Consider the following 57671-nt stretch of genomic DNA (forward strand, 5'->3'; position numbering starts at 1 on the left):
GGGCCCACGACATGCCGCAGGCGCGTGCCGAGGCGGAGCTCCAGCTCGCACGCTCGCTGCTGCGGCACGATCCCGCCGAGGCGGCCACGGTCGCCACCCAGGCCGCGCGCCACTTCGCGGCGCTGGGCGCGGGCACCTGGGCCGATCGCGCGCGCGGGATCCGGGTGCGCGCGCTCCTCGCGGGCGGGACGATCGACCGTGCCGGCCGGACCGTGGGGCCCGCGGGCATCGACGACCACGAGGTGTCGTCCGTCGCCGCCGCGCTCACCCGTGCGGGGCTGCGCGCCGACGCCATGGCCGTGCGCCTCACCCGGGAGCTGTGGCGCGCCCGGCGGGGGTCCGAGCCGGGCCCCCTGCCGCGGGTGCCGCGTGGTGCACCGCTGGAGGTCCGCATCCTCGCGCACGAGGTGCGTGCCGAGAGGGCCGCGCGCGCCGGCGACGAGGCGCGCGCGCGGCGATCCGCCGCGGACGGACTCGACGAGCTGACCTCATGGAGCTCGTCCTTCGGGAGCCTCGACCTCCAGACGTCCCTCGCGATGCACGCGAGCTCGCTGGTGCTGTCGGGACTGTCCTCCGCGCTGCGCTCCGCGCGCCCGGAGCTGGCGTTCGAGTGGTCGGAGCGCGCTCGGCATCTGAGCTCCCAGGTGGTGCCGCTGCGCCCCCCGGCCGATCCGGAGCAGGCCGCCGAGCTGAGCGAGCTGCGGATGCTGCGCGCGGACGCGGCAGGAAGCGGGTGGACCGATCATCCGCGCGCGATCGAGCTCGGGGAGCGACTGCGGCGCCGGCAGTGGACGGGCACCGCGGTCGCCGACCTCGAGCGGCCCGTCGATCTGGCGACGGCCGCCTCCGCCCTCGACGGGGACACCGCCATGCTCGCGTACGTCTTCAGCGGTGACGGGCTCTCGTGCATCGCGGTGACGGCGACCGGCGCAGAGACGGTGGGCCTGCGATCATGGACGGAGGTGCGCTCGGATCTCGCCGCGCTGCGGTCGGATCTCGACATGGCGGCCGCCGTCCGGACCGGCCCGATGGTCGACGTCGTGCGCCGATCGCTCAGGGACCGGCTCGAGCGTCTGTCGGACGCGCTCGTCGAACGTCCGCTGCGCGACGTCGATGCGTGCCGTCTGGTCATCACGGCTCCCGGGGTGCTGTCGGGCCTGCCGTGGGGGATGCTCCCGGGCCTGCAGGGGCGGGCCGTCACCGTCGCGACCTCGATGTCGCGCTGGGTGCACGGTCGCGCGCGTGCGACGTCGCCCCGCCGCACCGCGGCGTTCGCGGTCGGACCCCGCGTCTCGCGCGGCCTCGAGGAGACCGCTGCCGGCGCCGCCGCCTGGGGCGGCGCACCGGTTCTCCATGGCGCGGACGCCACCGTCGCGGCCGTCGCCTCCGCCGCGGGAACGGCGGACGTGCTGCACATCGCCGCGCACGGGCACCACTCGGTCGACAACCCGCTGTTCTCCGGCGTGCAGCTGGCCGACGGAGCCCTGTTCGGCTACGACATCGACCTCATGCCGACCGTGCCCGCCGCCGTCGTCCTCTCCTCGTGCGAGGCAGGCCGGTCCGCGGTGCGCTGGGGCGAGGAGGCCATCGGGATGGCGCGCGCCTGGCTGCACGCGGGGTCGGCGTCGGTGGTGGCGGCACCCGTGGTCGTCGCCGATGACGACGCGTGCGAGGTGCTCGGATCGCTGCACGACGGCCTCGCGCGGGGCCTGCCCCCCGCGCTCGCGCTCGCCGCGGCGACCCGCACGACGGGCATCCGCTCGCCCTTCGTGTGCCACGGCAACGGATTCTGAGAAAAGTTCGTCCGGCGTGTATCAGGCGGGCGCGGTGGCCCTCCTGAGCAGTGGAAGGACCTTTCCGGGCGCAGAGCCCGGATCGTCGCCCGGATCGTCGCTGGGGAGCGAGCCGGGGGCGGGACGGGGTCGTCCGCGGAGTCGGGCGCGTACGGGTGGGGGCCCGTGCGCCTACGGGGCCGGTGCGGTGGGGACCCGCCGGCCCCCTCCTGCTCAGCGCGACGAGTTGGCCGTGCGTCCGCGTACGATGCCGATGAAGGCCTCGACCAGCGGCGAGGTGTCCGGCGCCGGCCACGCCAACGCGACCGGTGACGGCGGCACGCCGCGCAGCGGGCGGTGCGCGACGTCCTTGCGGTGGTGCAGCCGCGCGAGCGACATCGGGACGATGACCACGCCCACACCGGCCGCGACGGTCGCGATCGCCTCCGCGACATCCGCCGGTGCGCCCACGCGCGAGGCGATCGCGCCGGGCACGTCCGGTGCGGCCGGCGCTCCCCGCGGGGCGAGGACGACCTCTCCGGCGAGGTCGTCGAGCGTGAGCTCGTCGGCGGCCGTCAACGAGGAATCGGCCGCGCAGACGACCACGGCGACCTCCTCGTACAGCGGGATGACGTGCAGGCCCGCCGTGTCGACGGGCAGCCGGATGAGTGCCGCATCGACCGCGGCCGGCGCGTCGGTCGTTCCCAGGAGGGCGGCGCGCTGGTCCGCGAGGCCGATGCGCGACAGCTCCAGCGGGATCTCCGGCAGACGCTGGCTCCAGACATCGATCCATTTGCCCGGGGTCGCGCCTTCGACCGCGCCGAGACGGAACGGTCCCGGGGGCAGGGTCACCGGCGCGGCGGAGCCGGTGTCACGGGGCCCGCTCCGGCGGGGCGGCGCGGGGCGGCGCGTGCGACCGGATGCGGCGGCACGTGAGCCGCCCCCGTCCTTGCCGCGACGTCCGCGGCCGCTCGTCGCCGCCATGAGGACAGCGTAACCGCGGTCCCGGCCCGGCTCAGGCGGTCAGGCTCGGGCCGCCCGGGTCAGGCGGCCAGGTGCAGCCCCCGCCGGTCGGTGGCGACGCGCTCTCCGTCCGCGATCTGCGTGTCGTCGGCGATGAGGGACCCTCCGGCGACGCGGGCGTGGGCGCCGACGACGGCGCGCACGCCGATCTTGGCGCCCGACCCGATCGCGGCGCCGGATCCGATGTGCGCGTGGGGGGCGATCTGGGCATCGGGACCGATGACGGCGTCGGGCTCCACCCAGACGCCGCGCCCGATGTGCGCACCGGCGGCGATCTGGGCGCCGGGTTCGACGTACGCGCCCGCTTCGACGAGCGCGCTCGCGTGCACCTTGGCGCCGTTGGCGATGAGGCCGCGCCCGTTGACGTGCTTGCGGTAGCGCAGGGTCCGGCCCTGATCGTCCTCGATGTCGACGTAGTTCTTGCCCACTGAGATCCTCCTGCCTGGTCCAACGGTGCGCCGGCGCCGTTCATTCCCTCGCGGGGGGAGAGGATGGATGCCGTGACGTCCGCGCATCCCGGCCCCGAGAGCCTTCCCGGCCCGCCCCGCGGCTCCGGCGAACCCGGCGCCGACGTCACGACGTCGCCCTCGCTCGTGTTCGACGCCAAAGCGCACGAGCACTCCCTGGTCGAGGACGTCCTCGGCATCGGCACCGGGACCTTCCTGGCCTCGCTCGGCCTGCACCTGCTGCACGCGGCGCACGCGGTGACCGGCGGGACCGCGGGACTGTCGCTGCTGCTCGGCTATGCGACCGCGTGGCCGTTCTGGCTGCTCTTCGCCGTCATCAACGTGCCCTTCGCCCTGCTGGCGGTCTGGCGGCGCGGGTGGGACTTCACCCTCCGCACGATCGTCTCCATCGCCCTCGTGTCGGCGTGGGCGCCGCTGCACGACGGACTGTTCCCGATCGGGAGCATCGATCCCTGGTACGGGACGCTCACGGGGAACCTCCTCGCGGGGGTCGGGGTGCTGATCCTGTTCCGGCACCGGTCCAGCGTCGGCGGCATCAACATCATCGGTCTCGAGGTGCAGGACCGCACGGGCTTCCGCGCCGGGTGGACGATGATGATCTTCGACCTCGCGATCATCCTCTCCGCACTCCTCGTGATCCCCTGGCCGAACGTCCTCATGAGCGCCGTCGGCGCCGTCCTGCTGAACCTGGTGCTCGCCCTGAACCATCGGCCCGGCCGCTACCTCGGGCACTGACCGGGCGCTCAGGCCTGGCAGCGCGGGCACCAGAAGACGATGCGCTCGCTCGTCTCGGTCGCGCCGAGCTCGGTGCGCCGGATCGGGGTGCCGCAGCGCCGGCACGGCTGCCGCTCGCGGCGGTAGACCCAGTTCTGACGGCCCGGCCGGGTGTCGCCCGTGAACGTGCGACCGCTGCGGTCCCGGTTGGCGCGGATCATCCGGGCAGCCGTGTCGACGAGCCCCGCCGCGTCGATCTCGGTCGCCGGACGGGTCGGGGGGATGCCCCGGACGAACAGCAGCTCGTTGGCGTACTCGTTGCCGAGGCCGGCGAGGTTCCGCTGATCGAGGATCGCCACGTGCGCGGCGCGCGGGTCGGCGGCGATCCTCCGCGCGGCCTCGGCCGCGTCCCAGTCGGGGCCGAGGAGATCCGGCCCCAGATGCCCGACGAGCTCGTCCTCGTCGGCGGTCGGGACGAGGTCGACCATCGCGATCTCGAAGCCCACGGCGACGGCGCGTGCGGTGCCGACGATCGCCCGCGCCTGGAAGGCGGGCGCGCTCCAGCGCTCGCCGGGCCGGTACACGAGCCAGCGGCCCTCCATCTTCAGGTGGGAGTGCAGGGTGTACGCCCCGATCCGCATGAGCAGGTGCTTGCCCCGCGCCACGACGCCCCGCACGACCTCGCCGGTGAGGTCCGCCGTGGCGTACCGCGGCACCCGCAGGTCGAAGCGGGTCACCTCCTGCCCGGCGAGCGCCTCGTGCAGGCGCCGGGCGGCACGGAAGACGGTGTCGCCCTCAGGCATCCCGCACCCCCGGCCCGCGCACGATCCCGCTCACCGCTGCCGCCGCAGGGTGAGCCCGCGGCTCGACTCGACGAAGCCGGCGGTCAGGAGCGCGCGCCCGGCCGCCGTGCCGTAGACGAACGCGCCCGACACCTGTTCGACCGTGAGGGTGTCCAGCCGGCGCGAGCGCGCGGTGTCGACGAGGCTGCGCGCGGCGGCGGCGAGCACGTCCTCGTCGTCGCTGAACGCCAGCGCCGATCGGCCGCCCCGCTCGAGGTAGAGCACGAGGGCGCCGTCGACGATGGTCACGAGCCCGCCGGCCTTGCGCCCGGGGCGGTGGGCGACGCCGTCGAGCGAGGGCCAGCCGAGGGCCGCCCCGTAGGGGTTCGCGGGGTCCGTGGCGGCGAGGGTCAGCGCCTGCCGCGGTGCGGGGTCGGGGAGGGCGGCGAACTCCCGCAGCCGGTCGACCGTCGCCGAGACGGCGAACTGCGCGGCGCCCAGCTTCTCCACGAAGTAGCCGCGTCGCGTGTGCCCGGCCTCCTCGAACCCCGCCAGGACCCGGTAGGCCTGTGCGAAGCCGCCGGGCACGCCCTCGTTCTGCACGCTGCCGCGCGTCACCACTCCGTAGCGCTCCAGCAGCAGGCTCGCGGCGGCCGCCGCGCGTACGGCGGCATCCTCGCTCGGCTCCGGCAGCAGCGACCAGCGCCCCCCGATCAGGGGAGGCCGCTGCGGAGCGGCGGACGCGGTGCGCACGGCCGCCAACGGCGAACCGCGGAACATCCGTGCGCGCGGGGCCCGGCGCACCGTCCGATGGGCCTGCGACCCTCCGCCGAGCAGCCCGCGGACGGGGGCGAAGGTGTCGTTGGTCACCCGAGCCGTCCAGGTCAGGTTCCACAGCGCCTCGATGACGGCCTGCTCGCTCTCGGCGCCCACCATCGCGGCCAGCTGCGCGGCGAAGTAGGCCGCGCCGCCCGCGAGCCGGTCGATCAGGCGCTGCTCGAGGTCGGACGGCGGTGCCGGGTCGTCGGGAGGGGTGAGGGTCAGCGCCACGGTGTCGGCCGGATGCAGGGCGATCCAGCCGTCGCGCCCGGGGAGTGACCCGTGGCCCGACCAGACCACTTCGCCGGTCGCCGTGAGCTCGTCGAGCATCGTGGAGCCGTAGTCGCGCACCCGCTGGGGCAGGATGAGCGACTCCCAGGCGCTCGCGGGCAGCGGCACCCCGGCGAGCTGTTCGACGACGGCCAGCACGCCGTCGATCCCTTCGTGCGGGCGTCCTCCCGCCGAGCCGGCGACGTGCTGCCACGCGGGCAGGAAGCGGGCGAACGCCTCGGGCGGCACGGGTTCGACCGTGCCGCGGATCGCGGCGAGCGACCGCAGCCGCAGTCGGCGCAGCACCTCCGCGTCGCACCACTCGAGGTCGTCGGCGGCGCTCGCGCCGGTGTCGGGGGCCCTCGGCGGAGGGCTCTCGGGCAGGAAGAACCCGCTCGTCAGCCGGCCCTGGGACTCGAGCCGCTGCAGCGTCTGACGCGCGACCGCGGTGCCGATGCCGAGGCGGCCGGCGACATCGGCCGTCCGGAACGGGCCGTGCGTGCGCGCGTGGCGGGCGACGAGCTCGGCCAGCGGGTCCGTGAGCGGCTCGAGGAAGGAGTGCGGGATGCCGACCGGCAGCGCGATCCCGAGGGCGTCGCGCAGACGTCCGGCGTCCTCGATCGCGGCGACCCGCCGGGCGCCCGCGATCGTGACCGTGATGGCCCGACGCGCATCGACCAGCTCCTGGACGAACGCGGCCGCGGTGGCGACATCCGCCGCACCCGGTTCGTCCGCGGCCGGATCCGCCGCGCCCGTGTCCGCGTCCGGCACGGCCTCGAGCCGGGCGGCCACCTCGTCCGCGCTCAGCGGACCGAGCAGTCGCAACAGGTCGGCGACGCCCTCGACGCCGCGGACGCGACGCCCCGGGGCGAGCCGCTGCACCTCGGCCTCGAACTGGGCGATGACTCCGGGGTCGAGCAGCTCGCGCATCTCGACCTTGCCGAGCAGCTCGGACAGGAGCGCCGGATCGACCGAGAGCGCCGCGGCGCGACGTTCGGCGAGCGGGGAGTCCCCCTCGTACATGAACGCGCCGACATATCCGAACAGGAGGTCGCGCGCGAACGGAGAGGGCTGCGAGGTCGTCGTCTCGACCAGGCGGATGCGGCGATCGCCGATCGAGCGCGCGATCCGCAGCAGCGCCGGCAGGTCGTACACGTCCTGCAGCACCTCTCGGAGCGTCTCGAGGATGATCGGGAACGTGGGGTGGTTCTTGGCGACCTCCAGCAGCTGGGCCGACTTCTGCCGCTGCTGCCACAGCGGCGACCGCTTGTTCGGATTGAGGCGGGGGAGCAGGAGCGCTCGCGCCGCGCACTCGCGGAAGCGCGACGCGAACAGCGCCGAGCCTCCGACCTCGTCGGTGACGATCTGCTCGAGCTCGTCGGGCTCGAAGACGAACAGCTCCGCACCGGGCGGCTCGCTCTCGGCGTCCGGTACGCGCACGATGATGCCGTCGTCGCTCGCCACCGCCGATCCGTCGACTCCGAGACGCTCCCGCACACGCGCGTTGACCGCCAGCGCCCAGGGCGAATGGACGTGCATGCCGTAGGGGGAATGCAGAATGATCCGCCAGTCGCCGACCTCGTCGCGCGAGCGCTCCACCGTGAGCGTCCTGTCGGTGGGCAGCGTGCCGGTGGCCTCCTTCTGCTCGGCGAGGTACGAGAGCAGGTTGCCGATGGCGTTGTCGTCGAGTCCCGATTCGCGCAGCCGCGCCTCGGCCTTCTCGGTCGTCGCGCCCGCGATCTCGCGCGAGAACGCCCCCAGGGCCTCGCCGAGCTCGGCGGGGCGGCCGAGCCCGTCGCCGTGCCAGAACGGCAGCTTTCCGGGCTGGCCGAACGCGGGCAGCACGTTGACGCGGTCGTGCGTGATCTCCGCGATGCGCCACGAGGTCGTGCCGAGGGTGAACACGTCGCCCACGCGGGACTCGTAGACCATCTCCTCGTCGAGCTCGCCGACGCGGGCGTTGCGGGTCTCGCCCGCCACGAACACGCCGAACAGACCGCGGTCGGGGATCGTGCCGCCACTGGTGACCGCGACGCGCTGCGCACCGGGACGCCCGGTAAGCGTGCCGTGGTCGCGATCCCACACGACGCGGGGACGCAGCTCGGCGAACTCGTCGGAGGGGTACTTGCCCGCCAGCAGATCGAGGGTCGCCTCGTACGCGGAACGGGGGAGGGTGCGGAAAGGGGCGGACCGCCGGACCGTCTCGAACCAGGTCTCGACGTCCACGGGTCCGGTCGCGCAGGCCGCGATCGTCTGCTGCGCGAGGATGTCGAGCGGGTTGCTCGGCACCGCGATCGCCTCGATCCTGCCGGCGAGCATCCGTTCGGTCACCACGGCCGTGTGCAGGACGTCGCCCCGATGCTTCGGGAACAGGGCGGCGCGGCTGATCTCGCCGACCTGATGGCCGGCGCGTCCGACCCGCTGCAGACCGGAGGCCGCCGACGGGGGTGCTTCGACTTGGATCACGAGATCGACGGCGCCCATGTCGATGCCGAGCTCGAGCGAGCTCGTCGCGACGACGCAGCGCAGGACGCCGCTCTTGAGCTCGTCCTCCACCTGGGCGCGCTGCTCCTTGGACACCGATCCGTGGTGGGCCTTCGCGAGCACGGGCTCGACGCCTGCCGACGAGCCGGCCTGCGCCATCATCTCGGCGGGCACCGTCGCGGCGGGGGTCTCGATGCCGATCCGTTCGGCGTAGATCTCGTTGAGGCGCCCGGTGAGCCGCTCGGCGAGGCGACGCGAGTTGGCGAACACGATCGTGGATCGGTGCGCGAGCACCCGGTCGACGATCGCCTCCTCGACGTGCGGCCAGACCGACCCCGTGATCTCCGTGGGGGCGGGGGTGGAGAACCAGTCGCCCTCGCCATCCCCGGGGGACTCCCCGTCGGAGGGCGCCTCGGTCCGCGGTGGCGGGGGCGGGTTCAGCATGTCGTCCATCGGCACGACGACGGACAGGTCGAACGCCTTCGTCGCCCGCGGCGCGACGATCTCGACCGGTGCGGAACCGCCGAGGAACCGCGCGACCTCGTCGATCGGCCGGACGGTCGCCGACAGCCCGATCCGCTGTGCGGGCTCGTCCAGCAGCGCGTCGAGGCGTTCCAGGCTCACCGCGAGGTGCGCGCCGCGCTTCGTGGCCGCGACGGCGTGGACCTCGTCGACGATGACCGTGTGGACGCTCCGCAGCGTCTCGGACGCCTGGCTCGTGAGCATCAGGTAGAGCGATTCGGGCGTCGTGATGAGGATGTCGGGCGGGTCGCTCAGGAGACGTCGTCGGTCGGCCGAGGTCGTGTCGCCCGACCGCACGCCCACGGTGACCTCCGGGACGGAGATCCCGAGCCGCCGCGCCGACTGCCCGATGCCCACGAGGGGCGAGCGGAGGTTCCGCTCCACGTCCACGCCGAGCGCCTTCAGCGGGGAGACGTACAGGATGCGGGTGGCGGGAGCGTCGGTCTCGGCGCGGCGCCGTCGTGGGCGGGCGTCGGTGTCGACCTCGGCGACGGGCTTCTCGCGGAACACCCGGTCGATCGCCCAGAGGAAGGCGGACAGCGTCTTGCCCGATCCGGTCGGCGCGACGACGAGGGCGTGCTTGCCGTGCGAGATCGCCTCCCACGCGCCGGCCTGCGCCGTCGTCGGTTCTGCGAAGGCGCCGCGGAACCAGTCCTGCGTCGCAGGACCGAACCGTTCGAGCACGTCGCCCACCCCTCCATCTTGGCGCCCCCCTCCGACATCCCCGCGCCCCCTTGACGCCCCGCCCCTCTCCCCCCCCCGTCCAACGTCCCCCCCCGTCCCCTTCGCCGAGTGTCCACGACGCGCGGTGCGCCGGGGGCCCCGCGCCGCGCGTCGTGGACACTCGGCGGGCGAAGAGGCGGGGACGAGGGGGAGAGGGAGGGGGTCAGGGGGCGGGGAGCGCGCGGAGACCGCCGTCGCGCAGCTCGAGCACGAGGTCCGGCCCGATGCGGGCGAGGAACGCGTCGTCGTGGCTGACCACGAGCACACCGCCGCGATACGCGCCGACGGCGGTCACGAGAGCGTCGACGGTGTCCAGATCGAGGTTGTTGGTCGGCTCGTCGAGGACGAGCAGCTGCGGCGGCGGATCGGCCATCAGCACGCAGGCCAGCGCGAGGCGGAAGCGGTCCCCTCCCGACAGCGCCGAGAGCGGACGCAGGACGGTGTCGCCGCGCAGGAGGAACCGCGCGAGCCGGTTGCGCAGCTCGACGTCGCCCACGCCCGGCGCCGCGCGGCGCAGGTTCTCCAGTGGGGACGCCGCGTCGTCGAGCCCGTCGACGCGCTGCGACAGGTAGCCGATCCGGTCCGTGTGCGCCCTCGCCCGGGGGCGGTCCGGATCAGGATCGTCCCCGGGTGACGCCCCGGTGCGGGACGCCTCCGCGTCGGCGAGCATCCTCCGCAGCAGCGTCGTCTTCCCCGCGCCGTTGGGGCCGACCAGCGCGATGCGCTCCGGCCCCTGCAGCACCCAGGTGCGCTCGCCGTCGCCGAGTGCGGCGAGGCGCCGCCCCGACCCGACCCCGGGATCGGGCAGGTCGATGCGGACCGCCTCGTCGTCTCGGACGCGGCGTTCGGCGGCGTCGAGGGCCGCGCGGGCCTCCGCCTCTTTCGAGGCCGCCTCGATCCGAAGTCGACCCGCCGAGACCTGCGCGGTGCGTGCACGCGCGTTCGCGACGATCTTCGGGACGCGCTTCTCGACCGCCGCCCGTCGCCCCATCGCCGCGCGGGCGCGCAGCACGTCGTCCTGGTGCAGGCGATCGCGCCGTTCCCGCCGCACCGCCTGACGCGCGGCGGACTCGGCCTGCACGGCGGCGGCCTGCTCGGCCTCGTGGGCCTCCCGCCACAGGGAGTACGGACCGCCGAACGTCGAGAGCTCGCCGGCGTAGAGCTCCGCGGTCTCGTCCATGCGCTCGAGGAGGGCGAGGTCGTGGCTGACGACGACGAGAGTGCCGCGCCAGCGGTCCACGAGATCGTGCACGCGCCGCCGGGCGTCGCGGTCCAGGTTGTTGGTCGGCTCGTCCAGGAGCGCGATGGGCGCGGCGCGCAGCCGGACGCCGACGAGAGCGGCGAGGACCGCTTCGCCGCCGGAGAGCTCGCCGATGCGTCGGTCGAGCGCGCCCGGCGGCAGGCCGGCCTCCGCGAGCGCGCCCGCCGCGCGGGCCTCGACGTCCCAGTCGTCGCCGACGGCGTCGAACAGGTGCGGCGAGACGTCGCCGCCCTCGATCGCGCGCACGGCGTCGAGCGTGTCTCCGACGCCGAGCACATCGGCGACACGTCGCCGCACGTCGAGAGTGAGCCGCTGGGGCAGCAGGTCGACCTCGCCGGTCGTCGCGACGGAGCCCGACGTCGGGGTGAGCCTGCCCGCGATCAGCGCCAGCAGGGTCGACTTGCCCGAGCCGTTGCGGCCGATGAGGCCGGTGCGGCCGGAGCCGAAGGCCCCGGACAGCTCGCGCAGGGCGGGTGACCCGTCGGGCCAGGTCAGGCTCAGCCGGTCGAGGACGATCGCGGGGCGGGCGGGCGAGAGGGGGGAGAGGGATGCGGGCATGGTGTCCTCCGGGGACGGTCGTCGGGGCGCGACCATCGCGGACGCCTCGTGACGCCTCCTCGCGCGGCGGCGATCGGCGGAGGTGCACGGACGGAAGGGCGACGGCCGGCGCGGAAAGGGGCGCAGGCGCGTCGGAGACCCGTATCCGGAAGGCGGAGGGGACGACGGCTCAGCGCGGGATCACAGCGCGGCGTCGAAACCCTTCAACGGTCTTCCTCACACTCGGGACGGGGACTCCTCCACGCTAACGCGGATCCGCCGCTCGCGCGACCCCGTCAGGACAGCGGCGCGTCGAGGGCGCGGCCGAGGAAGGCGACCACGTCGGCGAGCTCCGCCTCAGAGACGCTGTGCGCGAGGCCGGGATAGACGCGGCCGCTCAGGTCGACGTGTCGCGGGAGCCACTCGGTCGTGGAGGCGATCCGATCGGCGGGGATGACCTCGTCGCGCGCCCCGCGCCCCCAGAACACCGGCGGACGCAGCTCCGCCAGCGCGGCATCCGTCGAAAGCTCACCGTCGGCGACGAATCCGGCGAGGCACACGACCGCGGTGAAGCGCTCGGGACGCAGGCGCAGGGCCTGCAGAGCGATCACGCCGCCCTGCGAGAAGCCGAGCAGGCTCACCGGTGTCGACACCGGGATCGAGCGGTCGAGCCAGTCGAGGAAGCCCTCGGCACCCGCGGTGGCGGCCGCGGCCGACCGCGCGTGGAGCCCTTCGATCGGGAACCACGACCATCCCGGCGCCGGGAACGGCGGCGTGAGGGGAGCCCGGACGGCGGCGACGAGGAACTCGTCCGGCAGGTGCGGCGCGAGACCGAACAGGTCGCGCTCGTCCGAGCCGTAGCCGTGCAGCAGCACGAGGAGCGGCCGATGGGCGGCGTCCGCCACAGGAGCCGACCACACCACCGCGTCGTCGTCGAGCCTCGGCCGGCCGGCGGAGAGGTCGGCGCCGCTGGTCGTGTCGTCGCCCGGGGTCGCGTCCATGTGCCCATCCTGGCAGGAGCCGCCGACGCGGGGGAGGCGTGCGCGACCGGCGGCCGATCGCGGACGGTGCGCGGCGGGCGGTGCGAGCGGGTATACAAGAGGCATGGCCGTCCGCACTCCCGACCCCGACCCGAACGACCGCGACGACGAGAGCCCGCGCGATCCGCTCGCGGGGATGCGCCGGTCGGGACACCCGCTCGGCGACGGATCGTTCGGCTCACCGGCCCCGGGCAACGCCGCCAATCCGGGGTGGCTCACCGAGATCGAGCTCGCCGAGGCGCGGCGGCGCCTGCCGATCCTCTACGTCGAGGCGGTGCCGGTGCGCACCGACGGGATGGGCCAGGTCACCCAGATCGGGGTCCTCCTGCGCGCGACGCCCCTGGGGGAGATCACCCGGTCGATCGTCTCCGGCCGCGTCCGCTACGGCGAGACGGTGCGCGACGCGCTGTTCCGACACCTCGAGAACGATCTGGGGCCCATGGCCTTCCCGCTGCTGCCGCCGCAGCCGGTGCCGTTCACGGTCGCCGAGTACTTCCCGCTGCCGGGCGTGACCGCCTTCCACGACGACCGCCAGCACGCCGTCTCGCTCGCGTTCGTCGTGCCCGTCACCGGCACGTGCGAGCCGCGGCAGGACGCGCTCGAGGTCACCTGGATGACCCCGGAGGAGGCGTCGTCCGACGCCCTCGCCGCCGAGATGGAGGGAGGCCGCTCGACGCTCGTGCGCCAGGCCCTCGCCTCCGTCGGCGCGCTGCGCTGAGGACCGCCGTGCCCGCCAGCCCCACCCTCGTCGACTTCGCCGGCGCCCTCCCGGTCGTCCTGCTTCTCTCCTATCTGATCGCCCAGGGCATCCGTCGGCTGTTCGGCCGTCGCATCTCGCTGTCGATCTCGACGCTGACGATCGTCGCCGTCCTCGGCATGAGCCTCGGGCTGCTGCTGGCGGGCCTGTTCCTCTTCGGACAGCGGCTGTGGATGGCGACGACGATCCTCCTCGTGGTCGGATGCAGCATCGGTCTCAGCTTCCTCGTGGCGGGCGTCGCGGCCGTCGTGCGGGGCACCCGGAGCGATCCCGACATCGCCGCCCTGATCGCGGCGGGCGAGTCCGAACGGGTCGAGTTCAAGGAGACCGCGCGCTGGAACGTCCGCGAGGACAAGAAGGACGCCCGGATGGAGGCGGTCATCGCCAAGACCGTCGCGGCGTTCCTCAACAGCGACGGCGGGACGCTCGTGATCGGCGTCGACGACGCCGGGCGGGCGACGGGACTGGACCGCGACTACGCGACGCTGCGCACGCCGGATGCCGACCGGTTCGAGCTCTGGCTGCGCGATCTGCTCTCCTCGACTCTCGGCACCAGCGCCGCGGCCCTCCCGGCGATCCGCTTCGCCGAGATCGACGGCGCGGCCGTCTGCGCCGTGGGCTGCCCGCGCTCCCCCGAGCCGGTGTTCCTCGCGCAGGGGAACGCGACCGACCTGTGGGTGCGGGTGGGGAACTCCACCCGTTCCTTCGGCGTCGACGAGGCCGTCCGGTACGTCGCGCGGCACTGGCGTCCCGGGGTGCGGCGCTTCCTCGAGGGCGGACGCTGACCCGACACATGTCGGCGCAGGCCCGTAGGCTCGGGGCATGACCGCTCCCGCCCCGCTGTCCTTCCCGTCCGACGCCGAGGGCTGGCTCGCCTTCGCCTCCGAGCGGCCGGCCGCCGCGATCGCGCAGGTCGGCGAGATCGACGCGCGCCTCGCCGCCGCGGACAGCGACGGGCTGGATGCCGCGGCGCGCCTGGACCTGTGGGACGACGCCGATCTGGCTCTCCGGCAGACCACGAGCGAGGCCTACCTGCTGAGCGAGGCCCACCCCGACGCCGCGGTCCGGGACCGCGCCGCGGACGAGGTGCAGCGTCTGGAGGCGCTGTCGGCCGGACGCCTGCAGCAGCGCGCGCTCTTCGACGCGTTCCGGACCATCGACGCGGGGGCCGAGGGAACGCTCGACGACCAGCAGCTCCGGCTCCTCGACGCGGTGCGGCGCGACTTCCGGCGCGGCGGCGTGGACCTGCCCGACGCCGAGCGGGAGCGCGCGCGGGCCCTCATCGACCGCGACACCGAGCTCGGGCTCCAGTTCTCCCGCAACATCCGGGACGGTCGGCGCGAGATCCGCGTCGCGCCCGAGGCGCTGGCGGGCCTTCCGCAGGACTTCCTCGACGCGCATCCCGTCGGCGACGACGGGCTCGTCGTCCTCACGACCGACTACCCCGACCTGATGCCGGTGCGGGAGTACGCGGTCGACCGGGCGACCCGCACCGCGATCATGGGGGAGTACAGCGATCTCGCCTGGCCCGAGAACGACGCGATCCTCGCCGAGCTGCTGTCGGTGCGTGCCGAGCTCGCCGAGCTCCTCGGCTACGGCACCTGGGCGGACTACGAGACCGAGACCCGGATGATCGGCTCGGGCGACGCGATCGCCGAGTTCCTGGAGCGCCTCGACGGCGCGTCGGCCGCCGCGGCGGACGCCGAGTATCCGATCCTCCTCGAGCGGCTGCGCGAGGACGTCCCGGACGCGGATGCCGTGACCTCGGCCGACTTCGCGTACCTCCTCGGCGCTCTGCGCCGGGAACGCCACGACGTGGATGCGCAGCTCGTGCGGTCCTATCTCGCCTTCGACCGGGTTCTCCCCGGCGTGCTCGCGACCACCGCGCGCCTGTTCGACGTGGAGTACCGCCCGGTCGACGCCCACGCCTGGCACCCCGACGTGCACTCGTACGACGTCGTGCGCGGGGGCGACGTCCTCGGCCGGATCCACCTCGATCTCCACCCGCGCGAGGGGAAGTACACCCACGCCGCGTGCTTCGGCATCGTGCCGGGCATCCAGGGTCGCGCCCTGCCGGAGGCGGCGCTGCTGTGCAACTTCTCCCGCGGGCTCATGACCCACGACGAGGTCGTCACCTTCTTCCACGAGTTCGGGCACCTCGTGCACGACATCCTCGGCGGCCGGCAGCGGTTCGCCCGCTTCTCGGGCGTCGCGACGGAGTGGGACTTCGTCGAGGCGCCCAGCCAGATGCTGGAGGAGTGGGCGTGGGATGCGGACGTCCTGGCCTCCTTCGCGGTGAACGAGGCGGGCGAGCCCATCCCCGCGGAGCTCGTCGCGAAGATGCGGGTCGCCGACGGCTTCGGCCGGACCCTCGAGGTGCGCCGCCAGCTCGGCCACGCGAACGTCTCCTACCACCTGCACGTCGACCGCCCCGCCGACCTGCAGGCGGCGACCGACCACTGGTACCGCGCGACCTCCGCCGTCCAGCCCCTGCCGGGGCGGCACTCGTACGCGGGCTTCGGTCACCTGACGGGCTACGGCGCCTGCTACTACACGTACCAGTGGAGCCTCGTGATCGCGCGCGACCTGCTCTCCGCGTTCGGGACGGATCTCCTCGACCCCGCGGTGACGGCCCGGTATCGGCGCGAGATCCTCGAACCGGGCGGCAGCCGCGACGCCGCCGACCTCGTGACCGCGTTCCTCGGCCGTCCCTACGGGTTCGAGGCGTATCGCACCTGGCTCGCCGGCTGAGCGGCGCGGGTCAGGTCAGGCGGGCGAGCTCCGCGACGAACGCGTCGACGTCGTCCTCGGTGGTGTCGAACGAGCACATCCACCGCACCTCGTTCTTCGCCGCCTCCTCCCCACCGGCACTCGACGGATCGCTGTCGCGCTCCGTCGAGCCTCCGCCGGCGGGGCCCCAATCGTAGAAGCGGAACGACTCGCGCAGCCGGTCGGCCACCCCGGCGGGCAGCGTCGCGAACACGCCGTTGGACTGCGTGGGCTGACTGAATCCGACCCCCGAGATCGTGCCGTCGGCGATACCCGCCTCGACGGCCGCGCGCAGGCGGGCCGCCATCGCATTGGCGTGCCGGGCGTTGCGCAGGTAGAGGTCGTGCTCCGGGTCGAGCAGCGCGATCAGCTGCGCCGAGATGAAGCGCATCTTCGACGCCAGCTGCATGTTGAGCTTGCGCAGGAAGAGCAGGCCGTCGGACGCCGCGGGGTCGAGCACGACGACGGCCTCCCCGCCGAGCGCGCCGTTCTTCGTCCCGCCGAAGCTGAGGACGTCGACGCCGGCGTCGGTCGTGAACGCGCGCAGCGGGAGGTCCAGTGCCGCGGCCGCGTTCGAGATGCGGGCACCGTCCAGGTGCAGACGCATCCCGTGCGCATGCGCGTGGTCGGCGAGCGCACGGATCTCGTCCGGCGTGTAGAGGGTGCCGAGCTCCGTCGACTGGGTGATCGAGACCACGAGGGGCTGCGCGCGGTGCTCGTCGCCCCAGCCCCAGGCCTCCCGCTCGACGAGCTCGGGGGTGAGCTTGCCGTCGGGGGTGGGGACGTTCAGGATCTTGATGCCGGCGACCCGCTCCGGTGCGCCGCCCTCGTCCACGTTGATGTGCGCCGTGGACGCCGCGATGACCGCGCCCCAGCGGGGCAGCATCGACTGGAGGCCGGTGACGTTCGCACCGGTGCCGTTGAAGACCGGGAAGGCCTGCGCCCCCGGTCCGAAGTGGTGGGCGAACACCTCCTGCAGACGCGCCGTGTAGGCATCCTCCCCGTACGCGATCTGATGTCCCTCGTTGGCGGCGGAGATCGCCGCGAGGACGTCGGGATGGACGCCGGAGTAGTTGTCGCTCGCGAAGCCTCGGACGCTCGTGTCATGCAGGGTGCTCACGACCGTCCAGCCTAGTTCGCCGCCCGCGCGGATGACCCGGTACCGGATGTCCGAGCGGGTCGGTAGCCTCGCCCTCATGAACGGCATGCGGACGTTCCTGGGCGTCCTGGTCAACACGGCCGTGGCGAACATCACCACGAGCTTCCTGTGGTTCGCCCTGACGTTCTGGGTCTACCTCGAGACGCGTTCCGTGTTGGCGACCGGCATCGTCGGCGGGGCCTACATGCTGCTGCTGGCCGCGTTCGGGATGGTGTTCGGCACGTTCGTCGACCGCCATCGCAAGCACCGGGTGATGGTGCTGTCGGCCGTGGTGACGCTCTGCGCGTTCGCCCTCGCCGGGGTGGTCTTCCTGCTCGTGCCGCAGGAGCGCATCCTCGACCTCGGCGGGCCCTGGTTCTGGGTGTTCTCGGGCGTCGTGCTGACCGGCGCGGTCGTGGAGAACCTGCGCAACATCGCGCTGTCCACGACGGTCACCCTCCTCGTGCCGCCCGAGCGTCACGCCAACGCGAACGGACTCGTCGGCACGGTCCAGGGTCTCGCGTTCCTCGTGACGAGCGTCTTCTCGGGGCTCGCGATCGGTCTCGTCGGAATGGGGTGGACGCTCGTCATCGCGCTCGTCCTGACGGTCGGCGCGCTTGTGCATCTGCTCGTGCTGAGGATCCCCGAGGAGCAGCCCGACCCCGCACCCGGCGGACGGGCCCTCGACATCCGCGGCGCGGCCGCCGCCATCCGTGCGGTGCCGGGCCTGATGGCCCTCATCGTGTTCTCGACGTTCAACAACCTCATCGGCGGCGTGTACCTCGCGCTCATGGACCCGTACGGGCTGACCCTCTTCGATGTGACGGCGTGGGGCCTCGTCCTGGGGGCGACCTCGACCGGCTTCATCGTCGGCGGTGCGATCGTCGCGCGACGCGGGCTCGGGCGCAACCCGATCCGCACGATGCTGCTGGCCGTGATCCTCATGGGCGTGCTGGGCGCCGCCTTCACCCTGCGCGACTGGTGGTGGCTGTACGCGGGCGGGATCTGGATCTACATGGCCCTCGTGCCCGTCGTCGAGTCCGCCGAGCAGACCGTCATCCAGCGGGTCGTGCCGTTCCGTTCCCAGGGGCGGGTGTTCGGGGCGGCGGCGACGTTCGAGGCCGGCGCCGCCCCGATCACGGCGTTCCTCATCGCACCCATCGCGCAGTTCTGGGTGATCCCGTACATGGACTCCGACGCCGGACGCGCCGCGTGGGGCTGGCTCCTCGGCGACGGGCAGGGCCGGGGGATCGCGCTCGTGTTCCTCGTGGCCGGTCTCGGCATGGTCCTCGTCGGGGTGTGGGCCTTCGGGACGCGCGCGTACCGGATCCTCTCCGCCGGGTACGCCGAGGCCCCCGTCCCCCCGGAGAGCGACGACCCACCCACCGGTCCCGCCTCCGCCGCTCAGGTGCGCGGCGGAGTGGCCGCGCAGGAGTGAGGGGTGCGGATCAGACGCTCCGCCCGGTGATGCCTTCCGTCGAGGCGATGACGCCGCGCAGCTTCTTCTCCAGCGCCTCGTAGAACATCGAGAGGGGGAACTCGTCGTCCAGCACCGCGTCCGTGTACCCCTTCGGCGGGCCGGCGAGCACCTCGTCGGGCAGGCCGCGCGCCCACGCCGATGCGGGGTGCGGAGTGACCACGCTCGACACGAGCCGGTACGCGGCGAGCCAGTGGGCGACCTTGGGTCGGTCGATCGACTCCCAGTACAGGCGGTCGATGGCATCCGCCAGGGCGATGACCGCCGCCGGCACCTCGTCCCAGTCGAACGCCAGCGCGGTGTCGGTCCAGTGCAGCACGCCCCGCTGGTGCAGCCACGCGAACAGCAGCTGGCCGCCGAGCCCGTCGTAGTTGCGCACGCGCGATCCCGTGATCGCAAAGCGGAAGACGCGATCGAAGATCACGGCGTACTGCACGAGCTGCGCGTGATCGAGCATCTCGGTCTCGGCCGCGGTCAGGGCATCCCCCGCCTCCACGCGTGCGCGCAGTGCCGCCTGGATCCCGACGCACTCGCGGAACGCCGTCAGGTCGCACCGCAGCTCCTCCAGCGAGTAGAGGAAGAACGGCATCCGCTGCTTGATCATGAACGGATCGAACGGCAGGTCGCCGCGCATGTGCGTGCGGTCGTGGATCAGGTCCCACATGACGAACGTCTTCTCGGCGAGCGCCTGGTCCTCCTGCAGGCGGGCGGCCGCCTCGGGCAGGTCGAGCTTCGTGACGTCCGCCGCCGCCGCGACCACGCGACGGAATCGCGCCGCCTCGCGGTCCTGGAAGATCGCGCCCCACGTGAAGGCGGGGATCTCGCGCATCGCGACCGTCTCGGGGAAGAGCACGGCGGAGTTCGTGTCGTACCCGGGGGTGAAGTCGATCAGCCGGAGCGAGACGAACAGGGCGTTGGTGTACGTGTGCTCGAGCTCCGCGATGAACTCCGGCCAGATGACCTCGCACAGCACGGCTTCGAACAGTCGGCTGCGGGAGCCGTTCTGCGTGTACATCGGGAACACGACCAGGTGGGCGAGGCCGTCGACGCGGTGCCGCTGGGGCTGGAAGGCGACGAGCGAGTCGAGGAAGTCGGGGACCGCGAAGCCGTCGCGCGCCCACCGGTCCAGGTCGCGGACGGAGGCCGAGAGGTACTCCGCGTCGTGCGGGAACGCCGGCGCCAGCGCGAGGATCGCGGCCCGCACGACGTCGACGAGCTCGCCGGCGCGCCGGTGCGCGTCGGGGTCGGGGATCGATCCGTCCTGCGCCTGCAGCAGCTGGAGCGATGTGGCGGCCTCCTTGAGTGCGAGCCAGGCCGGCTGCTCCTGGATCGCTCGGTCGTCGTCGACGACCGGTGTCGTCGCTCGGTCGTCTTCGACGACCTCGGGCTCTCCGATGACGGACGTCGTACGCGACGTGCTCAGGGACATGTGAACCTCCGATCGTCGAATGCAGGAATAATTCCGGCGTATGTGCCTTGCATCGGGTATTCTTCCATCTATGGATGACGATGTCGACCGCCTGATCGTCGCGGCGGTCTCCCGCGACGGACGAGCCACGCTCGCGGAGCTCTCCTCGTCCGTGGGGCTGTCCGTGTCGGCGGTGCAGGCGCGGCTGAAGCGCCTGGAATCACGGGCAGTGATCGCCGGGTACCGGGCCGTCGTCGACCCGGAGGCGGTCGGTCGACCTCTGGCCGCGTTCATCGAGATCACGCCGCTCGACCCGGGGCAGCCCGACAATGCGCCCGAGCTGCTGGAGCATCTCGACGCCATCGAGGCCTGCCACTCCGTCGCCGGCGAGGCCGCCTACATGCTGTTCGCGCGCGTCGCATCGCCGCGCGCGCTCGAGGATCTCATCCGCGACATCCGCCAGGCGGCGTCCGTCAACACCCGCACCACGGTCGTGCTGCAGACCTTCTACGAGAACCGGCCCGTCCTGCCCTGACGCCGGTACGCGGGTCGGCCGCGCGGACGCGGACAATTTGTGCTTGCCGAAAACCTATGACCCCTGCCAGAATGTTGCCCGGCGCAACATATGGGGATCGGGTCACCGTCGTCTCAGGGTGTCGTGGGCTCACTTATGTTCGCGCCGTGAACAATCGGTCAGCATCCGCGTTCGATGGTCGTCCGCGGATCGGCACGCATTCAGAGAGGAACGCACACATGATGAAGTTCACACGCCTGGCGGCGGTCGCCGCCGCCGGCGCCCTCGCGGTCACCGCGTTGGCCGGCTGCACCTCGACGCCGGCGGCGAGCGGGGGTGGGGGCGGCGACGCGGCCGGAGAGTGCAACGTCGGCATCTCGATGCCCACGCGCAGTCTCGAGCGCTGGATCAACGACGGCGAGGGGCTGCAGGCGAAGCTGAAGGAGGACGGCTGCACCGTCGATCTGCAGTACGCCGACAACAAGACCGACCAGCAGATCTCCCAGATCCAGAACCAGATCGCCGGCGGCGCGAGGATCCTGGTCGTCGCCGCGATCGACGGCGACTCCCTCGGGCCTGTGCTGGCCGAGGCGAAGAAGCAGAACGCGACCGTCATCGCGTATGACCGCCTCATCAACGGCACCGGCGACGTCGACTACTACGCGACCTTCGACAACTACAAGGTCGGCCAGCTGCAGGGGCAGTTCATCGCCGACGAGCTGGATCTCGCGACCGCGACCGGACCCTTCAACCTCGAACCGTTCGCCGGCAGCCCCGACGACAACAACGCGAAGTTCTTCTTCTCCGGAGCCTGGGACGTCCTGCTTCCCTACGTCACCTCCGGCGCGCTCGTCGTCCCGTCCGGCAAGGCCCCGGCGAGCAACGCGGACTGGGCGTCGATCGGCATCCAGGGCTGGGCGTCCGACAAGGCGCAGGCCGAGATGGACAACCGGCTGTCGTCGTTCTACACCGGCGGCCAGAAGGTCAACGTGGTGCTCTCGCCCAACGACTCCCTCGCGATCGGCATCATCGCCTCGCTGAAGTCGGCGGGCTACACCCCGGGTGCGGCGTACCCGATCCTCACGGGTCAGGACGCCGACAAGGCGAACGTCCAGGCGATCCTGAACGGCGAGCAGTCGATGACCGTGTGGAAGGACACGCGAGCCCTCGGTGACCGCGTCCACCAGATGATCACGTCGATCGTCGCCGGCGACGAGGTCGAGGTCAACGACACGAAGACCTACGACAACGGGGTGAAGGTCGTGCCCTCCTACCTGCTGGAGCCCGAGGTCGTCACCAAGGACACCGTCCAGACCAAGCTCATCGACTCCGGATTCCTGAAGGCCAGCGACGTCGGACTGTGAGCGGAGCGGGGTGGGTGCCACGGCGCCCACCCCGCCCCCGACGGACCGATCAGCGTCACAGCGAGGTGATCAACCCACATGACACAACCCATCTTGATCATGCGCGACATCGTCAAAGAGTTCGGCGCGGGCATCCGCGCACTCGACGGCGTCTCGCTCAGCGTGCGCCCCGGAGAGGTGCATGCCATCTGCGGTGAGAACGGCGCGGGCAAATCCACCCTCATGAAGGTGCTCTCCGGGGTCTACCCGGCGGGCACGTTCGAGGGCTCCGTCGAGTTCGAAGGGCGGCAGACCGCCTACCGTTCGATCAACGACAGCGAGGCCGACGGCATCGTCATCATCCATCAGGAGCTCGCGCTGAGCCCCTACCTCTCGATCGCGGAGAACATCTTCCTCGGGAACGAGATCCAGAAGTTCGGCGTGATCGACTGGAACGCCACCAACCTCGAGGCGTCGCGCCTGCTGGCGCGCGTCGGGCTGGACGAGAACCCCGCGACGCGCGTGCTCGAGCTCGGGGTCGGCAAGCAGCAGCTCGTGGAGATCGCCAAGGCGCTCTCCAAGCGGGTGAAGCTCCTGATCCTCGACGAACCGACGGCGGCGCTCAACGACGAGGACAGCGATCACCTGCTCGCCCTCATCGAGCATCTGCGCCAGCAGGGGATCACCTCGATCATCATCAGCCACAAGCTCAAGGAGATCCGTCGCATCGCCGACACGGTGACGGTCATCCGCGACGGCAAGACGATCGAGAGCATCGACATGCGCGGTGCGGATGCCACCGAGGCGCGCATCATCCGCTCGATGGTCGGCCGCGACCTCAACAGCATGTTCCCTCCCCGTGAGCCCCACATCGGGGCGGAGCGGTTCCGCGTCGAAGGGTGGACCGTCCATCACCCGGTCGACGTCGGACGCGTCGTCGTCGAGGACGCCTCGTTCTCGGTGCGTGCGGGGGAGATCGTCGGATTCGCCGGTCTCATGGGCGCCGGGCGCACCGAGCTGGCGATGAGCATCTTCGGGCGCAGCTACGGCACGGGGATCAGCGGCCGGGTGTTCAAGGACGGCGTCCCGATCCAGACCCGCACCGTCAGCGAGGCGATCCGCCACGGCATCGCCTACGCCACCGAGGACCGCAAGCGGTTCGGGCTCAACCTCATCGGCGACATCAAGGTCAACGTGTCGGCGGCGGCGCTGACGAAGCTCGCCCGGTTCGGCGTGATCGACCGGTATCGCGAGTACAAGGTCGCCGATTCGTACCGCTCCAAGATGAACATCAAGGCCCCGTCGGTCTCGGTCCTCGCCGGGAACCTCTCCGGAGGTAACCAGCAGAAGGTCGTCCTCGCGAAGTGGGTCTTCTCGGGTCCCGACGTGCTCATCCTCGACGAGCCCACGCGCGGCATCGACGTCGGCGCCAAGTACGAGATCTACGGAATCATCAACGAGCTCGCCGCGCAGGGCAAGGCGATCATCGTGATCTCCTCCGAGCTCCCCGAGCTGCTCGGGCTGTCCGATCGCATCTACACCATCTCCGAGGGCCGCATCACGGGCGAACTGACCCGTGACGAAGCGACCCAGGAACGACTCATGCACCACATGACCGCGGGAAGGGAACCCGTCCGATGAACGCCACCTCCTCGTCCGCACCCGCTCGGGTACCGACCCCCGCTCCGGCTCGCCGCCGGCTCGGCATCAACCTGCGGCAGTACGGCATCCTCGCCGCGCTCGCGATCATCATCCTGCTGTTCCAGGTGCTCACGGGCGGCAGGCTGCTGCTCCCCGGCAACGTCAACAACCTGATCCAGCAGAACGCGTACGTGCTGATCCTCGCGATCGGGATGGTGATGGTCATCATCGCCGGGCACATCGATCTGTCGGTCGGGTCCGTCGTCGCCATGGTGGGGGCCATCACCGCGATCGCGATGAACGTATGGGGGCTGCCCTGGTGGGTCGCGTTGATCATCGCCCTGGTCACGGGCGCCCTCGTCGGCGCGTGGCAGGGGTTCTGGGTGGCGGTCGTCGGCATCCCGGCGTTCATCGTCACTCTGGCCGGGATGCTGATCTTCCGCGGATTCACCCTCGTGCTCCTGACGGGCGGCACGATCAGCGGGCTCCCACCGGAGTTCACCGCGATCGGTGCCGGCTGGATCCCCGGGTTCGCGGGCGGGATCCTCGGCCGCGACGCCTTCACCCTGCTTCTGGGTCTGCTGGCATCGGCGGCGCTCATCGTCCAGCAGATGCGGACGCGCGCCACCCTCCGTCGGCTGGAGCTGCCCCGTGAGCCGGGCGTCTCGTTCTGGGCGAAGCAGGCCATCGCGGTCGTGGCGATCATGGCGCTGACCTGGCTGCTGGCCGGCTACAGCGGCACGCCCATCATCCTGGTCGTCCTCGCCGTGCTGATCCTCGCCTACAGCTACGTCCTGAGCCGCACGGTGTTCGGCCGCCACATCTACGCGATGGGCGGCAACCTGTTCGCCGCGCAGATGTCCGGCGTGGCGACGCGTCGGGTGACCTTCTTCATCTTCGTGAACATGGGGATGCTCGCGGCGATCGCCGGTGTCGTGAGCACGGCGCGTGCGGGGTCCGCGGTCGCGTCGGCCGGGCAGAACTACGAACTCGACGCGATCGCCGCGGTGTTCATCGGCGGTGCCGCCGTCCAGGGCGGTGTCGGCACCGTCGTGGGCGCCGTGATCGGTGGGCTCGTGATGGGCGTGCTGAACATGGGGCTGTCCATCCTGTCCGTGGACGCCGCCTGGCAGATGACGATCAAGGGATTCGTGCTGCTGCTGGCCGTCGCGTTCGACATCTTCAACAAGCGGCGCGCCGGCTCCCGCTGACACGTCGCCCTCGGCGCTTCCCCGACCGTGCCGCGTCGGGGAGGCGCCGACGTGTCGGGATGGTGCGGGACAGGAGAGGATGAGTCGCGTGAACAGTCCACCCGGAACGGCGTCGCCGACGAGCAACGCCGTCCTGCGCGGGAACAACCTCGCGCTCGTGGCGACCCTCGTGCACCGGTCGGGTCCGTCGAGCCGGGCGGAGCTCACCAAGCTCACCGGACTGAGCCGATCGGCGATGTCCGTGCTGATCGGCGAGCTCGTCGAGTCGGGATGGGTGACCGAGGAGGCGCCGCAGCCCAACGGGCGGATCGGGCGTCCGAGCCCCATGGTCATGCCCGGGCGGGCCTTCGCGGCCGTGGGCGTCCACGTCGACGCCGACGCGATCACCGTGGGCCTCGTCGGGCTCGGGGGAGACCTGCTGCGACGGGTCCGGGTCGACACCCACGCGCCCCCCTCGCCCGAGGCCGTCGTGCGGAACGTGACGTCCATCGTCGACGGGTTCCGCTTCGAGCGCGCCCCGCGTCGCATCATCGGGATCGGGGTCGCGGTGCCGGGCCTGGTCGATGCGGAGTCGGGCGACGTGAGGTGGACGCCGCGGCTCGGCTGGTCGGGCGTCGCGATCGGCCGTCAGCTGGAGGAGGCGCTCGGGCTGCCCGTCGTCGTGGGCAACGACTGCACGCTCGAAGGCATCGCCGAGGCGAGGTTCGGTGTCGCCAAGGGCATCGACGACGTCGTCTACGTCGCCGGACACGCCAGCGGCATCGGCGGCGGGGTGATCGTGGGCGGCGTGCCGCTGCAGGGAGCGTCCGGGTACGCCGCGGAGCTCGGTCACACGCTCGTCCGGACCGGCGGCGTGCTGTGCCGGTGCGGTCGCCGAGGCTGCCTCGAGGCCGAGGTGAGTCTGGACGGACTGCTCGATCTGCTCGGCAGGACGACGATCGACCAGGACGAGCTCGACATCGCGCTCGAGACGTCGCGGGATCCCCGCGTCTTCGCGGAGGTGAAGCGGCAGACCGCGCTGCTGGCCGAGGGACTGTCGACGTTCATCCACCTGTTCAACCCGCGCATCGTGGTGCTCGGCGGGTTCCTCGGCTCGCTGCTGTCCGTCGAGCGCGAGCGTCTGTCGGCCGAAGTGTCCTCGCGCACGCTCAGCGAGTTCCGGCGGAGCGTCCGGATCGAGCGGGCGGCCCTGCGCTCCCGGCTCGAACTCGTCGGAGCGACCGAGCCGATCTTCGACCGCGCGCTCACCGACCCGGCCGCGGTGATGGGCTCCGCCAAGGGCTGAGGCCGCCGCGATACATCGCACGACGGATGCCGCCGCCGGCCGGTTCGCGTACCGTCGAAGGGTGTTCCGCCCGCTCACCCGCACCCAGCTGACCGTCGACATCGTCGTCGCGGCGCTGTTCGGGCTCTGCTCCTTCGCGGCGACCATCGCCGGCTGGGGCATGGTCGGCTCACGCGTGCTGGCGGAGGGCCTCGACCTGGTCGCGGCGACGCTCCTGACGATCGTCTTCTCCGCGGCGCTCGCGCTGAGGCGGAGGTCGCCCGTGTGGGCTCTGGCCGTCGCGTGGGGTGCGGCGATCGTGCAGATGGCGCTCACCCTCCCGCCCCTCCCGGCCAACGTCGCGATCTTCGGGATCCTCTACGCCACCGCCGTCTACGGCACGACGCGCGTCTTCTGGATCGGCTTCGTCTCCGCCCTGGTCGGAGCCGGGGCGATCTCGATCTACCTGATCACCCTGCCGATCCTGATGAACGGCTCGACGCAGAGCGCGCTGTCGCTCGGGGCGACGGTGGTGTTCGCGACAGCGGCGACGTTCGCGGCCGCCTCCTTCGCGCTCCTGCTGTCGTGGACCGCGGGGGCGCTCGTGCGCGCGAGCATCCGGGCGCGCGACAATCGGATCGCCCAGGAGCTCGCCGAGGCCGCGGCCGCCGCCGAGAGCGAGCGGACCCGCATCGCGCGCGACATGCACGACGTCGTCGCCCACTCCCTCGCGGTCGTGATCGCGCAGGCCGACGGGGCGCGGTACGCCGCCGCGGCCGACCCGGCCGTCGCCTCCACGGCTCTCGGAACGATCTCCGCGACGGCGCGCTCCGCCCTGTCCGACGTCCGGATGCTGCTCACGCAGCTGCGGCACACCCAGGCCGACGGGCCGCAGCCTACCCTCGCCGAGCTCGAGCAGCTGTACGCACGCGTGCGCGCCGCGGGCGTCGAGCTGCTCGTCGACGTGAGCCCGATGCCTCCCCCCGACGTCCCCGCCGCGGTGCAGCTGGCGGTGTACCGCATCCTGCAGGAGGCGCTCACCAACGCCCTGCGACACGGCGCCGCGGGCGCGGTCGTGCTGCGGATCGCCTGGCACCCTGGACGGGTGGAGCTCATCGTGCAGAACCCGACCGCGTCGCCCGGCACCCCGCCCGCGCCCGAGTCCGCGCGGGGCCACGGGCTGATCGGCATGCGCGAGCGCGCCCAGCTCGTGGGCGGGACCGTGGATGCCGGGCCCGCCGGCGGTGTCTTCGTGGTGCGTGCCGTGCTGCCGGTGGTCGGCACCGGCGAGGCGGTCCACGCATGAGCGCGCCGATCCGCGTCGTCCTCGTCGACGACCAGGCCCTCTTCCGTGCCGGCATCCGGATGGTGATCGACTCGCAGCCCGACCTCGAGGTGGTGGGAGAGGCGGGCGACGGCGCCGAGGGCATCCGCGTGACGCGCGCCACCCGTCCCGATGTCGTGCTGATGGACATCCGGATGCCCGTCATGGACGGCCTGGAGGCCACCTCCGCGCTCCTGGCCGACGAGTCGTTCGGGTCCGATGCGCCGCGGATCGTCATGCTCACGACCTTCGACCTCGATGAGGCGGCGGCACGGGCCATCCGTCAGGGGGCGAGCGGCTTCCTGCTGAAGGACGCCGATCCGGAGTTCCTCCTCGCGGCGGTCCGTTCGGTCCACTCGGGCTCGGCCGTCATCGCCGCCGCCGCGACGCGCGAGCTCTTCGCGCACTTCGGCGCACCGGCGCCGGTACCCGTGCCCGCGGCGTTCGCCGAGCTCACCGAGCGCGAGCGGGAGATCTTCGCCCTCGCCGCCCGCGGCCTCTCCAACGCCGAGATCGCCCAGCGCGAGTTCCTGTCCGAGGCCACCGTGAAGACGCACATCAGCCGCATCCTCTCGAAGCTCGTTCTGCGCGACCGGGTGCAGCTCGTCGTCTACGCCTTCGAGCACGGCCTCGCCTGACCCCCCGCCCCCTTCCGCGCACCCGCCTCTCGCCCCGCTCGCCCCGCTCGCCCCCGCTCGCCCGCCGAGTGTCCACGACGCGCGGTATCTCGGCGGGTGGTCCCCGCGTGTCGTGGACACTCGCTGCGGGGATGGAGGGCGCTGGGGATCGGCCGGGGGAGGCGGCTCCGTTCGGGGTGAGCCGACGCGTCGGAGCGCGGTGCCCCGCTGGCTCGCCCGCCGAGTGTCCACGACGCGCGGTGTGCCTCGTCGTCCACTCCGCCGAGTGTCCACGACGCGCGGGGTGTCGGAGGGTGGTTCCCGCGTGTCGTGGACACTCGGCGACGTGGGGGCGGGGCGGACGGGGACGGGGCGGACGGGGCGGACGCGGGGCGGACGGGGGCAGGGCGGACGGGGGGCGGACGCGGGGCGAGGGGGGATCATCCGCGGGATGTAGGCGGGCGCGACCGGAGGCGGACGACGCGGATGCGCCGGCTCCGTAGCGTCGACGGCATGGAGATCACGACGACACAGCTCGGGCTCGCCGCCCGCGTGCAGAACCTCAGCAAGACCTACGGCGCCGGCGAGTCGGCGGTGCGTGCCCTCGACGGCCTGACGGTCGGCCTCCGCCGCGGGGACTTCACCGCCATCATGGGCCCCTCCGGATCGGGCAAGTCCACGCTCATGCACATCATGGCCGGGCTGGATGCCCCGACGGGCGGACGTGCGTGGATCGGCGACACCGAGATCACCGGTCTGTCCGACCTCGAGCTGACCGTGCTGCGTCGGCGCCGGATCGGCTTCGTGTTCCAGGCCTTCAACCTCGTGCCCACGCTCGACGCGCTCGGGAACATCCTGCTGCCCTTCGATCTCGACGGCCGGCGCCCGACCGCGATGGAGAGCGCACGGATCGAGGGCCTCGTCGACTCCCTCGGGCTGCGCGAGCGTCTGCGCCACCGCCCGCACGAGCTGTCCGGGGGCCAGCAGCAGCGCGTGGCGATCGCCCGCGCGCTCGCCACCGCACCCGACCTCGTCTTCGCCGACGAGCCGACCGGGAACCTGGACTCGCGGGCGAGCCGCGAGGTCCTCGCCCTGCTGTCCACGGCGAGCCGGGAGCGCGGCCAGTCGATCGCGATGGTCACCCACGACCCCGTCGCCGCCTCGCACGCAGACCGGGTCCTCTTCTTCGCCGACGGCCGCGTCGTCGCCGACAAGCCCCGTCAGACCGCCGAGCAGATCTCGACCTTCATGCTCGCCGCGGAGGTGGCGGCGTGAGCGCCGTCGTCGCCGAGACCGCCCGGGTGCGCCTGCCCGCCCCCGGAACGGCCCGGTGGGCGTGGCTGCGCGAGCGCGGGATGGGCGCGACGGTCCTCGTCGCGGGGATCTCCGCCGCCTTCGGCGTGCTGCTCCTGAGCGCCACCGGCTACATCGCGGCGTGGCTGAGGGCGGATCCCGCCCTCAGCGGGAGCGAGATGCTCACCCTGGTGCTGACGATCCTCAGCGTCCTGCTGACCGGGGTGGCGGTGTACGTGGCATCCATCGTCACCGCCAACACGTTCGCCACGATCATCGCGGGCCGTACACGCCAGATCGCACTGATGCGATTGATCGGGGCATCCGCCCGTGCCCAGCGCTCCGAGGTGGCCCGGCAGGGGCTCGCGGTCGGCGCGATCGGCGCGATCGCCGGGCTGCTCGGGGGGATCGGCGCGGCGTTCGCGCTGCGAGCGGTCGCGGACGCCGCGCTCGGGATCTCGACGACGTTCGAGGTGCTGCAGCCGGTCCTCCTCCTCCCGGCGCTCGTCGTCGCCCTGACGACCTGGGTGGGGGCATGGAGCGGATCGCGGCGGGTGCTGACCGTGACACCGCTCGAGGCGCTCTCCGGCGCCGCACCGCGCACCCACGCCCAGACGGCCTCGTCCCGCGGGCGGAACGCCTGGGCGGCGGTGCTCTTCCTCGCCGGGGCCGCGCTCCTGGGGGCGGGCGTCCTCGTCGGCCTCCTCAGTCCGCTCGGTGTCGTGATCGCGTTCCTCGGCGGGATCCTGTCCTTCACCGGCCTCGCCCTGGGGGCCGTCCTCGTGATGCCGCCGCTGCTGCGGACGACGGGACGCATACTGGGGCGCACGGCCACCGCGCGGCTCGCGGCGGAGAACGCGCAGCGCTACCCCGAGCGGTCCAGCCGGATGGCCATCGGCGTCGTCATGGGGGTGACCCTCGTGGTCATGTTCGCCGTCGCCAACGAGTCGGTGAAGTCGGTGCTGATCGCCTCGTCCGGCGGAGAGCCGCCCGCGGAGATGACGCGCATCATGGACACGTTCGCCGCGATCATGATGGGCCTCGTCGCCGTGTCCGCCGTCATCGCCGGCGTCGGCCTGGTCAATCTACTCACGATCGGCGTCGTGCAGCGTCGCCGGGAGCTGGGCCTGCTCCGTGCCCTCGGTCTCAGTTCCGGGCAGGTGCGTCGCGTCGTCCTGTTCGAGGCCGTGCACATCACGATCACCGCGCTGGCCTTCGGCCTCGTCCTCGGCGTCGTCTACGGATGGGTGGGCGCCCAGTCGCTCCTCGGCTCGGTCTCGGTGCCGCCCGCGTACTCGTCGCCGACCTTCGTCGCTCCCGCCGTGCCGTGGCTGCCGGTGCTCGTGGTCGTCGCGGCGACCGCGATGCTGACCGCGATCGCCACGGTCGTGCCGACCCGTCTCGCGACGCGCGTGACTGCGGTGGAGGCCCTCGCCGAGTGACGGCGCGGGCGGTCACGGCTTCGGCCGTGGCCATCGGATCAGTCCGAGCCCGCGTCCGAGCCCCGCTTCGCCGGGCGCGCCTCCGGCTCGTGCGCCCACGACGCGGCGACGTGCCGCAGGCGTGCCGCGCGCCACTGCCACACCGCCCACAGCGCCGGCCACAGCGGTGCGGCCGCCGCGCCGCCGATGACGAGGCGTTCGCGCCACAGGGTGCGCGTCGGATCCCCCGGCGCGGGGGACACGGCCATCTGGTGATCCCAGACGTCGAGCGCGGCGAGCGGTCCGGTCAGGGGGATGCCGCTGTCGCGCAGGATCCGCACGGGGCCGCGCGCATCGGCGACCGCCCGTTCGCTCACGTGGATCAGCTGGTCGCCGACACCGATGCCGATGCCGCCCAGTCCGAGCCGCATGCGCACCGGGACGTCGGCGCCGGGTTCGAGCGCGGTCGGCAGGCCCGCGGGGTCCATCGGCTCGAGCTCGAGGAGGGGGCCGTAGAGCTCGGCGACGGCGCGGGGCGAGTGCAGCGCGCGCCAGGCGGCGTCCGCGTCGCAGTCGAGGACGAGCTTGAGCATGATCCGCATGCGCACAGTCTCGCATCGTGGCGGGCCGCCCGTAGCCTGGAGGGGTGAGTACGCCGTTCGACCAGTCCCGCTATCAGGTGCGATTCGAGTGGGGGGTCGAGGGCCTCGTCCGCCTCGCTCCGTCGGAGATCGTCGTGGTCGTGGATGTGCTGCGCTTCAGCTCGACCGTCGCCGCACGCGTCCGCGCCGGAGAGGACGTCCCGCTCGACGAGGACGCACACGCGGTCTCGCTGAACGGAGCCGCCGTCGCCGCGGCGGCCGCGGCGACGCATCCGGCTCCGGTCGTGCTCCTGGGTGCTCTCGTGAACGCACGCGCGGTGGCCGAGGAGGTGCTGTCCGCCCAGCGCGCGCGGGGGCTCCGCACCAGCGTCGCGGTGGTCGCCGCGGGGGAGCTGTCCGGGCGGGAGCCCGGGGCGCCCCTGCGGTTCGCCGTCGAGGATCTCCTCGGGGCGGGTGCGATCATCGACGCGCTGGGCTCCGTGGGGCTCGACCACACGTCGCCCGAAGCCGCGGCCGCGTGCGAGGCCTTCCGCGGGCTCCGCGGCGCCACGCGGCATCTGCTGGCCGCAGCGGGCTCGGGTCAGGAGCTCCTCGAACGGGACGGACGCGACGAGGTGCTCGCCGCCGCCGAGGTCGACGCCCTGGGCGTGGTCCCGGTGCTGCGCGGCGGGGTCTTCGCGGCCTCGTGATCGTCCCGGCCGATCCGGTCACCGGGTCTCGCTGAGCTGCCGCGGTGTCAGGGCGGCCCGCCGCACGGCGGGGGTGATCTCCCGTCGCGTCCACACCAGGAGGAAGCGCTCGTCGAACGTCCGCGAACAGCGCGCGCACGAGGTCGCCCGCGTGGCGGCGCGGTGCCGGTAGGCGACATGGCCCGCGGGGCAGACCCCGACCCACGGGGCGAGGTCCGTCGCCGTCTCGCCGTGGTGGGTGACCCCGCCGGTGTAGCCGAGGGATCGCGCGATCCGGTTCCAGGCGGCCCCGTGCCCGGCCCGCGCGCCGGCAAGCGCATGGGCGACCTCGTGCAGGAGGGTCTGCCGGTTGGTCTCGTCGTCGTAGCGCGCGGAGAGGTAGCGCGAGACGGTGATCCGCCGGCGCGTGTAATCGCACGCACCCGCGCGCCGCTTCGCGTTGTCGAACGCGAACGTCCAGGTCGCGTCGAGGTGGCGCGCGATCAGGTCCTCCGCCGTCCGGCGGAGCTCGTGCGGGTCAGACATCGCGGTGCGGCGTCTGCGCAGGGGAGAGGGACATGCCCGGGAGACTACGGGAGGGCGCCGACACTCAGCCGGCGACGGGAGCGCCCGCGCGGCGACGCTCGGCGGCGTCGATCGCGGCGAGGGTGGACTCGAGGTCTGCCTCCGGCGCACCGGACTCCTGCCGCAGGAAGAGGGCGCGCTTGAAGTCGGCCCGGGCGTTCACGAAGTCGCCCGCGTCGTAGGACACCTTGCCGCGGTGCTGATAGGCGAAGGCGGCGAGGGCCGCCCACCCCTGTCCCTCCGCCTCTTCGCCGCACGTCGTGAGCTCCTGGATGGCCGCGGCGTGCGCGCCCCGCACCTGCAGCACCGTCGCGTGGAGCACGCGCGCCCGCAGCAGATCCTTGCGCGGGCCGCCCATGCGCGCGACGCGCACGGACTGCTCCGACACCGACAGGGCCTCGTCGAGGTCTCCCGTCACCTTCAGCAGCCATACGCGTTCGAGGAGGGCGGGCAGCGAGCGCTGGTCGCCCAGCTCGTCGAGCCGCTCACGGCACTGGTGCACGTCCACGATCTCGCGCAGCGTCTGCGGGTCGAACCCCCGGATGTAGCTCACCGGCGTCTCCTCTCTCGCGCGCTCTTGCGGGCCGCTCGCGCTCGCGGCCGGCACGACCAGTCTCACCCGTGCGTGCGGCCATCCGGCGAGCGGCCTCGGCGTGCCGCCCACCCCGTGCTCCGGCAGGAGGCCTCAGCGCTCGAACAGCGAGGCCGAGGGGCGAGGCGACGCGGTGGCGTCGGCGTCGGTCATGACCGCTGCGCCGCGCACGAAGGCGTCGATCTCCTCGCCCTGCGCGACCTTCGCCGGATGGGGCCCCGCCGCCATCAGCCGGGGCAGCCACTCCACGGGCAGCGGCGCGGCGGATGCCGCGATCACCAGGTTGCCGAAGCGACGGCCCTTCAGGGTCTGCACCTCGGCGAGCACGATCACCTCGGGCAGGACGGCGCGCACGGTCGCCACCTCGCGCCGCGCGAAGGCGAGGCCCGCGCCGTCGGCGACGTTCACCAGGAGGACGCCGTCGGGCGCGAGCAGGCCCGCGAGGATGCGGAAGTACTCGACCGTCGTGAGGTGCGCGGGCGTCTGCGCGCCGGCGAACACGTCCGACACGACGAGGTCGGCGGCACCCTGCAGCCCCGGGGGGAGCTTCGCGGCGACGGCCCGTGCGTCGCCGATGCGCACCCGGACCTGCGCGGAGCGCTGCAGGGGGAGCTCGGCGCGCACGAGGTCGATGAGGGGCTGCTCCAGCTCGACGACCTGCTGCCGCGAGCCCGGGCGGGTCTGCTCGATGTAGCGGGGGAGGGTGAGCGCCCCGCCGCCGAGGTGGACGGCGGTCAGCGGCTGCCCCGGCATCCGCAGGCGGTCGATGACGGCCCCCATCCGGGCGACGTACTCGAAGTGCAGGTGCGTCGGGTCGTCGAGGTCCACGTGCGACTGCGGCGTGCCGGCGACCTCCAGCTCGTAACCGCCCGCGAAGCGGCTCGGGACCACGCGCGCGATGCTGCCGTCGCCCAGGCGTGCCTGAGCGGGTTCTTCGACGTGTGCGCGGGCCATGCGCCCACGCTACCGGCCGGGGCGCGCCCGGGTCGGTAGCGTGGGCCCATGACGACGATCGACCTGAACGCCGACCTCGGCGAGACGGTCGACGGCGCGCCGACGGCCGACGACGTCGCGATGTTCGCCCTGATCTCCAGCGCGTCGATCGCGTGCGGCGGGCACGCGGGCGATGCCTCGTCGATGCGGGACGCCGTCGCGCGCGCCGCCGAACGCGGGGTCGCGGTCGGTGCGCATCCGTCCTACCCCGACCGGGCCGGCTTCGGCCGGCGCGCGATGACGCTCGAGGCGCCCGAGCTGCGCGCGAGCGTCGCGGGGCAGCTCGCCGCGCTCGCCGGTGCCGGGGCGGACATCCGCTACGTCAAGCCCCACGGCGCGCTGTACCACGCGATCCGGCGCGACCACGCCCACGCCCGCGCCGTCGTCGAGGCCGTCGTCGCATTCTCGGACGAGGTGGGTCGGCCCGTGCCGATCCTCGGCCTCGACGGCGAGATCTCGCGCGCCGCGGCGACGGCGGGCCTGCCCTTCCGTCGCGAGGCGTTCCTCGATCGGGGGTATCTGGCCGACGGCGCGCTCGTCCCCCGCGGAGAGGCCGGCGCCCTGCTGCACGATCCCGACGAGGTCGCCGCCCGTGCCGTCCGGCTCGCGGTCGACGGGATCGTCGTCGCCGTCGACGGAACGCCGGTGCGGGTGGACGCCGTGTCGTTGTGCGTCCACGGGGATTCGCCCGGTGCGGTGCGGATGGCCCGCGCGGTGCGTGCCGCGCTCGCGGACGTCGAGATCCTGGCACCGTGGTGAGAGCCCTGCGCCTGCTGCCGTTCGGCGGGTGGCCTGCCCACGGTCGGATCGGGCCGGGCATTCGCGCCACATTCGTCACAGTGGGCCACCTCCGCACCACGGCTCCGACGAACGGCGCACCATGACGGCACAACGCCTGCTGCCGTTCGGCGACCGGGCGGTGCTCGTCGAGGTCGACGGCCTCGACGAGGTGCTCGCCGTGCACGCCCGGCTCGCGGCGTCCCGCCCGGACGGGGTGGTCGACCTCGTCCCGGGCGCGCGGACGGTCCTCGTCCGGATCGATCCCCGGCGCCTGTCGGTGCCCGCCGCCCGGGCGTGGATCACCGGCACGACGGCCGCCCCGGGGTCCGCCCCCGCCGCTCCGCGAAGCATCGAGGTGCCGATCGCCTACGACGGGCCCGACCTCGGCGACCTCGCCGCCGAGCTCGGGACGAGCCCGCAAGAGCTCGCCGAGCGGCACTCCCGCTGCGTCTGGACGGTGGCCTTCACCGGGTTCGCCCCCGGGTTCGGATACCTCGTCAGTGCCGACTGGCCGTACGACATCCCGCGGCGGGCGAGCCCGCGCACCCGTGTGCCGGCGGGGGCCGTCGGCCTGGCGGGCGGGTTCACGGGCGCCTACCCCCGCGAGACGCCGGGCGGCTGGCAGCTGATCGGATCGACCCCTGCGCCGCTGTTCGACCCGGACGCCCCGATGCCCGCGCTCCTCGCCCCCGGCATGCGCGTCCGGTTCGTGCCCACGGCGACCCCGACCCCCAGCCCGACCCCCACCGCGACCCGGGCCCCGGTCCGCACCCCCACTCCCACCCCGGGCGCCGTCGCCCGCGTCATCGCGCCCGGGGCCTTCGCCACCGTCCAGGACCTCGGGCGCCCCGGCCGCGCGGCCGAGGGGATCGCCGTCTCGGGAGCCGCCGACCGGTCGGCGCTGCGCCGGGCCAACCGGCTCGTCGGCAACCCCGAGGACGCCGCCGCGATCGAGGTCGCCGTGGGCGGCTTCCGCGCCGTCGCGGACGCCGACGTCTGGATCGCCGTCACCGGTGCCGGCGGCGCGATCCGCCTCGGGGGCCGGGTCGTCGACGGCTCGATCGCGCAGCTGTGGCGGCGGGGGGACGAGCTGAACCTCGACCCGTTCGGCCACGGCGCGCGCGCCTACCTCGCCGTCCGTGGCGGTCTGGACGGGCGCGCCGTCGCCGGGTCCCGCTCGACCGACACGCTCTCCGGGCTCGGTCCTGCTCCGCTCGCGGCGGGGGATGCCCTCGCGCTCGCGTGCCCCCGGCCGGCGACCCCCGTCCCGGTGACGGACCTGGCCCCGTGGGGGCCTCCCGGCGACACGATCGACGTCGCGCTCGCCCCGGGGCCGCGCGCCGACTGGCTCGCCGACCCGCACGCCCTCTTCGAGGCGGTCTGGACCGTGTCGCCCCAGGCCGACCGGGTCGGCATCCGCCTCGACGGCCCCCGCCTGGATCGCGCGCGCGACGGCGAGCTGCCCAGCGAAGGCATGATCCCCGGTGCGATCCAGGTGCCGCCGGACGGACGGCCCGTGATCCTGGGCCCCGACGGGCCGGTGACCGGGGGCTATCCCGTCGTGGCCGTCGTCGCGGATTCCTCCCTCGACGCGCTGGGGCAGGCGCGCCCCGGCACGCGCGTCCGCTTCCGGCACGCGCGCCCCGAGACGCCCTGAGGGGTCTCGGGACGTCGCGAGGCGCGCTCGCGGGGTTATACCGCAGCATCCGAAACTCGTCAAGAATCCGGCTGGACATGGCGAGTCGCGCGGTCTATAGTGGGTAGTTGCGCTCCCTTCCCCCATGCCCTCATATGGTGGTCGGCGTGCGCCTGCAGATCCCCGCTTCGGCGGCGCGTGGCAGGCGTGGGGACGGAGTGCTTCACCTGACGACAAGGAAACCCGCCCCCGCCCGGGCTCACGGAGGTAATCCCCTTGGCTGCTGCGCGCAACGCAACATCTTCCACCACCACCCTCAAGAACGGCCGAGGCGTATCGCGCCTCTCGTTCGCCAAGATCTCCGACACGCTGACGGTCCCCGACCTGCTCGCGCTGCAGACGGAGTCCTTCGACTGGCTCGTCGCGAACGACGCCTGGAAGGCCCGCGTCGCAGAGGCGAAGGCCGCCGGGCGCACCGACGTGCCCGAGACCAGCGGTCTCGAGGAGATCTTCGAGGAGATCTCTCCCATCGAGGACCTCGGCGAGACGATGCAGCTGAGCTTCACGAACCCCTACCTCGAGCCGGAGAAGTACTCGATCGAGGAGTGCAAGGAGCGCGGCAAGACCTACGCCGCCCCGCTGTACGTCGAGGCCGAGTTCATGAACCACCTCACCGGTGAGATCAAGACGCAGACGGTCTTCATGGGCGACTTCCCGCTGCAGACCGGCAAGGGCACGTTCATCATCAACGGCACCGAGCGCGTCGTCGTCTCGCAGCTGGTCCGCTCGCCGGGCGTCTACTTCGACAAGACCCCCGACAAGACGAGCGACAAGGACATCGTCTCGGCGCGCGTCATCCCGAGCCGCGGCGCGTGGCTCGAGTTCGAGATCGACAAGCGCGACCAGGTGGGCGTGCGCATCGACCGCAAGCGCAAGCAGTCGGTCACCGTCTTCCTGAAGGCGCTGGGTCTGTCCAGCGAGGACATCCTGAACGAGTTCGCCGGCTACGAGTCGATCGCCGACACGCTCTCCAAGGACACGATCCTCACCAAGGAGGACGCCCTCCGCGACATCTACCGCAAGCTCCGTCCGGGCGAGCAGGTCGCCGCCGAGGCCGCGCGTGCGCTGCTGGACAACTTCTACTTCAACCCCAAGCGCTACGACCTCGCCAAGGTCGGCCGCTACAAGATCAACCAGAAGCTCGGCCTCGACAAGCCGCTCAGCGACTCGGTGCTCACCGTCGACGACATCGTCGCGACCATCAAGTACCTCGTGGCGCTGCACCGCGGCGACGCGACGATCCCCGGCGTCCGCGCCGGTCAGCCGGCCGAGATCCGTCTCGACGTCGACGACATCGACAACTTCGGCAACCGTCGCATCCGCGCGGTCGGCGAGCTCATCCAGAACCAGGTCCGCACGGGTCTGTCGCGGATGGAGCGCGTCGTCCGCGAGCGCATGACCACCCAGGACATCGAGGCGATCACGCCGCAGACCCTGATCAACGTGCGCCCCGTCGTCGCAGCGATCAAGGAGTTCTTCGGGACGTCCCAGCTGTCGCAGTTCATGGACCAGAACAACCCGCTCGCGGGTCTGACCCACAAGCGCCGCCTGTCGGCCCTCGGCCCCGGCGGTCTGTCGCGCGAGCGCGCGGGCGTCGAGGTCCGCGACGTCCACCCGTCGCACTACGGCCGCATGTGCCCGATCGAGACGCCGGAAGGCCCGAACATCGGTCTGATCGGCTCGCTCGCCTCCTTCGCGCGGATCAACGCGTTCGGCTTCATCGAGACGCCGTACCGCCGTGTCGTCGAGGGCAAGGTCACCGATCAGATCGACTACCTCACCGCCTCCGAGGAGAACGACTACATCGTCGCGCAGGCGGGCGCCGAGCTCAGCGCGGACGGCTCGTTCGCCTCCGAGCGCGTCCTCGCCCGTCGTGGCCAGGGCGGCGAGGTCGACCTGTTCCACGCCGACGAGATCGGCTACATGGACGTCTCGCCGCGCCAGATGGTCTCGGTCGGCACCTCGCTCATCCCCTTCCTCGAGCACGACGACGCCAACCGCGCCCTCATGGGCGCGAACATGCAGCGTCAGGCCGTGCCGCTGCTGCGCAGCGACTCGCCGTTCGTCGGCACCGGCATGGAGGGCTACGCGGCCATCGACGCCGGTGACGTCGTCATCGCCGACAAGGCCGGCGTCGTCATGGAGGTCTCCGCCGACGTCGTCACCGTGCAGCTGGACGAGGGCGGCACGAAGGACTACTTCCTGCGCAAGTTCGACCGCTCGAACCAGGGCAACTCCTACAACCAGCGCGTCATCGTCTCCGCGGGCGACCGGGTCGAGGTCGGCGAGGTCATCGCCGACGGTCCCGCCACGGAGAACGGCGAGCTCGCCATCGGCAAGAACCTGCTCGTGGCGTTCATGACGTGGGAGGGCCACAACTTCGAGGACGCCATCATCCTCAGCCAGGACCTCGTGAAGAACGACACGCTCTCCTCGATCCACATCGAGGAGTACGAGGTGGACGCCCGTGACACGAAGCTCGGCAAGGAGGAGATCACCCGTGACCTCCCCAACGTCAGCCCGGACCTGCTGAAGGACCTCGACGAGCGCGGCATCGTCCGCATCGGCGCCGAGGTGCGTCCCGGCGACATCCTCGTCGGCAAGGTCACGCCCAAGGGCGAGACCGAGCTGTCGGCCGAGGAGCGCCTGCTCCGCGCGATCTTCAACGAGAAGAGCCGCGAGGTCCGCGACACGTCGCTGAAGGTCCCCCACGGCGAGCAGGGCACGATCATCGCCGTCAAGGAGTTCAACGCCGAGGACGGCGACGACGAGCTCGGCTCGGGCGTCAACCGCCGCGTCGTGGTCTACATCGCCCAGAAGCGCAAGATCACCGAGGGCGACAAGCTCGCCGGCCGCCACGGCAACAAGGGCGTCATCGCGAAGATCCTCCCCGTCGAGGACATGCCCTTCCTCGCGGACGGCACGCCGGTGGACGTCGTGCTCAACCCGCTCGGCATCCCGGGCCGCATGAACTTCGGCCAGGTGCTCGAGACCCACCTCGGGTGGATCGTCAAGCAGGGCTGGAAGGTCGAGGGCACCCCGGAGTGGGCCGCGCACCTGCCCGAGGAGGCCCGCGAGGCCGCCCCCGGCACGAAGGTCGCGACCCCCGTGTTCGACGGCGCGTACGAGGCGGAGATCGCGGGTCTGCTCGACTCGACGCTCCCCAACCGCGACGGTGAGCGCCTCATCGACAGCTCCGGCAAGACGCAGCTGTTCGACGGTCGCTCCGGCGAGCCGTTCCCGGCGCCCATCTCGGTCGGCTACATGTACATCCTGAAGCTGCACCACCTCGTCGACGACAAGATCCACGCGCGTTCGACGGGCCCCTACTCGATGATCACGCAGCAGCCGCTGGGTGGGAAGGCGCAGTTCGGCGGTCAGCGCTTCGGTGAGATGGAGGTGTGGGCCCTCGAGGCCTACGGCGCCGCGTACGCCCTGCAGGAGCTCCTCACGATCAAGTCCGACGACATCGTCGGACGCGTCAAGGTCTACGAGGCGATCGTCAAGGGCGAGAACATCCAGGAGCCGGGCATCCCCGAGTCCTTCAAGGTGCTCATGAAGGAGATGCAGTCGCTCTGCCTGAACGTCGAGGTCCTCTCGGCGGACGGCACGGCGGTCAACCTCCGCGACACGGATGACGAGGCGTTCCGCGCGGCGGAAGAGCTCGGCATCAACATCTCCAGCCGCTTCGAGTCCTCGTCCATCGACGAGATCTGACCCGCGGCCGCAACGAAACTTTTCTGAGACACAGGAGAACCAGTGCTCGAGTCCACCACTTTCGATCAGCTTCGCATCGGCCTGGCCACCGCCGACGACATCCGTCGTTGGTCCTTCGGCGAGGTCAAGAAGCCCGAGACCATCAACTACCGCACGCTCAAGCCCGAGAAGGACGGCCTCTTCGGCGAGCAGATCTTCGGACCGTCCCGTGACTGGGAGTGCGCCTGCGGCAAGTACAAGCGCGTCCGCTTCAAGGGCATCGTCTGCGAGCGCTGCGGCGTCGAGGTCACCAAGTCCTCGGTCCGCCGCGAGCGCATGGGCCACATCGAGCTCGCCGCGCCCGTCACCCACATCTGGTACTTCAAGGGCGTCCCGTCGCGCCTCGGCTACCTGCTCGACATGGCGCCGAAGGACCTCGAGAAGGTCATCTACTTCGCCGCCTACATGGTGATCTCCGTCGACGAGGAGGCCCGCCACCGCGACCTCCCGACGCACGAGGCGAACCTGCGCCTGGAGATCAAGAACCTCGGCGACCGCCGCGACGCTCGGGTCGCCGCACGCCTGGCCAAGCTGGAGGAAGAGCTCGCCGCTCTCGAGGCGGAGGGCGCCAAGGCCGACCAGAAGAAGAAGGTCAAGGACCTCGCCGAGAAGGAGATGGCCTCGATCCGCAAGAACGCGGACGACCAGGTCGCCAAGCTCGAGCGCATGTGGGAGGAGTTCCGGGGCCTCTCCATCGGTCAGCTCAAGCAGGAGGACGACGTCTTCCACGAGCTGCAGGACCGGTTCGGCCAGTACTTCGAGGCCTACATGGGCGCGGAGTCGATCCAGCGTCGCCTGCAGGCGTTCGACCTGGCCGCCGAGGCGGAGAACCTGCACCTGCAGATCTCCGAGGGCAAGGGCCAGCGCAAGATCCGTGCGATCAAGCGCCTCAAGGTCGTGAACTCGTTCCTGCAGACCGGCATGTCGCCGGCTTCGATGGTCCTCGACGTCGTCCCGGTGATCCCGCCGGAGCTGCGCCCGATGGTACAGCTCGACGGTGGCCGCTTCGCCACGAGCGACCTGAACGACCTGTACCGCCGCGTGATCAACCGCAACAACCGCCTCCGTCGCCTGATCGACCTCGGTGCCCCCGAGATCATCGTCAACAACGAGAAGCGGATGCTGCAGGAGGCCGTCGACGCGCTGTTCGACAACGGCCGCCGCGGCCGCCCCGTCACCGGCACCGGCAACCGCGCCCTGAAGTCGCTGTCCGACATGCTCAAGGGCAAGCAGGGCCGCTTCCGTCAGAACCTGCTCGGCAAGCGCGTGGACTACTCGGGCCGTTCGGTCATCATCGTGGGCCCGCAGCTCAAGCTCCACCAGTGCGGTCTGCCCAAGCAGATGGCGCTCGAGCTGTTCAAGCCGTTCGTGATCAAGCGCCTGATCGACCTCGGTCACTCGCAGAACATCAAGGCCGCCAAGCGCGCCGTCGAGCGCACGCGTCCCGAGGTCTGGGACGTGCTCGAGGAGATCATCCGCGAGCGCCCCGTGCTGCTCAACCGCGCGCCCACGCTGCACCGCCTCGGCATCCAGGCCTTCGAGCCGCAGCTCGTCGAGGGCAAGGCCATCCAGCTCCACCCGCTCGTCTGCGCGGCGTTCAACGCCGACTTCGACGGCGACCAGATGGCCGTCCACCTGCCGCTGTCGGTCGAGGCCCAGGCCGAGGCCCGCGTGCTGATGCTCGCCTCGAACAACATCCTCAAGCCGTCCGACGGCCGTCCGGTGACCCTGCCCTCCCAGGACATGATCATCGGCCTGCACCACCTGACCACGGTCATCGAGGGCGCGCAGGGCGAGGGTCGCGTGTTCGGCTCGGTCGGCGAGGCGATCCTCGCGAAGGACGAGGGCACCCTCGACCTGCAGGCCAAGGTCCGCATCCGCATCCCGGGTCTGTCCTTCCTCGAGGGCGAAGCGCCCGAGGGCTACGAGCGCCACGGCCTCGTGGACGCCTCGCTCGGTCAGGCGATCTTCAACGACACGCTCCCCAAGGGCTACCCGTTCGTGCGCGAGCAGGCCGACAAGGGCAAGCTGTCGCAGATCGTCAACAAGCTGGCCGAGGAGTACCCGAAGGTGGAGGTCGCGGCGTCGCTCGACCGCATCAAGGACGCCGGCTTCTACTGGGCGACCCGTTCGGGTGTCACCGTCGCGCTGAGCGACGTCCTGACGCCGCCGAACAAGGGCGAGATCATCGCCAAGTACGAGAAGCAGGCGCAGAAGGTCCAGGGCCAGTTCGAGAAGGGTCTCGTGACCGACGCCGAGCGTCGTCAGGAGCAGATCAAGATCTGGACCGAGGCCACCGACGAGGTGCAGGCCGCGATGAAGGCCAACTTCCCCGCCGACAACACCATCAACCGCATGGTGAGCTCGGGCGCCCGTGGTAACTGGCTGCAGATCCGCAACATCGCCGGTATCCGAGGCCTGGTCAACAACACCAAGGGTGAGATCATGCCGCGTCCGATCATCTCCTCGTACCGCGAGGGGCTGTCGGTCGCCGAGTACTTCACCGCGACGCACGGTGCCCGTAAGGGTCTGGCCGACACGGCCCTCCGTACGGCCGACTCGGGCTACCTGACGCGTCGTCTCGTCGACGTCTCGCAGGACGTCATCATCCGCGAGGAGGACTGCGGCACGAGCAAGGGCCTCGAGTTCACGATCGCCGCTCCGGACGCCTCCGGCGCGCTGGTGCGCGACGCGAACGTCGAGAACTCGGTGTTCGCCCGCACCCTGGCCGCCGACGCGGTCTCGCCCTCGGGCGAGGTCGTCGCCGAGGCCGGCGAGGACGTCGGCGACGTGCTCATCGACAAGCTCGTGGCTGCCGGTGTCGAGACCATCAAGGTCCGCTCCGTGCTCACCTGCGACTCGGCCGTCGGCGTCTGCGCGAAGTGCTACGGCCGCTCGCTCGCGACCGGCAAGCTCGTCGACATCGGCGAGGCGGTCGGCATCATCGCCGCCCAGTCGATCGGTGAGCCCGGCACGCAGCTGACGATGCGTACGTTCCACACGGGTGGTTCGGCCTCCGCCGACGACATCACCCAGGGTCTGCCGCGCGTCCAGGAGCTGTTCGAGGCGCGTACCCCCAAGGGCGCGTCGCCGATCGCCGAGGCCGACGGCCGCATCACGATCGACGAGACCGACAAGGCCAAGAAGGTCATCCTGACGCCCGACAACGGCGACGAGCCGCACGTCTACCCGGTCCTGAAGCGTGCCACGCTGCTGGTCGAGGACGGGCAGCACGTCACGGTCGGTCAGCCGATCCTGGTCGGCACGCTCGACCCCAAGGAGGTCATGCGCGTGCAGGGTGCCCGCGAGGTGCAGAAGTACCTCGTCGGCGGCGTGCAGGGCGTCTACCGCTCGCAGGGTGTGCCGATCCACGACAAGCACATCGAGGTCATCGTCCGTCAGATGCTGCGGAAGGTCACCGTGGTCGACCACGGCGACACCACGCTGCTGCCGGGTGAGCTGGTCGACTTCAAGAAGTACCAGAACATCAACCGCGAGGCCGTGGCCGAGGGCAAGCGCCCCGCGTCGGGCCGTCCGGAGCTGATGGGTATCACGAAGGCGTCGCTCGCGACCGAGTCGTGGCTGTCGGCCGCGTCGTTCCAGGAGACCACCCGCGTCCTGACGCAGGCGGCCATGGAGGGCAAGAGCGACCCGCTCGTCGGCCTCAAGGAGAACGTCATCATCGGAAAGCTCATCCCCGCCGGAACCGGTCTTGCGAAGTACCGCAACGTCACGGTCGAGGCGACGGAGGAGGCCAAGAGCGAGCGGTACCCCAACCGCATCTTCGCCTCGGACGGCGCCTACAGCGACGCCGACCTGAGCTACGTCGACTTCGACAGCTTCTCGACGGACGACTTCACGCCCGGCACCTACAACTGAGTGAGGCGAGAGGAGAACGAGCTCGCTCGTTCGACCGAGCCGATCGAGGTTGTCGAGCGACGCAGTCGCGAGAACAACTGATCGAGGATCGACGGATCGAGATCCGCCTCGGTCGAGGGCCCCAGGACATGTGTCCCGGGGCCCTCGCCCTTTTTCCCCCGCCGAGTGTCCACGACGCGCGGGCGCGCCCCGGCCCCCGACCGCGTGTGGTGGACACTCGGCGAGGGGGACGGGCTCCGCGCGGAGGGGCGTCTAGCCTGGGGACATGGCGCGGGTCGGAGGCAGGAACGCGGCGTTCGCGTGGATCGTGGGCGTCGGCTGCGTCGCCGTGCTCGGCCTCCTCGCCGTTCTCGCGGTGCCGATGCTCCCCGCGTCGCTGTCCTGGCTCGGGAACGCCGTCGATCGCCCGGGGGCCACGTCGGCGCCGGCCGCCGACGGCGGTGACGGGACGGACGGCGAGGCGGCGGCACCGCCCGCCGAGTGCCGACAGCTCTACGACGACGCGCTGTGGGCGGCGCTGCGCCGCACCCCCGAGGCGATCCTGACGCCGTCGCTCGACCAGCCCGACACCACGGCGAGCGCGCTCGCCTCCGCTCTCCAGCCGCAGGTCGCGTTCACGTGCCTCTGGTACTCCGACCTGGGCACCGTCTCGACGACGCTGGCCACTGTGCCCTCCGACGCGGGGTCGATCGCGGCGGCCGCCCTCCCCGCGAACGGCTTCTCCTGCACGACCGAGGGCGAGCGCGCACGGTGCACGCGCACGGACGGCGAGCTCACCGAGACGATCGAGGCCGGTGCCGGCCGCTGGCTGTCCACGAGCGAGCGCTCGTGGCACCCCGAGGGCTACGTGGCCCGCACGGCGGGACGCGTCTGGCCCTGACGGTCAGTGCTGCGCGTCGCCCTCGTGGCGGCGCGCGTCCTGCGACCCGAGGTCGTCCGTGCCGCCGGTCGCCTCGAACGCCTCGTCGCGCTCCTCCTGGCGGACGTGCTCCTGGCTTGCCCGCTCGTCGCGCAGCTCGTCGTTCTTGTCGTGCCCCATCGGATGCTCCTTCGTCGCGGCGTGTGTCGCGAGCCTAGCGCGAGGGCGGCCGCCGCGCGGGCCCGGGCCGCCCTCGGGCGCTACCGCGTCGCGGAGGGCGTGGGCGACGGCGTGGCCGGCGTGCGCGGCACCGAGCCGGCCGGGGGCCACAGCGCATCGATGATCGCGTCCGTGTAGCCGGACGGGGCGAGGTTCGAGTACTGCGTGTCGACGATCACGCCGTCGCGGTAGAACAGCGTGCGGCCCTCCTCCACCGGCAGGGTCGGGTGCGCCCAGGTCTTCTCGCAGCGGATGCCGCCCTGCGGCTCCCAGCAGGTGAAGCCGTCCGAGCCGAGCTCGTACAGGGCGTCGCGTGCCTCCCGGTCGGGGGAGTAGCCGATCACGGTGACCAGGCGCGTCGCGACGGCGCCGGGCTCGCCCCAGACGCAGACGCGGGAGCTGTCGGCACGGATGCCGCCGCCCATGCCCTCGGCGTTGAGCGGGACGCCCTCGAGCTCGGCGAGGACGCTCGGCGTCAGAAGATCGCGGCACCCCTGCGGCAGGTCGGTCGGCAGGGCCGTCGTCGACACCGACGACCCGAGCGGGAAGGGCGCGAGAGCGAGGGCTGAGGACGGCGAGGGGGATGCGGCCCCGCTCCCGGTCGTCGGCGCGACCGGCCCCGGGGTGCCGGCGCAGGCCGCGAAGACGACCGTGAGGGCGGCGGCGAGCGCGGCGGGGACGACGAAGCGGGCGGCGCGGCTCATGCCCTCCACGATAGGCACCGGCCGGTGCGCGGCGGCGTCGGCGCGCGGGGGCGGACCTCGGCGGCGCAGACACGGCGGCCAGCCTTCCCGTCGCGCGCGGGGGTGCGCGTTACGCTCGCTGTGCGGAGGCACGCGCCCCGCGTGAGGAGCACACGCCATGAGCGACCACAAGTACGGCGAGCCGGTCGAGGACCCGACCGCGACGGGTGAGGCGACGTCGGCCGACGAGGCCGTGGCGAGCGCTCGCGAGGGCCTGGCCGACGCCGAGGCCGCCACGCGCGGCGTCGTCGAGGAGGAGATCCTCGTCGAGCCCGCACGCGCGGACGATGCCTATCCGTACGGCGCCGAGACGGCGGCCGCCGAGACGGTCGAGCCCGCCGCCCCTGCGCCCGCCCCCGGCAGCCTGTACGCGGACGACCCGGTCGACGAGACCTACACGCCCGGCGCCTACTCCCGCGACGAGGACGCCACCCAGGTCGCCCCCGTCGTCGTCGCCGAACCGGCCGCCGACGTCGCCGCCACCGAGGTCGTCGCTCCCGCCTACGTCGCCCCCGTCGAGGTCGCCCCGGTCGTCCCGGTCGTCCCGGTCCCGCCGGCGCCGCAGCCCATCTTCGTGCAGGCGCCCGAGGCGCCCCGCCCGCGCGGCAACCGCGGCGCCGCCGCGGCGATCGGGCTGCTGGCCGCCGTCTCCTTCGGCATCCTGTACCTCGCCGCCGCCCTCGGACTGCGCGCCCTCGACGGAGACGTCACCGGCGCGAACGTGGGCACCGAGGCGCTCGGCGCCCTCACCGGATGGTGGTTCTGGGTGCCCGTCGTCGTCTTCTACCTGGCCTTCTGGCTCCTGGGTGCGATCATCAACCGGGGCCGCTGGGGCCACTGGGTGATCTTCGGCCTGTTCGTCGGCGCCGCCGCGTACGGCGGCCACATCCTCGGCCAGCTCTTCCAGGCTCCGTTCTGGCAGCTGACCGCGCGAGAGGGCGGCGACGTGGCGCAGGGGCAGCTGCTGGCGCCCCTCGCGATCGTCGCCTTCGTGCTCGGGCGCGAGCTCACCATCTGGTTCGGCGCCTGGGTCGCCTCCCGCGGCAAGCGCGTGAGCGAGCTGAACCGCGAAGCGCAGCGCGAATACGAGCGCACCCTCGAGGCGGGTCCGCGCCTGCAGCAGGGCTGAACGAGGGGCCCGGAGGCCAGGGGTGGGCGAGCCGAGTCCAGCCGTCGCACCGCCCGTGGCGGTGGCCTTCGCGGTCATCGGCTTCTTCGCCCTGCTGATCGGCGGGTTCGGGATGCTGAGCCTGCTGTCGGGCGCCGAGGTGCTCGCCGTCGTGGGACTGGGTCCGGTCCCGGGCGTCCTAGCCGTCGTCGCCGCGGTGCTCGTCTTCGCCCTCGGCGCGTGGCTGTCGGTGCGGCGGCGCGCCGGCTACGCGAGCGTCCCGGTGGTGGCGATCGCGACCTTCCTCGCCTACCTCGCGGGCATCGTCGTCGGGGGCCTCGTCGCCGGCGTGGATGCGGCGCGCACGGTCGCGGCGGCGGGGTCGTTCGCGACGTCGTGGTTCGCCGCGGTTCTCGGCGCGGCCGCTCTCGTGGGCGGGTGGGCCGCCGTCGCGCTCGTGCGCACACGCGCATCCCGACCGCGATGGCCGTGGGAGCGTGACGACGACCTCGAGCCGTGAGGCCCGCCGAGCGGAAGGGCGAGGCGAAATACCCGCGGAATCGGCGGGAGGGGGCCACAATGGACCTCGTGGAGCGGTCGATCGAGACCCAGGTGAGCCAGGCGGTCGACGCCTGGCTGCGGTGGCTGCCCCGCTGGGAGCCGGCGACGCACCGCGGACGCATCGCGCCCTGCCGTCGCTGCATCGGGTCGCCGGTGCTCTCGGCGGCCGGGCTCGGCTCCGACGTCCCGCACGGAGTCCAGCACGGCCTCTCCACCCGTATCAAGACGATCGTCGACCACGCGGTCGCCGACTACACGTCCCGGAACCTCCCGATGCTGCAGGCGGAGCTCGACCAGCAGGCCGCCCGCAACCGCGCGCGCAGCTACCGGCCGGCCGAGGGCCTCGATCCCGAGTTCGACGGACTCCCGCTGGACCCGGATCCCGTCCCGGGTGCGCCCTTCCTCTTCACGATCGGCGGACTGGCCGACGAGGCCGATGCCGACATCCCCGCGCTCCCGCCGCTCAGCGATGAGGCGAAGGCGGCGCTGCGTCAGGAGGTCGGCCTCGCCGACGACTACGCGAACATGATCGGGCGGGAGGTCTGCGCGGTGCTGCTGCACCACCGCCTGCGCATCCAGGCCGCGATCGCGCAGTACGTCGAGCCGCAGATCGCGGCGATGCTCGAGGAGCTGACCCGGTCGCTGGACGCCCCCTTCGATCCGCCGACGGAACCGGGCCCGCCCGAGGCTTAGGGGCGGGCAGCCCGCGCCGACGGGACTTGTTAGCATTACGGGGTCCTCGATGTGGGCGGGGACGGTCGGACCGCTGGGGGTGCCATGACGCGCAGGCTGCCGTCCGCGCCGCCCCTGATCCCCGGCCTCGACTACGTCCGTCCGCTCGGCTCGGGCGGCTTCGCCGACGTGTTCCTGTATCAGCAGGACATGCCCCGCCGCCAGGTCGCCGTCAAGGTGCTGCCCGCCGCTGAGCGTGACCCCGATCTGCTGCGCATGTTCAACGTCGAGGCGGACGTGCTCGCCCATCTCTCCGCGCACCCCGCGATCGTGACGGTGTACCAGGCCGGGATCTCCGCCGACGGGCGGCCGTACATCGTCATGGAGTACTGCCCGGGATCGCTGGCACAGCGCTACCGCGTCGAGCGGATCCCCGTCCCGGAGGTGCTGGGCATCGCCGTACGGCTGTCCGGCGCGCTCGAGTCGGCCCACCGCGCCGGGCTGATCCATCGGGACATCAAGCCCAGCAACATCCTCATCACCTCGTTCGGGTCCGCCGTGCTCGCCGACTTCGGGATCTCCTCGTCGCTCCTGCGCACGGGGGAGGCGGAGGTGCTGGCGATGTCCGTCCCGTGGAGCGCGCCGGAGGTCGTCGCCGAGCAGTCCGGCGGCACGGTGGCCAGCGAGGTGTGGGCCCTGGGCGCCACCGTCTACTCCCTGCTCGCGGGCCACAGCCCCTTCGAACGGCGTGAGCGCGGGCAGAACACGCGCGACCTGATGCGTCGGCGCATCGCCCGGGGGACCTTCGTGCCGATCCCGCGGGCCGACGTGCCCGACGGGCTGCAGCAGGTGCTTGCGACCGCGATGGAGCGTGATCCGGATCGTCGCTACCGCTCCGCGCGGGAGTTCGGCGAGGCCGTGCGCGAGGTCCAGCGCGCCGAGGGGATCGCGCCGACGGCGCTCGAGGTGCCCGCGGACGAGTGGCTGCCGCCGAGAGACGGCGGAGACGGCGATGCGATCGACTTCTCCGACGACCGCCCGCGCGGCCCGGTGCGCTCCCGGCTCGCGACCGACCGGCGCCGCCCCGTGCCGGAGGCCGGCCCGTCTCGGACGCCGTCGCGGATGCGCGACGAGGACACGAGCCTGACGAGCCCCGCTCCGGCGCGCAGGGTGTGGCCGTGGGTGGTGGGGATCGCCGGCATCGGGGTGCTCACGGTGCTCCTGGCGGGTCTGCTCGCCGCCGGCGCGAGGCTGTTCTGATGCGTCGGCGCAGCGTCATCGGGCTGCTCGCCGCCGGCGCCGTCCTCGCCGTCGTCGCGGGGGCGAGCATCGTCTGGCCCGGGCTGGATGCCCGGCGGACGCCGCCGCGGGACACCGCGGCGTGGGTGCTGCAGGCCGACGAGCTGCGCTACGCGCGGGTCAATACGGCGATCGACGAGATCGACACCGTCCGGGCGGTGAGCAACCCGAGTCGGATCGTGGCGGCACCCACGGGGTCGTTCATGTTCACCGACAGCGACGCGAAGGTGGTGCGGATCGACGACGCGGTGCCCGCGGACCTCGACGCCGACGGGCTGCGGGCGGCCCGGACGGCACCCGCGGGCACGGTGGAGGTGGAGACCGCGGGCGACATCGTCGCGTATCGCACCGACACGGGCGCCGTCTTCGCCGGGCGACTGTCCACGGGCGAGATCGCGCGCATGGTGCCGGCGGGCTCGGGCTCCTCCGGCGCGTCCGACGCGCCCGGTGGGGCGTACGCCGCCGACGCGATCGCGGTCGACGAGCGCGGGCGCCTGTTCAGCTACTCCGCCCGCGCCGGGTCGGTCGCGCGCATCGACGTGCCGACCGGGCAGACGCGCAGCGTCGACCCGGTGCGGGCGACCATCGCGGCACCGCAGCTGAGCTCCGCCGGGGACGACTGGGTCCTGGTCGACCCGGATGCCGCCCTCCTGTGGACGGCCGGTGCGGCGCAGGCACCCGCCGGCGTCTCCGGCGCGGCCGCGGTCTCGGCACCCGACGCGGACGGTGACGCCGTCTACCTCGCGGACGGGAGCGGCCTCGTGCGCGTGGACGTCCGGGACGGGTCGGCGGAACGCGTGTTCGGCGACCGGACGACGGCCCGCGGCGCGCCCGCCCGCCCCACGGTCCGCTCCGGCGAGGTGCTCGCCGCCTGGCTGCCGGAGGGGGCCGGACCCGGAACACTGTGGCGTTCGACGGACGGAGACGTCCCCCTCGACTACGCCGGGGCGAGCCTGCCGTCCCAGCGGCGCCCGGTGTTCGTGGGGTCGGGCGACGCGCTCGTGCTCAACGACGCGCGCTCGGGCTGGGTGTGGACCGTCGCGGACGGGCGGCTGATCCCGTCGAGCCAGAACTGGGACCTCGACCAGCACGCGGCCGCGGCGCCGCAGGCGAACGACCAGGAGGTGCCCCCGGTCATCGACCCTCGTCCTCCCGTCGCGGTGGACGACGCCTTCGGGGTGCGCGCCGGCGCGCTCGTGACCCTCCCCGTCCTCCTCAACGACCACGACCCCAACGACGACGTGCTCACGGTCGACCCGGCCTCGGTGCAGGGACTCGACCCGGCGTTCGGCACGCTGACGCTCACCGACGACCGGCAGCGGCTCGCGGTGAGGGTGGCGGCGGAGGCGACCGGCACCGCCGTCTTCACCTATGCGGTCTCGGACGGGACCGCGGAGGACGGCCTCCTGTCGCCGCCGGCCTCGGTGACGCTGCGCGCGGCCGACCCCCAGGAGAACACCGCGCCCCGGTGGTGCGGCGTCGACGGATGCCAGCAGGACTGGCCCGCTTCGGAGGTCGTGCCGGGCGGCACGGTGAGCGTGCCGGTGCTGGGCGACTGGGTCGATCCCGAGGGCGACCCGGTCATCCTGCTCGCCGCGACGGAGGACACCGCCCTCGGGCAGGTCGTCGCGACGCCCGAGGGGATGGTCGTCTTCCAGCACGCGGACACCGGCGAGGGGGGCGAGGAGGTCGCCTCGGTGACGCTGACGGTCGGCGATGCGCGCGGGGCGACGGCGACGAAGACGCTCGCGATCCGCATCCGGCCCGATCCGCAGCCGCGGCTGGAGTCGTTCGCCGTCGTCGACACGGTCGGCGCCCGGCTGAGCGTCGACGTCGCCCCCCACGTCACCGGCACCGCGGGCGACATCGTCCTGGCCTCCGCGCGGGTCCTCGACGACGCGGCCGCGACGGCGACGGTCACGGGTGGATCGACGACGTTCGACTTCGCCGCCGCGTCGCCCGGCGCGTACCGCGTCGCGGTGACCGTCGCGGTCGCCGGGCGCGAGGCGACCGGGACGGCGAGGATCACGCTGCTCGCCCCCGACGCGCCGGCCCAGCTCTCCACGCCGCCGGTGGTCGCCTTCGTGCGCCCGCAGGCGGATGCCACGGTCGATGTGCTCTCCGCCGTGTCGAACCCGACCGGCCGTGTCCTCCTGCTGTCCGATGTCGTGGTGCGCGCCGCCCCCGGGTCCTCGCTCACCGGCGACCCGGTCGGGCAGAGCCAGCTCCGCGTCGCGGGCTCGACCGCCACCGGCGAGGCGGGACTGCTCGGCACCGTGTCGTACCGCGTCGGCGACGGCACCGCCGACGAGGGCGCCTCCGTGCTCGGCGAGGCCAGCGTCTACCTCCTCCCCCCGGGCATCGACGAGGCTCCCATCACGGTCGACGACGCGGTCGTGGTCCGCGCGGGCGCACAGATCGACATCCCGGTGCTCGCCAACGACGTCGCCGCGGCGGGCGGACGCCCGCGTCTGGATCCGGAGTCCGTCGTGTCCTCGACCGCGTCGGCGCTCGCGTTCGCGTCCGGCGACGTCGTGCGCTACCTGGCCCCCGACACCGCCGGATCCGACACGATCTCCTACCGCGCGTTCTCGACCGGGTCCCCGGCGCTCGGCGACACCGCGACCGTCCGCGTCCGGGTCGTGGGCCCGGACGCCAACCGCGACCCGCTGCCCGCCCGGCTGTCCGGACGGGTCGGCAGCGGCCTGGCGACCACGATCGCGTTCGACGGCTTCGGGATGGACCCGGACGGCGACGTCGTGCGGCTGGACGGCATCGTCGGCCAGCCGCAGCACGGCTCGGCGGCGGTCGCCCCCGACGGCACCGGCATCGTCTACACGAGCACCGCCGGCACCAGTGGACAGGACTGGTTCACCTACCGGGTCGTGGATCCCTTCGGCGCCACCGGGGAGGGCATCGCGCGCGTCGGCGTGAGCAGCGAGGACGCGAGCCCGAGCCCCATCACCTACACCGACTACGCGCACGTCCAGGCCGGCGCGCAGAACATCATCCGCGTCCACCCCCTCGCCGACGACCTCGACCCGATGCGGGGCACGCTGACCCTGGTGGACGTGCGCCCGGACGTCCCCGAGCTCGCCCTCGACGGCACGCCCAGCGACGAGTACGCCCGCCAGGCGGCGCGGATCCGGAGCGTCACCGACGACACGGTGACGCTCTCCGCGGCGGCCGAGCCGGGCACCTCCGCCTTCTTCTACGATGTGACCTCGTCATCCGGGAACACCGCGCGCGGACTCCTCGTCGTGCGGACGGTGGCCCAGCGCGTTCCGGACTACCCCGTGGTCGCCGACACCGTGCTGACCGCGACGGATCGCGACGACCTCGCGGACGGCGTCGACGTGCTCGCGGGCAAGGTCCTGTGGTCGGGCGGCGATCCGGATGCGCTGACGGTGGGGCTGTGGGGCGAGCCCGCCGGGGTGTCCGTCTCCGGGAGGCGCATCGTCGCCGAGCCCGGCGAGGCCGCCCGCATCATCCCGTTCTCCGTGTCGGGGCGCACCGGCGACACGATCGTGACGACCTACGCGTTCCTGCGGGTGCCGGCCGCATCGGAGGCGACGCCGGCCCTGCGTGCGGCCGCGTCGCCGCTCGTCGTCGCGGAGGGCGGCGAGCAGGCCGTCGATCTGGCGGACCTCGTCACGGTGCCGCGCGGACGTGCGCTCGAGGTGGGCGCGCCGGACGTGCGGTCCTCGGGCGCGCGCGCCGAGGCGTCGTGCGCGGCCGCCGCGGGAACGACGATCCGCTACGCCGCGGGGGCGGGCGCGCCGTGGAGCGACAGCTGTCTCGTCCCGGTCCGGTTCGACGGGGCCGCGGCGTGGACGGTGCTCGTCGTCCCCGTCACCGTGGTGCCCCGCGCCCCGCAGCCCGTGCTCTCCCCGGCCTCGCTGGAGATCCCGCCCGGGCAGAGCCAGGAGTACGACCTGTCGGCGATGACGAGCTGGCAGGGGGGCCCCGAGGAGGTCCGGTACCGCGTCGACGGCGCCGCCCCGTCGTTCGAGGTCGCGCTCGAGGACACGCGGCTGACCGTGCGGGCGCTCGACGACGCCGCCCCCGGATCCGTGGAGAGCGTGCTCGTCGAGGTCACCAGTCACGCGGGGGTCGCCCCCGCGCGCATCACGCTGCGCGTCGGCGCCGCCCCGTCGACTCTGCCGCGCGGCGGCGAGGTCTCCCAGGCCTGCACGCAGGCGTCGGGCTCCTCCTGCACGATCGCCGTGATCGGCGCCCCCGGTGAGGTCAATCCGCTGCCCTCCACGCCCCTGCAGCTGGTGTCGGTGACGCCCTCGACGAGCTGCGCCGGGGTCTCCTTCGCCGTCGGATCCCCGAGCGAGGTGGTCGTCGAGTGGACGGACGAGACGCCCGGAGCGTCCTGTTCCGCCTCGTTCACGGTGCGCGATGCGCAGGGCCGGCAGAGCGGGTCGACGCGCGACGGGTCCGTCACGGTCGATCTGCAGGGGTTCCCGCAGGCGCCGGCGTCCGTGACCCAGTCCGGCTACGCCGACGGCACCCTCACCCTGAGCGTCGATCCCGGCCCCGCGCAGGCCTCGGCCCCCGCCGTCACCGGATTCGACGTCCGCCTCGACGGGGTGCGAGTCGCCGGATGCACCCCGCAGGGGGTGTGCGCTCCGATCGCCGCGCCCAACGGCGAGCAGCGCGTGTACGAGGTCGTCAGCGTGAACGCGGTCGGCCCGTCCCGCCGATCCGTGCGCACGACGGCGTGGGCGTACGATCCGCCCGCCGTCCCGACGGCCGCCTCCGCCGTGCCGGTGGCGGCGGGCCCGGACGGCGGCGTGGCGGCGATCACCGTCACGGGGGTGGACACCGCGGCCACGCGCGCGCTCGAGGTCTCCAGCCCGGTGGGCGAGAGCGTCACGGTCCCGGTGTCGGCCGGCGAGGGCTCCGTCACGATCCCCGGCTTCCGCGTGGGGGCGAACACGGCGACCGCCGTCACGGTGACACCGGTCTCGCGCTTCGATCCGCCCCCCGGCATCGGCGGGCCGCCGATCGGGTCGATGACCGTCACCGCCCACGGGATCGGCGCCCCCACGATGCCGACGCTGAGCCTCGGCGCCGTCAACGCCGGCGGGGGACGCGCCGACGTCACGGCGACCGGATCGGCCGGCGCGGGCGGCGACGGTGCGACGACGCGCTACGGCATCGTGCGCGAGGGCGAGCCGTGCCGCGCGACCGCGGACGGCGCACGCGCGGTCTTCCGCGGTCTGCCCGACGGACGGGCCTACACGTTCACGCTCTGCGCGGAGTCGTGGTTCCGCGGCGCCCTGTTCGGCCGGGCCACGACGAGCGCCGAGGTGCGCGCCGTGCAGAGCGGCGACGCGCCGCGCGGCTACACGTTCACCGTGGGCCCCACCGCGCACGTCGACGACGGCCGGGCCGTCTGGACGATCGACGCGTCGCCCACCTCCGCCGAGCAGCCGCCGTTCGACAACGTCGTCGCGGTCGACGGCCTGCCCAGCACCGTGTTCGACGTCGATCCCGGCATCCGCGTGCGCTACGAGCACGAGTCGGGGTGGTGGCAGTCGGCGTGGGGGGAGGTCGTGCCCGCGCGCGGCAGTGCGCCCACCCAGGTGCAGGCGACCTGGTCCCTGGGCGCGTGCGTCGGCGGTGCCCGGCTCGAGGTGGCCGGCGACTCGACGCGGCACCTCGCCCGGATCACGGTCGACCCCTCCGCCGTGCGCTACTACGACGCGCGCGGCGAGCTCCTCGAGGCCGGCTCCGACCCGCGGATCGTCCCGGCGGCGGCGGCCCGCGTGGAGGGGATCGGCGTCACCGTGGACTGGTCGGCGCAGGACTGGGGCCTGGACCCCGCGACGGCCGCGCTGTCGGGCCGCTGCACGCCGGCCACCCGGGCCGCGCCGTGACCCACCCGTGACACCCCTGTCCGCCCCGAACCGCTGACGACCCTCCGACGGAGCCCCGCATGACGATCACCACCGAACAGGCGACCTGGTTCGCGCAGACCTTCGCCGCGCTCGCCGACAACGTCGAGCGCGCGGTGCTGGGCAAACGGCACGTCGTGGAGCTCGTCCTGACCGCGATGCTCAGCGAGGGCCACGTGCTGCTCGAGGACGTGCCCGGCACCGGCAAGACGTCCCTCGCGCGCGCGGTCGCGCAGTCCGTGCAGGGGACGACGACGCGCATCCAGTTCACGCCCGACCTGCTCCCCGGCGACATCACCGGCATCACGGTGTACGACCAGAAGAGCGGCGTGTTCGAGTTCCACGCCGGGCCGGTCTTCGCGAACATCGTCCTCGCCGACGAGATCAACCGGGCGAGCCCGAAGACGCAGGCCGCCCTCCTGGAGGTCATGGAGGAGGGACACGTCACGATCGACGGCACCACACACGACGTCGGTGCACCCTTCCTCGTGCTCGCGACGCAGAACCCGGTCGAGCAGGCGGGCACGTATCGTCTGCCCGAGGCGCAGCTGGACCGCTTCCTGCTGCGCACGTCGCTCGGCTACCCCGACCACGCGTCGACCGTGCGCATCCTCGGGCGCGAGGCCGCGCCGATCGACCGGCTCGCCCCGATCATCACGCCCGGGGCGCTGCGCGGCATGGCGGGCCTCGCCGCCGACGTCTACGTCGACGCCCTCGTCCTCGACTACGTCGCCCGGCTCGTGGACGCGACCCGCTCCGCCGACGAGGTGCGCCTGGGCGTCAGCATCCGCGGCGCGCTCGCCCTCACCCGCGCGACGCGCACGTCCGCGGCGGCGCAGGGGCGCACCTACGCGACCCCCGACGACGTCAAGCGGCTGGCCGTCGCGGTGCTCGCGCACCGCCTGATCCTGCACCCCGAAGCGGAGTTCGACGGGGTCGGCGCGGAGGCGGTCATCGGGCAGGTGCTGCTGGACGTGCCGCCCCCGACCCGCAGGGAGGCGCCGTGACACTGGGCGAGACCCGGCTGACGCGCACCGCGGCGGGAACCGGCGGCGCCGCGACGGGCGAACGGACCGAGGTGACCCAGGCGACCGGCCCGGGCCAGCGCGCACTCGTCGGCGCCGCCGTCCGGGCGGCCCGCGTCGCGGTGTCCGCGCGTTCCCGACTCGCCGCGGCGGCAGGCCGCGTGCGCCGCACGGTGCGGCCGGCCGGGGTGCTGGCGCTCGGGGCCGCGACGGTCGGCCTCGGCGCCGGCGTGCTGTTCGGCTGGGTGGAGGCGATCGTGGCGGGGGTGGCGGCCCTCGTCCTGCTGGCGCTGAGCGTGCCGTTCCTCTTCGCGTCCCGCGAGTACGAGGTCGCGCTGCGACTGGACCGCGAGCGGATCGTCGCCGGCCAGAGCGCTCGCGCGAGGCTCGTCGTCCGCAACGCGGGACGCCGCGCCGCGCTCCCCGGGCGGATCGACATCCCGATCGGCCGCGGCCTGATCGAGCTCGGCGCGCCGTTCCTGCGGCCGGGCGGCGTCTCCGAGCACGTGCTCGATCTGCCGCCGCAGCCCCGCGGGATCGTCCGCATCGGACCGGCCATCTCGGTGCGGTCGGATCCGCTCGGTCTCCTGCGCCGCGAGCACGCGGTGGCCGACGCGCGGGAGCTGCACGTCCATCCGCGGACCACGGCCGTGCCGTCCTCGAGCGCGGGGCTGATCCGCGACCTCGACGGGAGCCCGACCGGTCGCCTCGTCGATGCCGACATGTCCTTCCATGCCATCCGCGAGTACGCGCCGGGCGACGCCCGGCGGCAGGTGCACTGGAAGTCCACGGCCAAGACCAGACGCCTCATGGTGCGCCAGTACGAGGAGTCCCGGCGCTCGCGGATGGCCGTGGTGCTCGGCCTCGCCCGGCCCGAGTACGACTCGGCCGACGAGTTCGAGCTCGCCGTGAGCGTCGCCGCCTCCCTCGCCGTGCGCGCCGTCCACGACGCGCGTGACCTCGACGTCGTCGTCGGCGTCGAGATCCCGCGCGTCGTGCGCGGCCGCGTGCGGGCTATCCGCCACATCCCCGCCGCGACGCGGCGCACCCTGCTCGACGGGTTCAGCGGCGTCGCCCGGCTCGAGAACACGATGCCCCTGCCCGACGTCTGCCGTCTCACCGCCGAGGTGGGGG

At 72.9% G+C, this 57671-nt stretch carries 42 protein-coding genes (2 of these 42 only partly in view); 28 read left to right on the forward strand and 14 right to left on the reverse strand.

Going from position 1 to position 57671, the window contains the following annotated elements; translation table 11 throughout:
* Positions 1–1793 carry the 3' portion of a CHAT domain-containing protein gene (locus tag WFI00_RS03790; RefSeq protein WP_336630654.1) on the forward strand. It extends 691 nt beyond the left edge of the window, so 1793 of the gene's 2484 nt are visible here — the last part of the coding sequence; the start codon falls outside the window, past its left edge; the stop codon is at positions 1791–1793.
* Positions 1794–2006: 213 nt separating this feature from the next.
* On the opposite strand, the gene WFI00_RS03795 is transcribed toward WFI00_RS03790, so the two are convergent.
* Positions 2007–2756 (reverse strand): LysR substrate-binding domain-containing protein, encoded by a 750-nt coding sequence (locus WFI00_RS03795; RefSeq protein ID WP_336630655.1) that lies wholly within the window; start codon positions 2754–2756, stop codon positions 2007–2009.
* Positions 2757–2815: 59 nt separating this feature from the next.
* A complete protein-coding gene (locus WFI00_RS03800; RefSeq protein WP_336630656.1) occupies positions 2816–3223 on the reverse strand; it encodes a transferase in 408 nt (135 codons plus the stop codon).
* A 165-nt stretch (positions 3224–3388) separates the two neighbouring features.
* On the opposite strand from WFI00_RS03800, the gene WFI00_RS03805 reads away from it, so the two are divergent.
* Positions 3389–3997, forward strand: coding sequence for a YitT family protein (locus WFI00_RS03805; protein ID WP_442928294.1), 609 nt, complete (start codon positions 3389–3391; stop codon positions 3995–3997).
* Between the two features lie 8 nt (positions 3998–4005).
* On the opposite strand, the gene WFI00_RS03810 is transcribed toward WFI00_RS03805, so the two are convergent.
* From WFI00_RS03810 to WFI00_RS03825, 4 genes are all read right to left on the reverse strand, one after another.
* Complete coding sequence (locus tag WFI00_RS03810; RefSeq protein ID WP_336630658.1) at positions 4006–4779, reverse strand: DNA-formamidopyrimidine glycosylase family protein; 774 nt, start codon at positions 4777–4779, stop codon at positions 4006–4008.
* A gap of 30 nt (positions 4780–4809) precedes the next feature.
* Positions 4810–9546: an ATP-dependent helicase gene (locus WFI00_RS03815; protein ID WP_336630659.1), complete on the reverse strand. Its 4737-nt coding sequence runs from the start codon at positions 9544–9546 to the stop codon at positions 4810–4812.
* Positions 9547–9739: 193 nt separating this feature from the next.
* Positions 9740–11395: an ATP-binding cassette domain-containing protein gene (locus WFI00_RS03820; RefSeq protein WP_336630660.1), complete on the reverse strand. Its 1656-nt coding sequence runs from the start codon at positions 11393–11395 to the stop codon at positions 9740–9742.
* Between the two features lie 275 nt (positions 11396–11670).
* Positions 11671–12375, reverse strand: coding sequence for an alpha/beta hydrolase (locus tag WFI00_RS03825; protein WP_336630661.1), 705 nt, complete (start codon positions 12373–12375; stop codon positions 11671–11673).
* Positions 12376–12478: 103 nt separating this feature from the next.
* Here WFI00_RS03825 and WFI00_RS03830 point away from each other — a divergent pair, with 103 nt between their 5' ends.
* Genes WFI00_RS03830 through WFI00_RS03840 form a run of 3 tightly spaced genes read left to right on the forward strand, consistent with a single transcriptional unit; the run spans position 12479 to position 15922 of the window.
* On the forward strand, positions 12479–13132 hold the full coding sequence (locus WFI00_RS03830; protein WP_336630662.1) for an NUDIX hydrolase family protein: 654 nt from the start codon (positions 12479–12481) through the stop codon (positions 13130–13132).
* A gap of 8 nt (positions 13133–13140) precedes the next feature.
* Entirely contained in the window at positions 13141–13956 is an 816-nt protein-coding gene (locus WFI00_RS03835; RefSeq protein ID WP_336630663.1) for an AlbA family DNA-binding domain-containing protein, read from the forward strand.
* Positions 13957–13993: 37 nt separating this feature from the next.
* The gene (locus tag WFI00_RS03840) at positions 13994–15922 is read left to right on the forward strand and encodes a M3 family metallopeptidase (protein WP_336630664.1); all 1929 of its coding nucleotides are present in this window, start codon (positions 13994–13996) and stop codon (positions 15920–15922) included.
* Between the two features lie 10 nt (positions 15923–15932).
* Here WFI00_RS03840 and WFI00_RS03845 read toward each other — a convergent pair whose 3' ends face one another.
* A complete protein-coding gene (locus WFI00_RS03845) occupies positions 15933–17060 on the reverse strand; it encodes a threonine aldolase family protein (protein ID WP_336630665.1) in 1128 nt (375 codons plus the stop codon).
* An 85-nt stretch (positions 17061–17145) separates the two neighbouring features.
* Here WFI00_RS03845 and WFI00_RS03850 point away from each other — a divergent pair, with 85 nt between their 5' ends.
* Complete coding sequence (locus tag WFI00_RS03850; RefSeq protein ID WP_336630835.1) at positions 17146–18516, forward strand: MFS transporter; 1371 nt, start codon at positions 17146–17148, stop codon at positions 18514–18516.
* A gap of 10 nt (positions 18517–18526) precedes the next feature.
* Here the strand turns inward: WFI00_RS03850 and WFI00_RS03855 are convergent, their stop codons facing one another.
* Positions 18527–19984, reverse strand: a complete 1458-nt coding sequence (locus tag WFI00_RS03855) for a DUF6421 family protein (RefSeq protein ID WP_336630666.1) — start codon at positions 19982–19984, stop codon at positions 18527–18529.
* 70 nt (positions 19985–20054) lie between these two features.
* On the opposite strand from WFI00_RS03855, the gene WFI00_RS03860 reads away from it, so the two are divergent.
* The 9 genes from WFI00_RS03860 (at position 20055) to WFI00_RS03900 (ending at position 30612) form a co-directional block, all read left to right on the forward strand.
* Positions 20055–20498: an Lrp/AsnC family transcriptional regulator gene (locus WFI00_RS03860; protein WP_336630667.1), complete on the forward strand. Its 444-nt coding sequence runs from the start codon at positions 20055–20057 to the stop codon at positions 20496–20498.
* A gap of 221 nt (positions 20499–20719) precedes the next feature.
* A complete protein-coding gene (gene chvE / locus WFI00_RS03865) occupies positions 20720–21841 on the forward strand; it encodes a multiple monosaccharide ABC transporter substrate-binding protein (RefSeq protein WP_336630836.1) in 1122 nt (373 codons plus the stop codon).
* Positions 21842–21919: 78 nt separating this feature from the next.
* On the forward strand, positions 21920–23461 hold the full coding sequence (mmsA, locus tag WFI00_RS03870; protein WP_336630668.1) for a multiple monosaccharide ABC transporter ATP-binding protein: 1542 nt from the start codon (positions 21920–21922) through the stop codon (positions 23459–23461).
* Positions 23458–24672: a multiple monosaccharide ABC transporter permease gene (mmsB, locus tag WFI00_RS03875; RefSeq protein WP_336630669.1), complete on the forward strand. Its 1215-nt coding sequence runs from the start codon at positions 23458–23460 to the stop codon at positions 24670–24672. The genes mmsA and mmsB overlap by 4 nt, the downstream gene beginning before the upstream one ends.
* Before the next feature lie 88 nt (positions 24673–24760).
* Positions 24761–25957 (forward strand): ROK family transcriptional regulator, encoded by a 1197-nt coding sequence (locus tag WFI00_RS03880; RefSeq protein WP_336630670.1) that lies wholly within the window; start codon positions 24761–24763, stop codon positions 25955–25957.
* Positions 25958–26018: 61 nt separating this feature from the next.
* Entirely contained in the window at positions 26019–27242 is a 1224-nt protein-coding gene (locus WFI00_RS03885; protein ID WP_336630671.1) for a sensor histidine kinase, read from the forward strand.
* Positions 27239–27898: a response regulator transcription factor gene (locus WFI00_RS03890; protein ID WP_336630672.1), complete on the forward strand. Its 660-nt coding sequence runs from the start codon at positions 27239–27241 to the stop codon at positions 27896–27898. Before WFI00_RS03885 ends, WFI00_RS03890 begins: the two co-directional genes overlap by 4 nt.
* Positions 27899–28390: 492 nt before the next feature.
* Positions 28391–29152, forward strand: coding sequence for an ABC transporter ATP-binding protein (locus WFI00_RS03895; RefSeq protein ID WP_336630673.1), 762 nt, complete (start codon positions 28391–28393; stop codon positions 29150–29152).
* Positions 29149–30612 carry an ABC transporter permease gene (locus WFI00_RS03900; RefSeq protein ID WP_336630674.1) on the forward strand — a complete coding sequence of 488 codons (1464 nt, stop codon included), beginning with the start codon at positions 29149–29151 and terminating at the stop codon, positions 30610–30612. The genes WFI00_RS03895 and WFI00_RS03900 overlap by 4 nt, the downstream gene beginning before the upstream one ends.
* 38 nt (positions 30613–30650) lie before the next feature.
* Here the strand turns inward: WFI00_RS03900 and WFI00_RS03905 are convergent, their stop codons facing one another.
* Positions 30651–31193, reverse strand: coding sequence for a hypothetical protein (locus WFI00_RS03905; protein WP_336630675.1), 543 nt, complete (start codon positions 31191–31193; stop codon positions 30651–30653).
* A 44-nt stretch (positions 31194–31237) separates the two neighbouring features.
* On the opposite strand from WFI00_RS03905, the gene WFI00_RS03910 reads away from it, so the two are divergent.
* Positions 31238–31882, forward strand: coding sequence for a 2-phosphosulfolactate phosphatase (locus tag WFI00_RS03910; protein ID WP_336630676.1), 645 nt, complete (start codon positions 31238–31240; stop codon positions 31880–31882).
* An 18-nt stretch (positions 31883–31900) separates the two neighbouring features.
* Here WFI00_RS03910 and WFI00_RS03915 read toward each other — a convergent pair whose 3' ends face one another.
* The 3 genes from WFI00_RS03915 to WFI00_RS03925 form a co-directional block, all read right to left on the reverse strand.
* A complete protein-coding gene (locus WFI00_RS03915) occupies positions 31901–32407 on the reverse strand; it encodes a SprT-like domain-containing protein (protein WP_336630677.1) in 507 nt (168 codons plus the stop codon).
* Positions 32408–32471: 64 nt separating this feature from the next.
* Positions 32472–32999, reverse strand: coding sequence for a hypothetical protein (locus tag WFI00_RS03920; protein WP_336630678.1), 528 nt, complete (start codon positions 32997–32999; stop codon positions 32472–32474).
* A gap of 132 nt (positions 33000–33131) precedes the next feature.
* Entirely contained in the window at positions 33132–33992 is an 861-nt protein-coding gene (locus tag WFI00_RS03925) for a spermidine synthase (protein ID WP_336630679.1), read from the reverse strand.
* A 48-nt stretch (positions 33993–34040) separates the two neighbouring features.
* Here WFI00_RS03925 and WFI00_RS03930 point away from each other — a divergent pair, with 48 nt between their 5' ends.
* The 5 genes from WFI00_RS03930 to WFI00_RS03950 all read left to right on the forward strand — a co-directional run bounded on the left by WFI00_RS03930 (position 34041) and on the right by WFI00_RS03950 (position 45022).
* A complete protein-coding gene (locus WFI00_RS03930; protein ID WP_336630680.1) occupies positions 34041–34790 on the forward strand; it encodes a 5-oxoprolinase subunit PxpA in 750 nt (249 codons plus the stop codon).
* A 121-nt stretch (positions 34791–34911) separates the two neighbouring features.
* Positions 34912–36468, forward strand: a complete 1557-nt coding sequence (locus WFI00_RS03935; RefSeq protein ID WP_336630681.1) for a 5-oxoprolinase/urea amidolyase family protein — start codon at positions 34912–34914, stop codon at positions 36466–36468.
* Positions 36469–36723: 255 nt separating this feature from the next.
* Positions 36724–40224: a DNA-directed RNA polymerase subunit beta gene (rpoB, locus tag WFI00_RS03940; protein ID WP_336630682.1), complete on the forward strand. Its 3501-nt coding sequence runs from the start codon at positions 36724–36726 to the stop codon at positions 40222–40224.
* A gap of 42 nt (positions 40225–40266) precedes the next feature.
* On the forward strand, positions 40267–44142 hold the full coding sequence (gene rpoC, locus WFI00_RS03945; RefSeq protein WP_336630683.1) for a DNA-directed RNA polymerase subunit beta': 3876 nt from the start codon (positions 40267–40269) through the stop codon (positions 44140–44142).
* A gap of 265 nt (positions 44143–44407) precedes the next feature.
* On the forward strand, positions 44408–45022 hold the full coding sequence (locus WFI00_RS03950) for a hypothetical protein (RefSeq protein WP_336630684.1): 615 nt from the start codon (positions 44408–44410) through the stop codon (positions 45020–45022).
* A gap of 3 nt (positions 45023–45025) precedes the next feature.
* Here WFI00_RS03950 and WFI00_RS03955 read toward each other — a convergent pair whose 3' ends face one another.
* Both WFI00_RS03955 and WFI00_RS03960 read right to left on the reverse strand, forming a co-directional pair.
* Positions 45026–45181 (reverse strand): hypothetical protein, encoded by a 156-nt coding sequence (locus WFI00_RS03955; RefSeq protein ID WP_336630685.1) that lies wholly within the window; start codon positions 45179–45181, stop codon positions 45026–45028.
* A gap of 80 nt (positions 45182–45261) precedes the next feature.
* Positions 45262–45924 (reverse strand): hypothetical protein, encoded by a 663-nt coding sequence (locus tag WFI00_RS03960; protein WP_336630686.1) that lies wholly within the window; start codon positions 45922–45924, stop codon positions 45262–45264.
* Between the two features lie 157 nt (positions 45925–46081).
* Here WFI00_RS03960 and WFI00_RS03965 point away from each other — a divergent pair, with 157 nt between their 5' ends.
* From WFI00_RS03965 to WFI00_RS03995, 7 genes are all read left to right on the forward strand, one after another.
* Complete coding sequence (locus tag WFI00_RS03965; protein ID WP_336630687.1) at positions 46082–47092, forward strand: ABC transporter; 1011 nt, start codon at positions 46082–46084, stop codon at positions 47090–47092.
* Positions 47093–47114: 22 nt separating this feature from the next.
* A complete protein-coding gene (locus WFI00_RS03970) occupies positions 47115–47591 on the forward strand; it encodes a hypothetical protein (protein ID WP_336638473.1) in 477 nt (158 codons plus the stop codon).
* A 68-nt stretch (positions 47592–47659) separates the two neighbouring features.
* The gene (locus tag WFI00_RS03975) at positions 47660–48325 is read left to right on the forward strand and encodes a spermidine/putrescine ABC transporter substrate-binding protein (RefSeq protein WP_336630837.1); all 666 of its coding nucleotides are present in this window, start codon (positions 47660–47662) and stop codon (positions 48323–48325) included.
* 84 nt (positions 48326–48409) lie between these two features.
* Entirely contained in the window at positions 48410–49564 is a 1155-nt protein-coding gene (locus WFI00_RS03980; protein ID WP_336630689.1) for a serine/threonine-protein kinase, read from the forward strand.
* Entirely contained in the window at positions 49564–55494 is a 5931-nt protein-coding gene (locus tag WFI00_RS03985; protein ID WP_336630690.1) for an Ig-like domain-containing protein, read from the forward strand. The genes WFI00_RS03980 and WFI00_RS03985 overlap by 1 nt, the downstream gene beginning before the upstream one ends.
* Positions 55495–55553: 59 nt before the next feature.
* Entirely contained in the window at positions 55554–56519 is a 966-nt protein-coding gene (locus WFI00_RS03990; RefSeq protein ID WP_336630691.1) for an AAA family ATPase, read from the forward strand.
* On the forward strand, positions 56516–57671 hold the 5' portion of the coding sequence (locus tag WFI00_RS03995; RefSeq protein WP_336630692.1) for a DUF58 domain-containing protein. The gene runs 218 nt beyond the window's last position; 1156 of the gene's 1374 nt are visible here — the first part of the coding sequence; it begins with the start codon at positions 56516–56518; its stop codon lies off the right edge, out of view. The genes WFI00_RS03990 and WFI00_RS03995 overlap by 4 nt, the downstream gene beginning before the upstream one ends.

It is taken from the genome of Microbacterium sp. MMO-56 (genome assembly GCF_037146215.1).
GTDB lineage: Bacteria > Actinomycetota > Actinomycetes > Actinomycetales > Microbacteriaceae > Microbacterium.

What these genes read in the sequence shown, in the direction of transcription:
- WFI00_RS03795 (WP_336630655.1), bottom strand. Translation starts at nt 2,756, where the DNA reads ATGGCGGCGACGAGCGGCCGCGGACGTCGCGGCAAGGACGGGGGCGGC.
- WFI00_RS03810 (WP_336630658.1), bottom strand. Translation starts at nt 4,779, where the DNA reads ATGCCTGAGGGCGACACCGTCTTCCGTGCCGCCCGGCGCCTGCACGAG.
- WFI00_RS03820 (WP_336630660.1), bottom strand. Translation starts at nt 11,395, where the DNA reads ATGCCCGCATCCCTCTCCCCCCTCTCGCCCGCCCGCCCCGCGATCGTC.
- WFI00_RS03825 (WP_336630661.1), bottom strand. Translation starts at nt 12,375, where the DNA reads ATGGACGCGACCCCGGGCGACGACACGACCAGCGGCGCCGACCTCTCC.
- WFI00_RS03830 (WP_336630662.1), top strand. Translation starts at nt 12,479, where the DNA reads ATGGCCGTCCGCACTCCCGACCCCGACCCGAACGACCGCGACGACGAG.
- WFI00_RS03840 (WP_336630664.1), top strand. Translation starts at nt 13,994, where the DNA reads ATGACCGCTCCCGCCCCGCTGTCCTTCCCGTCCGACGCCGAGGGCTGG.
- WFI00_RS03850 (WP_336630835.1), top strand. Translation starts at nt 17,146, where the DNA reads ATGCGGACGTTCCTGGGCGTCCTGGTCAACACGGCCGTGGCGAACATC.
- WFI00_RS03855 (WP_336630666.1), bottom strand. Translation starts at nt 19,984, where the DNA reads ATGTCCCTGAGCACGTCGCGTACGACGTCCGTCATCGGAGAGCCCGAG.
- WFI00_RS03860 (WP_336630667.1), top strand. Translation starts at nt 20,055, where the DNA reads ATGGATGACGATGTCGACCGCCTGATCGTCGCGGCGGTCTCCCGCGAC.
- chvE (WP_336630836.1), top strand. Translation starts at nt 20,720, where the DNA reads ATGAAGTTCACACGCCTGGCGGCGGTCGCCGCCGCCGGCGCCCTCGCG.
- mmsA (WP_336630668.1), top strand. Translation starts at nt 21,920, where the DNA reads ATGACACAACCCATCTTGATCATGCGCGACATCGTCAAAGAGTTCGGC.
- mmsB (WP_336630669.1), top strand. Translation starts at nt 23,458, where the DNA reads ATGAACGCCACCTCCTCGTCCGCACCCGCTCGGGTACCGACCCCCGCT.
- WFI00_RS03890 (WP_336630672.1), top strand. Translation starts at nt 27,239, where the DNA reads ATGAGCGCGCCGATCCGCGTCGTCCTCGTCGACGACCAGGCCCTCTTC.
- WFI00_RS03895 (WP_336630673.1), top strand. Translation starts at nt 28,391, where the DNA reads ATGGAGATCACGACGACACAGCTCGGGCTCGCCGCCCGCGTGCAGAAC.
- WFI00_RS03905 (WP_336630675.1), bottom strand. Translation starts at nt 31,193, where the DNA reads ATGCGGATCATGCTCAAGCTCGTCCTCGACTGCGACGCGGACGCCGCC.
- WFI00_RS03915 (WP_336630677.1), bottom strand. Translation starts at nt 32,407, where the DNA reads ATGTCTGACCCGCACGAGCTCCGCCGGACGGCGGAGGACCTGATCGCG.
- WFI00_RS03925 (WP_336630679.1), bottom strand. Translation starts at nt 33,992, where the DNA reads ATGGCCCGCGCACACGTCGAAGAACCCGCTCAGGCACGCCTGGGCGAC.
- WFI00_RS03930 (WP_336630680.1), top strand. Translation starts at nt 34,041, where the DNA reads ATGACGACGATCGACCTGAACGCCGACCTCGGCGAGACGGTCGACGGC.
- WFI00_RS03935 (WP_336630681.1), top strand. Translation starts at nt 34,912, where the DNA reads ATGACGGCACAACGCCTGCTGCCGTTCGGCGACCGGGCGGTGCTCGTC.
- WFI00_RS03950 (WP_336630684.1), top strand. Translation starts at nt 44,408, where the DNA reads ATGGCGCGGGTCGGAGGCAGGAACGCGGCGTTCGCGTGGATCGTGGGC.
- WFI00_RS03955 (WP_336630685.1), bottom strand. Translation starts at nt 45,181, where the DNA reads ATGGGGCACGACAAGAACGACGAGCTGCGCGACGAGCGGGCAAGCCAG.
- WFI00_RS03960 (WP_336630686.1), bottom strand. Translation starts at nt 45,924, where the DNA reads ATGAGCCGCGCCGCCCGCTTCGTCGTCCCCGCCGCGCTCGCCGCCGCC.
- WFI00_RS03965 (WP_336630687.1), top strand. Translation starts at nt 46,082, where the DNA reads ATGAGCGACCACAAGTACGGCGAGCCGGTCGAGGACCCGACCGCGACG.
- WFI00_RS03980 (WP_336630689.1), top strand. Translation starts at nt 48,410, where the DNA reads ATGACGCGCAGGCTGCCGTCCGCGCCGCCCCTGATCCCCGGCCTCGAC.
- WFI00_RS03985 (WP_336630690.1), top strand. Translation starts at nt 49,564, where the DNA reads ATGCGTCGGCGCAGCGTCATCGGGCTGCTCGCCGCCGGCGCCGTCCTC.
- WFI00_RS03990 (WP_336630691.1), top strand. Translation starts at nt 55,554, where the DNA reads ATGACGATCACCACCGAACAGGCGACCTGGTTCGCGCAGACCTTCGCC.